This window comes from Butyrivibrio sp. FC2001 (assembly GCF_000424125.1).
Lineage (GTDB): Bacteria > Bacillota > Clostridia > Lachnospirales > Lachnospiraceae > Butyrivibrio.
In genome coordinates this window covers 1-57671 of the sequence record NZ_AUJH01000016.1, presented here as the reverse complement: position 1 = coordinate 57671, position 57671 = coordinate 1, and the positions used below count along the sequence as shown (strand labels likewise).

The 57671-nt window shown below is 42.8% G+C and carries 54 protein-coding genes, 1 tRNA gene and 1 other RNA gene (1 of these 56 running past the window's edge); 11 read left to right on the top strand and 45 right to left on the bottom strand.

Annotation, left to right across the window (positions count from 1 at the left end; genetic code table 11):
• From G601_RS0109925 to G601_RS22800, 11 genes are all read right to left on the bottom strand, one after another.
• Positions 1-333, bottom strand: the beginning of a protein-coding gene (locus G601_RS0109925) for a glycosyltransferase family 4 protein (RefSeq protein ID WP_035790614.1). It extends 804 nt beyond the left edge of the window; 333 of the gene's 1137 nt are visible here — the first part of the coding sequence; the start codon lies at positions 331-333; the stop codon falls past the left edge of the window.
• A 149-nt stretch (positions 334-482) separates the two neighbouring features.
• Positions 483-710 carry a hypothetical protein gene (locus G601_RS26115; RefSeq protein WP_155834506.1) on the bottom strand — a complete coding sequence of 76 codons (228 nt, stop codon included), beginning with the start codon at positions 708-710 and terminating at the stop codon, positions 483-485.
• A 325-nt stretch (positions 711-1035) separates the two neighbouring features.
• The gene (locus tag G601_RS0109915) at positions 1036-3342 is read right to left on the bottom strand and encodes a beta-galactosidase (protein WP_051205727.1); all 2307 of its coding nucleotides are present in this window, start codon (positions 3340-3342) and stop codon (positions 1036-1038) included.
• A gap of 29 nt (positions 3343-3371) precedes the next feature.
• Positions 3372-4367 (bottom strand): LacI family DNA-binding transcriptional regulator, encoded by a 996-nt coding sequence (locus tag G601_RS0109910; RefSeq protein ID WP_026665240.1) that lies wholly within the window; start codon positions 4365-4367, stop codon positions 3372-3374.
• A gap of 34 nt (positions 4368-4401) precedes the next feature.
• Positions 4402-5265: a sugar ABC transporter permease gene (locus G601_RS0109905; protein ID WP_242830084.1), complete on the bottom strand. Its 864-nt coding sequence runs from the start codon at positions 5263-5265 to the stop codon at positions 4402-4404.
• Positions 5262-6659 (bottom strand): carbohydrate ABC transporter permease, encoded by a 1398-nt coding sequence (locus G601_RS0109900; protein ID WP_026665239.1) that lies wholly within the window; start codon positions 6657-6659, stop codon positions 5262-5264. Before G601_RS0109900 ends, G601_RS0109905 begins: the two co-directional genes overlap by 4 nt.
• Positions 6660-6764: 105 nt before the next feature.
• Positions 6765-8174 carry an extracellular solute-binding protein gene (locus G601_RS0109895; protein ID WP_026665238.1) on the bottom strand — a complete coding sequence of 470 codons (1410 nt, stop codon included), beginning with the start codon at positions 8172-8174 and terminating at the stop codon, positions 6765-6767.
• A 464-nt stretch (positions 8175-8638) separates the two neighbouring features.
• Positions 8639-8899, bottom strand: coding sequence for a hypothetical protein (locus tag G601_RS0109890; RefSeq protein ID WP_026492592.1), 261 nt, complete (start codon positions 8897-8899; stop codon positions 8639-8641).
• A 10-nt stretch (positions 8900-8909) separates the two neighbouring features.
• A complete protein-coding gene (locus tag G601_RS0109885; protein ID WP_026492593.1) occupies positions 8910-9143 on the bottom strand; it encodes a hypothetical protein in 234 nt (77 codons plus the stop codon).
• Positions 9115-10263, bottom strand: coding sequence for a DNA-processing protein DprA (gene dprA, locus G601_RS22805; protein WP_051205726.1), 1149 nt, complete (start codon positions 10261-10263; stop codon positions 9115-9117). Before dprA ends, G601_RS0109885 begins: the two co-directional genes overlap by 29 nt.
• Positions 10264-10265: 2 nt before the next feature.
• A complete protein-coding gene (locus tag G601_RS22800) occupies positions 10266-11885 on the bottom strand; it encodes a YifB family Mg chelatase-like AAA ATPase (RefSeq protein ID WP_051205725.1) in 1620 nt (539 codons plus the stop codon).
• A gap of 280 nt (positions 11886-12165) precedes the next feature.
• On the opposite strand from G601_RS22800, the gene G601_RS0109870 reads away from it, so the two are divergent.
• The gene (locus tag G601_RS0109870) at positions 12166-13227 is read left to right on the top strand and encodes a type IV pilus twitching motility protein PilT (protein WP_026492594.1); all 1062 of its coding nucleotides are present in this window, start codon (positions 12166-12168) and stop codon (positions 13225-13227) included.
• 140 nt (positions 13228-13367) lie between these two features.
• On the opposite strand, the gene fucO is transcribed toward G601_RS0109870, so the two are convergent.
• The 4 genes from fucO to lepA form a co-directional block, all read right to left on the bottom strand.
• On the bottom strand, positions 13368-14516 hold the full coding sequence (gene fucO / locus G601_RS0109865) for a lactaldehyde reductase (RefSeq protein ID WP_026492595.1): 1149 nt from the start codon (positions 14514-14516) through the stop codon (positions 13368-13370).
• A gap of 175 nt (positions 14517-14691) precedes the next feature.
• The gene (locus tag G601_RS0109860; RefSeq protein WP_026665237.1) at positions 14692-15255 is read right to left on the bottom strand and encodes a TetR/AcrR family transcriptional regulator C-terminal domain-containing protein; all 564 of its coding nucleotides are present in this window, start codon (positions 15253-15255) and stop codon (positions 14692-14694) included.
• A 20-nt stretch (positions 15256-15275) separates the two neighbouring features.
• The gene (gene hemW, locus G601_RS0109855) at positions 15276-16454 is read right to left on the bottom strand and encodes a radical SAM family heme chaperone HemW (protein ID WP_026665236.1); all 1179 of its coding nucleotides are present in this window, start codon (positions 16452-16454) and stop codon (positions 15276-15278) included.
• 65 nt (positions 16455-16519) lie between these two features.
• Positions 16520-18337, bottom strand: a complete 1818-nt coding sequence (lepA, locus tag G601_RS0109850; protein WP_026492598.1) for a translation elongation factor 4 — start codon at positions 18335-18337, stop codon at positions 16520-16522.
• A gap of 298 nt (positions 18338-18635) precedes the next feature.
• Here lepA and G601_RS0109845 point away from each other — a divergent pair, with 298 nt between their 5' ends.
• Both G601_RS0109845 and rpsT read left to right on the top strand, forming a co-directional pair.
• The gene (locus G601_RS0109845; protein WP_026665235.1) at positions 18636-19283 is read left to right on the top strand and encodes a hypothetical protein; all 648 of its coding nucleotides are present in this window, start codon (positions 18636-18638) and stop codon (positions 19281-19283) included.
• Positions 19284-19384: 101 nt separating this feature from the next.
• Positions 19385-19648: a 30S ribosomal protein S20 gene (rpsT, locus tag G601_RS0109840; protein ID WP_026492600.1), complete on the top strand. Its 264-nt coding sequence runs from the start codon at positions 19385-19387 to the stop codon at positions 19646-19648.
• A gap of 143 nt (positions 19649-19791) precedes the next feature.
• Here the strand turns inward: rpsT and G601_RS0109835 are convergent, their stop codons facing one another.
• The 7 genes from G601_RS0109835 to G601_RS24990 all read right to left on the bottom strand — a co-directional run bounded on the left by G601_RS0109835 (position 19792) and on the right by G601_RS24990 (position 26560).
• Positions 19792-20760 (bottom strand): TIGR03943 family putative permease subunit, encoded by a 969-nt coding sequence (locus G601_RS0109835; RefSeq protein ID WP_035786646.1) that lies wholly within the window; start codon positions 20758-20760, stop codon positions 19792-19794.
• Between the two features lie 30 nt (positions 20761-20790).
• Positions 20791-22077, bottom strand: coding sequence for a CobW family GTP-binding protein (locus G601_RS0109830; protein WP_026665234.1), 1287 nt, complete (start codon positions 22075-22077; stop codon positions 20791-20793).
• Between the two features lie 147 nt (positions 22078-22224).
• Positions 22225-23598 carry an MATE family efflux transporter gene (locus G601_RS0109825; protein ID WP_026665233.1) on the bottom strand — a complete coding sequence of 458 codons (1374 nt, stop codon included), beginning with the start codon at positions 23596-23598 and terminating at the stop codon, positions 22225-22227.
• Between the two features lie 51 nt (positions 23599-23649).
• Positions 23650-24471: a S1 family peptidase gene (locus G601_RS0109820; RefSeq protein ID WP_081673483.1), complete on the bottom strand. Its 822-nt coding sequence runs from the start codon at positions 24469-24471 to the stop codon at positions 23650-23652.
• 103 nt (positions 24472-24574) lie between these two features.
• Positions 24575-24920, bottom strand: an RNA gene (gene rnpB / locus G601_RS25005) — RNase P RNA component class A.
• A gap of 51 nt (positions 24921-24971) precedes the next feature.
• The gene (locus G601_RS22795) at positions 24972-25934 is read right to left on the bottom strand and encodes an alpha/beta fold hydrolase (protein WP_035790612.1); all 963 of its coding nucleotides are present in this window, start codon (positions 25932-25934) and stop codon (positions 24972-24974) included.
• Positions 25935-25999: 65 nt separating this feature from the next.
• Positions 26000-26560: a GNAT family N-acetyltransferase gene (locus G601_RS24990; protein ID WP_051205724.1), complete on the bottom strand. Its 561-nt coding sequence runs from the start codon at positions 26558-26560 to the stop codon at positions 26000-26002.
• Between the two features lie 353 nt (positions 26561-26913).
• Between G601_RS24990 and G601_RS22785 the strand changes: the two genes are divergently transcribed.
• Both G601_RS22785 and G601_RS0109795 read left to right on the top strand, forming a co-directional pair.
• Complete coding sequence (locus tag G601_RS22785) at positions 26914-27885, top strand: hypothetical protein (protein ID WP_051205723.1); 972 nt, start codon at positions 26914-26916, stop codon at positions 27883-27885.
• A gap of 222 nt (positions 27886-28107) precedes the next feature.
• On the top strand, positions 28108-30333 hold the full coding sequence (locus G601_RS0109795; RefSeq protein ID WP_155834505.1) for a hypothetical protein: 2226 nt from the start codon (positions 28108-28110) through the stop codon (positions 30331-30333).
• An 82-nt stretch (positions 30334-30415) separates the two neighbouring features.
• On the opposite strand, the gene G601_RS0109790 is transcribed toward G601_RS0109795, so the two are convergent.
• From G601_RS0109790 to G601_RS0109755, 8 genes are all read right to left on the bottom strand, one after another.
• A complete protein-coding gene (locus G601_RS0109790) occupies positions 30416-32068 on the bottom strand; it encodes a nucleoside kinase (protein ID WP_026665230.1) in 1653 nt (550 codons plus the stop codon).
• A 36-nt stretch (positions 32069-32104) separates the two neighbouring features.
• A complete protein-coding gene (locus G601_RS0109785; protein WP_035790611.1) occupies positions 32105-32845 on the bottom strand; it encodes a class I SAM-dependent methyltransferase in 741 nt (246 codons plus the stop codon).
• 4 nt (positions 32846-32849) lie between these two features.
• Positions 32850-34061 (bottom strand): RNA polymerase sigma factor RpoD, encoded by a 1212-nt coding sequence (rpoD, locus tag G601_RS0109780; RefSeq protein WP_242834409.1) that lies wholly within the window; start codon positions 34059-34061, stop codon positions 32850-32852.
• Positions 34062-34472: 411 nt separating this feature from the next.
• On the bottom strand, positions 34473-36251 hold the full coding sequence (dnaG, locus tag G601_RS0109775) for a DNA primase (RefSeq protein WP_026665227.1): 1779 nt from the start codon (positions 36249-36251) through the stop codon (positions 34473-34475).
• Between the two features lie 47 nt (positions 36252-36298).
• Complete coding sequence (locus G601_RS0109770) at positions 36299-37303, bottom strand: deoxyguanosinetriphosphate triphosphohydrolase (protein WP_026492611.1); 1005 nt, start codon at positions 37301-37303, stop codon at positions 36299-36301.
• Between the two features lie 112 nt (positions 37304-37415).
• Positions 37416-37718: a hypothetical protein gene (locus tag G601_RS0109765; RefSeq protein WP_026492612.1), complete on the bottom strand. Its 303-nt coding sequence runs from the start codon at positions 37716-37718 to the stop codon at positions 37416-37418.
• Between the two features lie 179 nt (positions 37719-37897).
• Positions 37898-38410, bottom strand: coding sequence for a DUF6465 family protein (locus tag G601_RS22780; RefSeq protein ID WP_051201025.1), 513 nt, complete (start codon positions 38408-38410; stop codon positions 37898-37900).
• 18 nt (positions 38411-38428) lie between these two features.
• Entirely contained in the window at positions 38429-38842 is a 414-nt protein-coding gene (locus G601_RS0109755) for a hypothetical protein (RefSeq protein ID WP_026665226.1), read from the bottom strand.
• Between the two features lie 212 nt (positions 38843-39054).
• On the opposite strand from G601_RS0109755, the gene G601_RS0109750 reads away from it, so the two are divergent.
• The 3 genes from G601_RS0109750 to G601_RS0109740 are packed head-to-tail and all read left to right on the top strand — an operon-like array spanning position 39055 to position 43082.
• On the top strand, positions 39055-41052 hold the full coding sequence (locus G601_RS0109750) for a methyl-accepting chemotaxis protein (protein WP_026665225.1): 1998 nt from the start codon (positions 39055-39057) through the stop codon (positions 41050-41052).
• 14 nt (positions 41053-41066) lie between these two features.
• Positions 41067-42068 carry a substrate-binding domain-containing protein gene (locus G601_RS0109745; RefSeq protein WP_051205722.1) on the top strand — a complete coding sequence of 334 codons (1002 nt, stop codon included), beginning with the start codon at positions 41067-41069 and terminating at the stop codon, positions 42066-42068.
• 60 nt (positions 42069-42128) lie between these two features.
• Entirely contained in the window at positions 42129-43082 is a 954-nt protein-coding gene (locus G601_RS0109740; protein ID WP_051205721.1) for a substrate-binding domain-containing protein, read from the top strand.
• 45 nt (positions 43083-43127) lie between these two features.
• Here G601_RS0109740 and G601_RS0109735 read toward each other — a convergent pair whose 3' ends face one another.
• The gene (locus tag G601_RS0109735) at positions 43128-43700 is read right to left on the bottom strand and encodes a thymidine kinase (RefSeq protein WP_026492617.1); all 573 of its coding nucleotides are present in this window, start codon (positions 43698-43700) and stop codon (positions 43128-43130) included.
• 170 nt (positions 43701-43870) lie between these two features.
• Between G601_RS0109735 and G601_RS0109730 the strand changes: the two genes are divergently transcribed.
• A complete protein-coding gene (locus G601_RS0109730; protein WP_026665222.1) occupies positions 43871-44569 on the top strand; it encodes a hypothetical protein in 699 nt (232 codons plus the stop codon).
• Positions 44570-44607: 38 nt separating this feature from the next.
• On the opposite strand, the gene G601_RS22775 is transcribed toward G601_RS0109730, so the two are convergent.
• The 3 genes from G601_RS22775 to G601_RS0109715 all read right to left on the bottom strand — a co-directional run bounded on the left by G601_RS22775 (position 44608) and on the right by G601_RS0109715 (position 47902).
• Positions 44608-45147, bottom strand: coding sequence for an NUDIX domain-containing protein (locus G601_RS22775; protein WP_035790609.1), 540 nt, complete (start codon positions 45145-45147; stop codon positions 44608-44610).
• Between the two features lie 42 nt (positions 45148-45189).
• Positions 45190-47589: a hybrid sensor histidine kinase/response regulator gene (locus G601_RS22770; RefSeq protein ID WP_051205720.1), complete on the bottom strand. Its 2400-nt coding sequence runs from the start codon at positions 47587-47589 to the stop codon at positions 45190-45192.
• Positions 47590-47818: 229 nt separating this feature from the next.
• A tRNA-Leu gene (locus tag G601_RS0109715) sits at positions 47819-47902 on the bottom strand.
• Positions 47903-48090: 188 nt separating this feature from the next.
• Between G601_RS0109715 and G601_RS0109710 the strand changes: the two genes are divergently transcribed.
• Positions 48091-49488, top strand: coding sequence for an MFS transporter (locus tag G601_RS0109710; RefSeq protein ID WP_026665221.1), 1398 nt, complete (start codon positions 48091-48093; stop codon positions 49486-49488).
• 55 nt (positions 49489-49543) lie between these two features.
• Here G601_RS0109710 and G601_RS0109705 read toward each other — a convergent pair whose 3' ends face one another.
• The 10 genes from G601_RS0109705 to G601_RS27335 form a co-directional block, all read right to left on the bottom strand.
• Positions 49544-50362: an MBL fold metallo-hydrolase gene (locus G601_RS0109705; RefSeq protein WP_026665220.1), complete on the bottom strand. Its 819-nt coding sequence runs from the start codon at positions 50360-50362 to the stop codon at positions 49544-49546.
• A 6-nt stretch (positions 50363-50368) separates the two neighbouring features.
• The gene (locus G601_RS0109700; protein ID WP_196808859.1) at positions 50369-50749 is read right to left on the bottom strand and encodes a GNAT family N-acetyltransferase; all 381 of its coding nucleotides are present in this window, start codon (positions 50747-50749) and stop codon (positions 50369-50371) included.
• Between the two features lie 93 nt (positions 50750-50842).
• On the bottom strand, positions 50843-51784 hold the full coding sequence (locus G601_RS0109695) for a hypothetical protein (protein WP_026665218.1): 942 nt from the start codon (positions 51782-51784) through the stop codon (positions 50843-50845).
• An 89-nt stretch (positions 51785-51873) separates the two neighbouring features.
• Positions 51874-52218, bottom strand: a complete 345-nt coding sequence (locus tag G601_RS0109690; RefSeq protein ID WP_026665217.1) for a hypothetical protein — start codon at positions 52216-52218, stop codon at positions 51874-51876.
• A gap of 310 nt (positions 52219-52528) precedes the next feature.
• Positions 52529-53290 (bottom strand): GNAT family N-acetyltransferase, encoded by a 762-nt coding sequence (locus G601_RS0109680; protein ID WP_026665216.1) that lies wholly within the window; start codon positions 53288-53290, stop codon positions 52529-52531.
• A gap of 16 nt (positions 53291-53306) precedes the next feature.
• Positions 53307-54431, bottom strand: a complete 1125-nt coding sequence (locus tag G601_RS27230) for a GNAT family N-acetyltransferase (RefSeq protein WP_081673481.1) — start codon at positions 54429-54431, stop codon at positions 53307-53309.
• A gap of 2 nt (positions 54432-54433) precedes the next feature.
• Positions 54434-55159, bottom strand: coding sequence for a TetR/AcrR family transcriptional regulator (locus G601_RS0109670; RefSeq protein ID WP_081673480.1), 726 nt, complete (start codon positions 55157-55159; stop codon positions 54434-54436).
• Between the two features lie 3 nt (positions 55160-55162).
• Entirely contained in the window at positions 55163-55558 is a 396-nt protein-coding gene (locus tag G601_RS22765) for an NAD(+) diphosphatase (RefSeq protein ID WP_242834405.1), read from the bottom strand.
• A gap of 251 nt (positions 55559-55809) precedes the next feature.
• On the bottom strand, positions 55810-56385 hold the full coding sequence (locus tag G601_RS0109660) for a DUF6434 domain-containing protein (RefSeq protein WP_026665213.1): 576 nt from the start codon (positions 56383-56385) through the stop codon (positions 55810-55812).
• An 84-nt stretch (positions 56386-56469) separates the two neighbouring features.
• Positions 56470-56580, bottom strand: coding sequence for a DUF5714 domain-containing protein (locus tag G601_RS27335; protein WP_242834404.1), 111 nt, complete (start codon positions 56578-56580; stop codon positions 56470-56472).
• Between the two features lie 233 nt (positions 56581-56813).
• Here G601_RS27335 and G601_RS24985 point away from each other — a divergent pair, with 233 nt between their 5' ends.
• Positions 56814-57380 carry a DUF6431 domain-containing protein gene (locus G601_RS24985; RefSeq protein ID WP_155834503.1) on the top strand — a complete coding sequence of 189 codons (567 nt, stop codon included), beginning with the start codon at positions 56814-56816 and terminating at the stop codon, positions 57378-57380.
• Between the two features lie 50 nt (positions 57381-57430).
• On the opposite strand, the gene G601_RS22755 is transcribed toward G601_RS24985, so the two are convergent.
• Positions 57431-57671 (bottom strand): tyrosine-type recombinase/integrase (locus G601_RS22755; protein WP_035790608.1); only part of this gene is annotated, 241 nt, incomplete at its 5' end.

Below are 57671 nucleotides of genomic sequence, written 5' to 3'. Positions count from 1 at the left end.
TCTTCCAGAACAAAAACCAGACAGTCTCCCCAGCATACCGCCAACAGGATTGTGACAATGAACAAGACAAATATCCTCTTTATTTATCAATTCCGAAAGCTGTATAAGCCCTTTGGTGTTTTTGATCAAATGCCACGGTTTTTTATGCATGACAATCTGATGCATGATTATGCCTTCATTTCTTAATGCTTCCGGATTAAATTCATATACTGGATTATCAAAATCAGATGCATAGTGGATCTCATATCCTTTTTCCTGTAAAACCTGAACATCATTTTCCAAAAACTGCGATAAAAAACCACCCGTGCTTGATACAATTAACGCTTTTTTCATAACCAATAATACAGTTGATACTACCTGCTTCCCCTTTATAATATCTATAGTATATATTTTATTGTTTTTAGCGTCAATTATATGGATTTATTTGATATTTGTACGGTTAATGTATAAATTATCAAAAATTGAATCCCTCAATATGCATTTTATAAAATCCCATCCCTGTCATCCAGATAAATCTCAAACAGATCATACTTATCTAAAAACGCATAGCAGCTTAGAAGTTCATCCCTAAGCAGAGTTCTGGCATTCTCCAGATAAACTGCCTCATCCTTCAGGTACTTGAAGGATTCAGTAGTGTGCATAGCCATTACTATGGCATGATTCAGTCCTCCCCTCTTAAAAAGAACATCTTTGATTTTATTATAATGCAATGAAATTACCTACCTTTCATGAGTTTTGGTGGAACAATTCATATTGCACAGAACAAAAACAAATCTTTATTTAATTACTGCTGTCCACTCAACACTATCCTTTCTATCAAATTTAAATATAACAACGCGAGTTATAATTAACGTTTTTGTGATATATATTTCATTCAATTTCATCATCTTAAATATAACTGTATTTTATAAGATTGCTCGACAAATCCATCATTTTATGCACAACCATCTTAAAAATCCGGCCATCATAAAAGAGCTGCACACAAAACTGTGTACAGCTCTATCCAACTTATTTTTATTCTTTATTTACTATACTTTACCAAATCTTAATCTTATACTGTGCTATCGCCTCTATGCTCTCAGCCCTGCAGGCAGCCTTTTTGCCATCTGCTGTTTCGCTAAGCTCAGGCCATTCCTGAAGATAGATCTTCTGATCCTCCAAAAGCGGATAAACTACCGCTTCCGCCTCAAAGGTTCCTTCAAGCTCAGTATTACCCTCTGAACCGATGAATCTCTTAAGTCCGATTTCCCAGTCCTGTCCGGTGTAGAAGCTGTCAGCTATAAGCTCGCCTTCATGGAATATATCCATATCGCTTACAGCATACAGCTCGGCCTTATCACCGGCGTATTTTACATGGAGGTAAACTTCGTCAACCTCCTCATCAATATCCGAAACTTTGATGTTATATTTCGCAGTTGCATCGCTCTTTTCAGTAGTAAGCTCAGTCTTCACATTGCAGGTAAGTGCATCAACATATCTGTAATCCGCAAAATCCATGCTGTCTACCATATAGGTATCGCTGACATTCTCAGCATCATCATGGATAAAGCCAATAGGTGTCTCGTCAAGATCAGGCCATACTCTGAAGGCAACATTATGCTCTCTTCCGTCAGCAGGAATCTCCGCATAGATCTCGTAACCATTGGGATTGCCGTTTTCAAGGACTCCGGCACGTTTCTTATTGGTTCCGATCATCCTGTCTACAACATCATATTCGCAGATTACAAGATGCTCTGCGCCGCGTTCATCCTTTATCTTCACAGCATGCTCAGCTTCGTAGCTGCTAAGAGTCACAATCTTGATATAGCCAAGGTCGCCCTCTATCTCAGCAGCTGCAGAGTCTCTGTCATCAGTATAAAAAACGTAGGCAATCTCTCTGTTCTTTTCATCATGGAGCTTACAGAGCGGAATCATGTTGGCTCTCTTTAATACCGCATCATAGCCTATAGGCATGTTGAAGGGATAGAAAAATGTATCTCCGTTTTTGATATCCCTCTCCTCGAATTCGGTGATATCATTACCCTCGCGGTCATAGGCTTTAAGAACGTTATCCTCATGATCTGCCATATCATATCTTCGCTGATAATTATTCACGAAAAGGAATCCGCTCATCAGCTCGCTTCCGTTTACATCCTTTTTCACAGCACGAACAGCAGTCCTCAAATCCGCAAGATTGTCAGGCTTATCCGGATTCCCCGGCTGTTCTATATAAGGCATCTCGCAAAGATCAGAGCCAAAATCCCTGATAAACATGGATAATCTTCTGATCTTCCTGTAGGTATCAGACATCTGTCCATATTCCTTGAGAGGTGCATTAAAATCATAGGATAATACAGGAAGGTCATTGGGATATCCTGTCTCAGTGCTCTCCTGAAGAGTTGTGAGTTTTCCCTCAGGATTGGTTCCGCCGTGGTACATATAGTAACCAAGGAGGTTCGCACCGCTTCCAAGCTTGACCATACTCATGGCTTCTGTATCTTTTCCGGTTGCAATGCATCTTCTGTGATGAGTAACCTGCAAACCACCGCCAAGCTCAGCCGTGAGATAAGGGAATTTATCCATATCAAAGGTGATGCCTGCACCTAAACCATGGTCAGATCCGATGTTGTGGTCATTTCTTTCTCTTGTAAAAATGTAGTTGCCACTGGGTTCGAGTTCTGTGGTTCTGGGATCCCAGGGTGCTTCACAGTATCCTCCCATAACAGGAATCATTCCGCCTGTCACGGCACCGCCCCAACCGGTTGCGGTATAAATCGGAACGTCAAAGCCGATCTCAATCGCCATGTCGCGGAGGATTCTCATATGTTCCTCGCCCTCTTCGCCGCCAAAACCGCCACAGTGTCCGTACTCATTCTCAATCTGAACGCCAATGACAGGACCGCCATCTTTTACAAACATTCCCTTTGCCTGCTCATAAATGTGTTCATAGAAATTCCTTGCATGAGCAAGATATTCAGGGCTGTTACTTCTTACTTCATAGCCCTTTTCCTTAGCATCCTCAAGGAGCCAGTCCGGAAATCCACCGTTTCTGGCTTCACCGTGAGCCCAGGGGCCAATCCTGAGAATACAGTTTAAGCCGACGCGTTTAACTGTCCCGAGGAATTTTCTTAAGTTTTTATCATCGCTAAAATCAAACTCTCCGCGTATCTCTTCGTGATGGATCCAGATGGTATAAAGCGAAACAATGTCCACTCCACCACTTTTCATTTTGCAGAGCTCCTCTTCCCAGTATCTGTTTCTGTATCTTGAAAAGTGCATTTCTCCCATCACAGGGAAATAGGGCTTTTCATCAACAGTAAGAGACATCGGTGTATATGACAGTTTACTCGCACTAGATAACATAAAAATTCTCCTTGTGAAAAGGGAGCACGTTATTTCGTGCTCTCCTTCATAATAACTTCATAATTTTTCAGTTTTTTACTTCCAACCCTCTCGCCGTCAATAAGCTGCATCAGCATTCTTGTGGCAACTGCTCCAAGATTCCTGTCATCAAAATTAAGGGAGGTGACAGGCACTATAGCATTCTCAAGGATATTACTGTTATAAAATGATGCAAGTCTCAAATCCTCAGGTATGCGTATCCCGGAAGCTCTGCATATGCTCATGACATATCCAGCGAGCTGGTCATCCATACATATTACACCATCAATTTTCTTTTCTGCAAGGTGCTTAACTATTTCTGTAAGTTTCTGCTCATTACCCTGGTTCAGGAAAATCAGCGATTCATCAAGCTTTTTCCCGGCCTGCTCGTATGCATGGGCAAAGCCTTCGTATCTTGTCCTTGTAATCATATGATTCTGTGAACCGCCGATGAGAGCAAGCTTGCCCTGCCCTTTTCCTATCAGAATGGAGGTAAGCTCCCTGCACGCATCGAAGTGGTCATTATCTACAGTAACTATACTCTCATCGATTGAAGTTCCTATCGCGACAAACGGTATACCGGTTCGCTGCAGATATTCCGCAGGCTTATCATCTATGAGGGTTCTGGTCAGGATTACTCCGTCCACCTTGTGATTATCAATAATCCTCTTGAGGTTGGATATCTCATCCCCGGTAACCACCGATATAATGATATCGTAGCTGTAACCGCTTGTAACCTCGCTCATTCCCACAAGGCACCTCTGAAAAAACGGCAGATCCACAAGCGAATAATCCCCCGGCCAGACTACTGCAATATTAAAGGTTCTTCGTTGAGCAAGTCCTTTTGCAACCACGTTCGGCTTGTAATTATTCTGTTCAATAAATTCAAGGACGCGTCTTCTTGTTACTTCACCAATTCTTCCCTTCCCGGAAATTGCTCGGGATACGGTCGTTTTAGATACGCCAAGGGCATCCGCCACATCCTCGATAGTAATTTGTGTCCCCATGTCTTTGTCCTTTTATCGTTTGCACAAGGAAGGCTTAGCCCTTAACAGCTCCACCGGTAACACCCTCAACATAGTATTTCTGCAGGAACATGAATAATAATGTTACGGGAATTGCAATAAGCACACCACCGGCACAGAACCTTGTGAAATATCCCTGATAGTCGTTAGTCCATACCCATCTTGTCATAGCAACAGCTACGTTGTAGCTTGTATCATGTCCGAAAGCCACGTAGGAAGCAAATACATAATCACACCAGGGTCCCATGAAGGCAACCAGCGCAGTGTAGATAATGATAGGCTTTGACATAGGAATGATCATTGTGAAGAATATTCTGGCTCTTGTCGCACCATCAATTCTTGCTGCCTCATCAAGTGCCTTGGGAATAGTATCGAAATAGCCTTTACATACATAGTAACCCATACCTGAGCTGGCAACGCCTACAAGAATAAGTCCGGGTACCGCACCTGCCTGTGTAAGTCCAAACTGCTTCAAAAGGAAATACAGACAGATCATTGTAAGGAATCCGGGGAACATTCCGAGGATAAGCCAGAATCTCATAAGGAAGGTTCTTCCCTTAAATCTCATTCTGGAAAGCGCATAGCTTACGCAGAGAACTATTATGGTCTGAAGTAATGCTACGCAAACAGCAATTATCAGGGTGTTAAGGTACCATCTGATATAGTTGGTCTCACCTGAAAACAGGAATCTGTAGTTATCAAGTGAAAACTGGTGAGGCACCAGATAATCTACCATTCCGCCGTATTCATTTGAATATGATCTAAAGCTCTGGAGCACCAGTCCCACAAAAGGGAACAGCCAGATAAAGCTTATAAGTATTAGTACTATATAGCCAAGGGCATTTCCCATGGCTCTTTTCTTCTTATATGATTTAATCACTGGAATCCCTCCTCATCTCTAACTGATGGAAGCATGTTATAAACACCAAGAGAAATGAAAGCTGTAACAATAAATACTACAATTCCCAGTACAGCAGCCATCTTGTAGTTGGTATCTGTTACTGTCATCTTATAAAGCCAGGTAACCAAAAGGTCTGATGCACCTGCTCTCTCAGCCATGTTCATAGACTGAGGTCTACCCTGTGTAAGAAGGTAGATAACGTTAAAGTTGTTAAGGTTTCCTGTGTACTGTGTAAGAAGGAACGGGCCTGTGACAAACAGCATGTAAGGAAGTGTAATGCTTCTAAACATCTGCCAGCCGTTAGCGCCATCGATCTTTGCACTCTCATAAAGATCCTCAGGAATATTCATAAGTAGTCCTGTTGCGATCAGCATCATGTAAGGAATACCGATCCAGATATTTACTACGATGATCGTGATGCGGGCAAGCATGGGATCTGACCAGAAGGGAATATAGTTATCAATGATTCCCCACTTTATCAGGTAGCCATTAATGATTCCATCATTCGCAAACATCTTCATAACATAAAGAAGAGATACAAACTGAGGAACAGCAATTGTAAGTACAAGGATTGTTCTCCAAAGTCTCTTAAACTTTATACCCTTTTTGTTGATAAGAATCGCTACAGCAAGTCCAAGGAAGTAATCAATAAATGTAGCAAGGAAAGCCCATATAAGAGTCCACAGAAGGACCTTTACAAATGTGGGGCCAAGTCCTGTTCCTGAGAAGGATACCAGGTTCTTGAAGTTCTCCAGCCCAACCCATGTAAACAGGTTGGTAGGCGCCTGATGGTTCTTATCATAATTAGTGAACGCTACCAGAATCATGAAAACAATCGGCAGCACAGTGAAAACAAACACACCTGTTACAGGCAGTGCAAGTAATGTCTTATCAAAGTTTTTATCAAATAAAGAACGGAAAGCATCTTTGTTTGAAGGAAGCTTCTTACCCTGCTTAAGAGCAAGCTCCTCGTTACGATTTACCTTTACATTGATATACCAGATTGTGATAAATGCAATAATTGCAAAGATACATAATATTCCAAACAACAAAATAAGGAAGCTATTATCACCATATACTGTCTTACGCTTTACCTTATGGGTTTCAACTGTACCAAGGGTTGTAATCTTGGATAAATACTGCCATCCAAATCCAAACATGAACCAGAAAAACAGCACTTCACATAACAAGAGCGCAGCTCCGATTAAAAACTGTCCTCTTAAAATTGGACCAAGTCCGAATATTAAATATGAAAGCTTTGTCTTTATATCGCCTTCAACAAATGTCACTCCTATTTCCTTAAAGCCGTTGCCTATAGCCTTGAAGGATAAAGACGCTGCATCTTTTTTTCTCTTATTCGCGCCCCCTGCCATATCTTTGGCCTCCTTATCTAAATAACCTTAGTTAAAAACAGGCTCGGAAACAGTATTGAATCCGAGCCTTTAGTTAGTTCAATGTATTCCTGATTTCACAGTTTATTACTGAGCGTAGCTTTCACATGTAGCCTGGAAATCATCAAGCGCCTTCTTGAAGTCATCATCTGAAGAATCAACTGTGAGCTCCTTAGAAATTACAGAATCACCAAGTGATGTAGCAAGTGACCAGTAATCTCCAGGGTACTGACCCTGAGGAATTGTGTACTGAAGCTGCTCACCAAGAGCTGAAAGAGCTTCGTCAGCCTTAACTTCATCAGACTGCTGAGCCTTAAGGTTTGAAGGGCCCCAACCTACTGCATTGTATCTTGCAAGCTGAACTTCTTCGCTTGAAAGGAATGCTGCAAGTGCATCACAAACTGCAAGCTTGTTATCATCCTGCTGAGGCTTAACACCAAGGAGCTTGAATCCACCAAAGCCGCTCATCTGATATGTCTTACCGTCTGAACCTTCGAATGTAGGAAGCTTAGCACATGCATAGTTGTCACCGAAGAGATCCTTGGCTGCCTGAGCATCCCATGTACCATCAACGATAGCACCAACGTTTGTAGCCTCACCAACTGCTGAACCATTCTGGAATGACTTAGAAGAAGCAAGCTCTGCCATCTTCTTAAGAGCTACGATACCCTCTTCGCTTGCATATGTAGAGTTGCACTTTGTGAAGTTACCCTGATCATCTGTATCGTATGTAAGCTTAGCACCTGTTCCGAAGAAGAATGCTGTCTGATACCAACCTGAGTTGATCTCGAAGTAGAAGTTCTTACCAGCTGCTTCACAATCAGAAACGATACCTTCAAGTGTGGAAGGATCTGTTACAACGCTCTTATCATAGTAAAGGAAATATCCGTTGTCAGATGTAATAGGATAAGCATAAAGTGTGCCACCAACTGTAGCTGCTGAAACAGCACCTGCATCGTTCTCAGCTGTAACTACCTTAGCGTTCTCTTCCTCAACCTCTTCAAGAGCACCTGCAGTAACAAGTCTTGCGATCTGATCCTGTGCGAATGCAAAAACGTCTGCACCTGCCTCAACGTCTGTGATCATGTTGCCGGCTGCATCGCCTTCACCTACAGGCTCAACTGTAAATGTGTAACCAGCAAACTCAGGATGCTCAGACTTGAAAGTCTCGATCTGCTCATTTGTGAAATCAACTACGTTATCAGCAACCCAAACTTTGATGTCGCCTGTGCCATAATCTGTATCGTCTGCTACAGCTTCCTCTGCTGTATCTGCAACTTCCTCTGCTGCATCTTCAGCTGCATCTGCAACCTCTTCTACTGATTCCTCAGCAGCATCAGCAGCTTCCTCTGCTGTGCTCTCTGCAGCATCAGCAGCTTCCTCTGCTGTGCTCTCTGCAGTATCAGCTGCCTGCTGTGCTGCACCGTTGCCACAGCCTGCCATCAGTGATGTTGTCATAGCTGTAGCCATCAAAACTGAAACCAATTTCTTTTTCATATTTTTTCCTCCGTTGTTTTACCTTCACAAGAAAAGGTTTTGATTTTAGCGCAACTTTTTATCAAAATGCGCAATCGGTTGTTCTGAAAGTAATTTTAATTCGGCTTTAATTTACCGTCAATCGTCAATCTTGTACAAACGTAAAACGTTTTCCTTATACAGATTAACCAAATTCGTTTCCGGTAGCAAACGTTTTCCAAAAAATGCTGCGCAACCGTTTGTTCACTAGTATTTATCTATATTGGAATCGTTACCGTTAATTCATTTCCATTTTTGATAATCACCACTACAAAAGCCTTTCGTTAACCTAAAAATTTCCCTTAACAAAAATGCGTCCCATGCATAAATGCTGATGTTTACTGATAGGTTAAACATATAACCTTGTCATTAACCTTTCTCTTGTCGGTCTTGTGTCACAAAAAAAGACCAGTCACATGGACTGGTCAATAAAAATCCGGAGATAATTAAATTAGCTCTGGTGTATGTATTTCATCTAGCTGAACAATGCCATCCTTAACATAGCAGGATACACTATATTCCCATTTTTCGCCATTCGTGAGTTTTAGCTCTTCGCAATCTGGATCAGTTGTATTTATTCCCAAAAAGCACCATAATCCTTTCTCATCCTCTCCACATGCAAAAACACTGTTATCTTTATATGATTCATAAAAATCTTTTCCTATTGTTTTGACACATATATCAAATCCAATATTTTTATCTGACATAGTTCTTCTCCTATTCTACAAACTCATCCGCATAAAACTCCACCTGCTGTCCTGTATACCATGATATTATTATACTTTTTTCCTGACCGATTTCCTTTAGGAATCTTCTATCCTTACTTGAAGGAATTATTTTCTCTATATCAGGATGAGAATGTGCTATTAGCTCCATTTTCCCACATTTAAGCAATGTTTCCAAATCATCAGTAACAACGTTTCTATCCCCTCTTATAAAATCCCATCCCATTTTGGGACGCCACGCCAAGAAGACACAACTCTACCAAAGCATTCATAACTTCAGAAACGGTCATTTGAAGGCCCTGAGCAATTATTTTTTCAAATATTACTCCAGTGGTCTGAGGGTAAAAGTCCAGTTCTCTGTATATACATTTCTGCATATCGTTATTTAACAGTGCTTCTCTGCTGCTTTCTGCATCTATATTTTTCTTCAATCCTTTATTATTGTCCTCACTTTCTTTTATCTTCATTGTTGCGTCGCATATATTCCTCCTCAAATACTCCACTATATCCTCTGCGCACGAAGCAATCCCTGCCCCCTGCCTTATCAGCGAATTGCAGCCATAGCTTAGAGAATCACAGATCCTTCCAGGAACTGCAAAAACTTCACGCCCCTGTTCTAAAGCCATATCAACTGTGATCAAAGTTCCGCTCTTTTCTCTGGCTTCGATAACGAGCACCACATCCGACAATCCACTGATTATCCTGTTGCGCGGAGGGAAATACTGAGGCTTTGGCTGCGTTCCCGGCAAATATTCAGATATAACGCCGCCGCTCATTATAAGCGAATCATACAAGCTGCGGTTTTCCTCCGGATAACAGATATCCACTCCGCTTCCCAACACGCCAAAGGAACTTCCACCTGCATAGATGGCAGACTGCTGGGATATACCGTCAACGCCTCTTGCCATGCCGCTAATTATCTGTACTCCTGACATGGCCAGCTTTTCTCCAAAAAGCTTAGCCGCATATTTCCCATACTCAGAGCTGTTCCTCGCACCGATTATTGAAACCGATGGTCTGTTTTCATCAGGGAGCTTACCCATACAGTAAAGCGCAAAGGGCGGATCAGGTATGTCCTTGAGGCGTTTGGGATACTTATCCGACACATATGGATAGAAATCTATGCCGCGGTTATAAAGGTACTCATATTCGCCCTCCAGACTCCATTTTTTCTTTGCCTTAAGAAAGGCCTCATACTGTTTTACAGTCACCTTCGTCTTAAGCTCATTTTCTGTCGCATTATAGATATTTTCACAGCTCCCGAATTCATCAATGAGCCTCATGAGGGTTTTATTCCCCCATCCCGGGATGTTATGGAGCATATAGGCATAATTATTGTCAGTCATGATCAGGCTCCTCTCCCGGCGTATTTAGCGGCGATATTCTGCTCAGCAGCAAGCCCTGACTTACCAAAATACTTCGCATCCATCATCCTGTAGCAGGCAGCCTCTGTCAGATGTCTTGCTTCAATCTGCTCAGCGCCGTCCAGATCCGCGATGGTCCTTGCCAAACGAAGGACCTTATGGTAAGCCCTGGCAGACAGATCCATGGTATTAAAAATCTGTTCCATCAGCCTCTGCTCCTTCATGCCCAGCTTGCAGTATCTCTGAATCTGCGTGGGATTCATTTCAGAATTGAATCTTATTCCATCCTTCTCAAACCTTTTCTGCTGTATTTTCACAGCCTCCATGACTCTCTTTCTGATGTCCGCACTTGATTCATTGCACTGAGTACCGTGGCTCAGCTCACTCACATCAATCTTGGCCGCTTCGATACAGATGTCTATTCTGTCCAGAATGGGTCCGGAAATCCTGCCAAGGTATTTTAGTATCTCCTTTTCAGAGCATTTACACTTATTAAGATCAGGGTAATAGCCACAGGGACAGGGGTTCATTGCTCCCACCAGAAGAATATCCGCAGGATATGAAAAATTGCCACCGCTCCTTGCTATATGCACCTCCCTGTCCTCTAAAGGCTGCCTTAACAGATTCAGGGTATTCCTCTTAAACTCTGCCATCTCGTCAAGAAACATAACTCCGCGATGGGACAGCGAAATCACTCCCGGATGCGGTATATTCCCACCTCCTGCAAGGGCAGATTCCGTAATCGAATGATGGGGACTCATAAAGGGTCTCCTTGTAATCAGCGTCTCGCCCTTTTTAAGCATTCCTGCAACACTGTATATTGACGAAACCTCCAGCGCCTCCTCCCTGGAAAGCGGCGGCATTATTGAAGGTATCCTTTTTGCAACCATACTTTTCCCTGAGCCCGGCGGGCCAATAAGCAGTATATGGTGGTAGCCTGCTGCCGCAATTTCAACGGCTCTTTTCACAGCAGACTGTCCGTTTATCTCTGCAAAATCGATTCCCTTAAGGTAGTCCTCATAGCTTCCCGTTTCTGTAAAAAGCGCATCAACATCCACCACAGTGGGCGCTATTATCTGATCCCGTTCCTCCTTATCGGATTTAAAGTAGGCCACTACTTCCGATAAAGACTCCACTCCGATTATCTTCATCCCCTGCACAACAGCGCCTTCTCTTGCGTTATCAGCGGGAAGAATACAGGTCTTATAACCACATTTATAGGCGTGGGAAACCATGGGAAGAACGCCGCTCACAGCCTTAACCTCACCGTCGAGGCCGAGCTCTCCTATGACGATCGTATCCTTGAGGCTCTCCTCCTCAATCTCCCCTATCGCCGTGAGGATTCCAACTGCCACCGGAAGATCAACAGCAATACCGGATTTCCTGATATCCGCCGGAGACAGATTCACTGTTATCCTCATGGGTGGAAGCGGATATCCCGCATTTTTCAAAGCGACTCTCACTCTCTCAGCGGCTTCTCTCACATCGCTGCTCATAAAGCCCACCATGCTGAACATGGGAAGCCCATCAGAGGTGTCCACCTCAACCTGCATCAGATACGGCATGATTCCTTTTACCGCACCCGAAACAACTGTACTAAACATACTAAAAACTCCTTTCGCATTGCACCAAAAGTGCAGCAAAGGACCTTTGCTTCATAAATACAAATAGGAAAATGCGAAGAAACTTCGCGTGAAAAAATCGAGCGTTTAAAACGCAAAACTTATTATATAAGATTCCAATTATTTTGCAAGCTGGATTTTTTTATCTAAATTTTACCTTTATTTCATTCTAAGTTCGTTGATTTTCGTTCTATTTATCGACAAGATAAAGGTAAGAATTTCTGCGAGACTGACCAGCATGAAGACACAGGGAGAGGTGAAAATGTCAAGAATCGATGATATTCTCAAAACAGCAAAAGAACAGGGAGCTTCTGATGTTCACATCACTGTTGGTATTCCGCCCAAGATGCGTGTAAATGGCAAGCTTATCGCACTTGAAGGCTATACCAAAATGATGCCTGATGACACCAGAGAGATCGCCGACACCATAATGAGCGTCAAGCAAAAGGAGCTTCTTGATGCAAACGGACAGCATGATATGTCATTTTCCATCATGGGACTTGGCCGTTTCAGACTTAACGTTTTTAAACAGAGAGGCTCAATCGCCATGGCAATCCGCCTGGTTGAAACCGAAATTCCGGATGCAGAGACCCTGGGAATACCACCATCAGTTGTTAATCTTTATCAGAGGCAGCGCGGTCTTGTTCTGGTAACTGGTCCTACAGGTTCAGGAAAATCCACTACCCTTGCGTCAATCATTGATATGATAAACAACAACAGGGAAGCTCACATCATAACCCTTGAGGATCCCATCGAGTTCCTGTATCAGCACAACAAGTCCATCGTTAACCAGCGAGAGGTTGGCCTTGACAGTGATAATTATGCTAATGCCCTAAGAGCAGCTCTTCGTGAGGATCCAGATGTAATCCTTGTAGGAGAAATGCGTGATCTTGAGACCATAAGCACAGCTATCACCGCTGCAGAGACCGGTCATCTGGTACTATCAACACTGCACACCATAGGTGCCGCAAGTACAGTGGACAGAATCATAGATGTTTTCCCGCCTCACCAACAGCAGCAGATCAGAATCCAGCTGGCAAACGTTCTTGAGGCAGTAATCTCCCAGCAGCTTATTCCTACAGCGACAGGGGATGCCAGAGTTGCAGCATTTGAGGTAATGCATGTTAACTCAGCGGTGCGCAACATGATCCGCGAGGGCAAGACCCACCAGCTCATCACCATCATGCAGACGAACAGAAAGCTCGGCATGATAACCATGGATGAAGCGATAATCGATCTGTGCAGAGCAGGAAAAATATCCAGAGATAAAGCTGTACAGTACGCGCAGGATCCGGATATAATGCAAACCAAAATTTTAAGATAAAAGTACAAAAGGTGATGCAGCAAACTCTGCATCACCTTTATTATTTACCTCATATTTTTCACAAGGAAGCTCTGCTCTCGCTACGCTCGCCAGAGCAAAGTTCGAACCAGATTCGAAAATACCTCATCAGGTTCTCACTTTTAGGCCATAAGCATGCGGAACATCTCGATAACCTGCTCCTTGGTTGCCTCTCTCGGATTGCCGGGATAGCATGCATCGTTAAGTGCATCTGTTGCAAGTACGTCAAGGTCTTCTTCCTTGATCTTATCAAGTGTCTTCGGGATTCCAACATCCTCAGAAAGCTTCTTAACTGCGTTAATAGCAGCATCTCTGTACTCTTCCTGTGACATGTTATCAACGCCTTCTACCCCCATTGCTCTTGCAACCTCGCGAAGTCTCTCACCTGTGTATTCACGGTTGAACTCCATGGAAATAGGCAGGAACATAGCACAAGCAACACCGTGAGGTGTGTCATAGTGAGCTGAAAGTGTGTGAGCCATAGCGTGGTCGATACCAAGACCAACATTTGAGAAGCCCATACCTGCGATGTACTGACCAAGAGCCATTCCCTCACGACCTTCCTTGGTATTCTCAACAGCACCGCGAAGATGCTTGGAAATAAGCTTGATAGCCTCGAGATGGAACATATCTGTCATCTCCCATGCAGCCTTTGTTGTATAGCCCTCGATAGCGTGTGTAAGGGCATCCATACCTGTAGAAGCTGTAAGTCCCTTAGGCATTGATGACATCATCTCAGGATCAACGATAGCTACGATAGGCATATCGTGTGTATCAACGCATACGAACTTTCTCTCCTTCTCAACATCAGTGATAACGTAGTTGATTGTAACCTCTGCAGCGGTTCCTGCTGTAGTAGCTACAGCGATGATCGGAACGCAGGGATTCTTTGTGGGTGCAACGCCCTCAAGTGAACGAACATCAGCAAACTCAGGGTTTGTGATGATGATACCGATTGCCTTTGAGGTATCCATTGATGAGCCACCGCCAACTGCTACGATGCAGTCTGCACCTGACTTCTTAAATGCCTCAACACCATTCTTTACATTTTCGATTGTAGGATTGGGCTTAATATCTGAATAGATCTCATAAGGGATCTTTGCTCCGTCAAGAAGATCTGTAACCTTAGCGGTTACACCGAATTTGATAAGATCAGGATCTGATGCAACAAATGCCTTCTTAAAACCGCGGCTGTTGATCTCGTTAACAACCTCAGCTACAGCTCCTGCCCCATGATAAGATGTTCCGTTTAATGAAATTCTGTTTGCCATTATAAATGCCTCCCATATAAATGATTTCCTGCGTTACACAGGATTTGATTACCACTTACAAGCTTAGCATTTTAGGGCATCTTTTATAAGTTACACTTTGCCGCTTTTGTACCAAAAAAGAACTTTGCAGCTGGAAAAATCATTCTCTTTTCCCAGCTGCAAAGTTCGCACTTAATCAAAGTATTCCAAGCTCTGTAAAAACCTCGTGAAGTTTTTCCGGCATAGCATCGATCATCAGATCCGCCAGCTCCTCTTCCGATTCTTTCATCCCTCCAATCACCCACTTCACAGTCATGTAAATTGAGGCCTGGCAGTACATCTCAAGAATCTTTCTTATCTTCTTTTCAGGCAAAGCGCCGGATTTTTCCCTTATAAGCTTACAATAATGCTCGAAGATCATGTAAAAATCGTGCTCTTTTAGATTATTCTGCTCATCCACCTTAAAAGCAGCTGTAAAGAACAGTCTCTCTGCCTTTATGTATTTGAACTTTTTGATAAGCCCCTCTCTTAAAGTCTCACCGCTTCCCATCTCTTTGAAGGACTGCTCGAGAAGCCTGTCAAAATACCAGTTTATAAGGTCATATTTGTCTATGAAATTGCGATAGAAGGTCTGCCTCGATACACCGCAGACCTCCACAATCTGTTTTACTGTTATGTTCTCGACAGAGGTAGTTTTCATACACTCCTTTATAGCCTCTGCCAGCTTGTACTTACTGTCATTCTGTTTGCTAATAGTCATTTCTAATTCCAACTCATCATTTATAGTAAAAACTTCGCCATGCAGTAATTACTCAGATCCATCCCATAATCAGTGAGATGTATGCCCTCATCTGTCACTTCCAGAAGCTCTTCGCCGCGAAGCTCAGCTATCACATCACCGAACATATCCGCCATCTCGCAAGAAAATCGCTTTTTAAACTCATCTCCCGAAACACCGCGCACCATGCGAAGTCCAAGGAACATGAACTCCTCCATCTGCTCTTCTTTTGTGAGCTCCTGCACCTCGGTACGGGTCGCATTATATGCCTCTATATAGTGAGGCAGTTCAGGTGTATTCCTGTATCTTACGCCCTTCATCAGTGAAGCTGCACCAAGACCAAAACCGATATAATCACCGCAGTCCCAGTACCTTACGTTGTGCCTGCACTCATATCCATCCTTCGCATAATTGGATATCTCGTAGCGGCTGTAGCCATACTTTTCAAGAATCTCTTTTGTGCGATGATACATCTCACGCTCAGTGTCCTCATCAGGAAGGGGCAGATATCCTTTTCCATTATTTTTCTCAGAAGCTCCCTGCACAGCGCTGCTATCCTGCCCATACATCTCATAAAAGGGCGTTCCCTCCTCGATTATGAGACTATATGCGGATATATGCTCAGGCTCCGGCTCAAGGCCACATACATACTCAAGGTTATTCTCCCAGTCCCTAAGTGTCTGTCCCGGCAGGGCGCTCATCAGATCCACGTTTATATTATCAAAGCCTGCCTGCCTTGCATCAGCGTAGCACTCCTCAAACTGCTTCCTGTTGTGAATACGCCCAAGAGCCATAAGCTCCTCATTCCTTGCTGACTGAAGGCCGATGCTTATCCTGTTTATGCCTGCGTCTCTGTAGAGCCTTAAGGCCTTATAATCAGCAGTTCCGGGATTGCACTCGATTGTTATCTCAGCATCCTTAGACAGGTTATAATCCCTCTTTACTATCTCCATGATATCCGCGATATACGCCGGCTCAGGATATGTGGGCGTTCCGCCTCCTATGAAAACTGAAGTCACTTCATAGTCTTTGCATTCACCGGCACTTAGCTCTATCTCTTTTTTCAGAGCATCAAAATAAAGTGCCTGCTGCTCCCTCCCCTCCGGAAAGGAGAGGAAGTCGCAATAAAGGCACTTCTGTTTACAAAATGGTATATGTATATAAATTCCCAGACTTTTCATAATTCCCCCTGCACGTCAGCATAGCTGACACCTTCTCAAAAACAGAGAAGGCTTTATGAATACTCTTAGTTACCCTCATCAAGCTTAAGAACGCTAAGGAATGCCTGCTGAGGTATCTCTACGCTACCAATCTGGCGCATCTTCTTTTTACCTTCCTTCTGTTTTTCAAGAAGCTTTCTCTTACGGCTGATATCACCACCGTAGCACTTGGCAAGGACATCCTTACGCATAGCCTTAACAGTCTCACGGGCAATGATCTTGCCGCCAACTGCAGCCTGAATCGGAATTTCAAACAGATGTCTCGGGATCTCACCCTTAAGCTTTTCGCACATCTTGCGTCCACGCTCGTAGGCACCGTCCTTATGAACGATAAATGAAAGCGCATCCACCTGCTCGCGGTTGATGAGAATATCAAGCTTAACAAGCTCTGACTGCTCATAACCCTTTATCTCGTAGTCGAAGGACGCATAGCCCCTTGACCTTGATTTTAATGCATCAAAGAAATCGTAGATGATCTCGTTAAGCGGAAGCTCATACTTAAGAACCGCTCTTGTAGCCTCAATGTACTCTGTACTTATGTATCTTCCACGTCTCTCCTGACAGAGCTGCATGATAGAGCCGACATAATCGGTAGTAACCATGATCTCGCCGTTTACGATAGGCTCCTCCATGTATTCAATCTCTGAAGGATCAGGAAGGTTGGACGGGTTAGTCAAATCAAATACTGTGCCATCTGTCTTGTGAACCTTGTAAACAACACCGGGAGCGGTACTTACAAGATCAAGATTGTACTCTCTCTCAAGTCTCTCCTGGATTACCTCAAGGTGCAAAAGACCAAGGAAGCCTGCTCTGAAACCGAATCCAAGAGCCTGTGAAGTCTCGGGCTCATAGAAAAGAGATGCATCATTAAGCTGAAGTTTCTCAAGCGCATCACGAAGCTCAGGATATCTGGCTGTATCTGCAGGGTATAATCCGCAGTAAACCATAGGCATAACCTTCTTATATCCGGGAAGAGCCTCTGCACAGGGATTCTCAGCGTCTGTAACTGTATCACCGACCCGGGCATCCTGAATATTTTTGATAGATGCAGTGAAGTATCCAACGGTTCCTGCTGAGAGCTCATCACAGGGGATGAACTGTCCGGGACCAAAGTAACCTACTTCAACTACTTCCCATGAAGCTCCTGAAGCCATGCACTTAGCAGTCATGCCTTTTTTCAGAACGCCCTCTCTTACGCGGACAAATACGATAACTCCGCGGTATGAGTCATATACTGAGTCAAAGATAAGCGCCTGAAGAGGAGCTGCAGGATCTCCCTTGGGTGCAGGAATCTTGTGAACAACAGACTCCAGAACATCCTCAATACCTGTTCCCATCTTAGCTGAAACAAGAGGTGCGTCGTGGGCTTCGATACCGATAACGTCCTCTATCTCTTCCTTAACCTCATCAGGTCTCGCGCTGGGAAGGTCTATCTTATTTATTACAGGAAAAACATCAAGGTCATGATCAAGTGCAAGATAAACATTTGCAAGAGTCTGTGCCTCAACACCCTGAGTAGCATCAACAACAAGAATTGCACCATCGCAGGCAGCAAGGCTTCGTGAAACCTCATAACCAAAGTCTACATGTCCGGGAGTGTCGATCATGTTGAAAACATATTCCTCGCCGTCCTTAGCCTTATATACCATTCGGACAGCCTGAGACTTGATCGTAATTCCTCTCTCACGCTCGATCTCCATGTTATCAAGAACCTGGTTCTGCATCTCTCTGCTGGTGAGGACACCCGTTGTCTCGATCATACGATCGGCAAGTGTTGATTTGCCGTGATCAATATGGGCTACTATACAAAAATTTCTTATTTTACTCTGATCAAATTCTGACATTGTACTCCAAATTCCATTCTAATAATTCTAATGCGCCAACTCTATGGCAGACTATGAGTAATCATACCATAATTGTGCCATCCTTCACAATGCTGCGAGTAAAAACGTTCCCCGAGGCTCTGTATTGCAATAATTCCCCTCTTTGAAAGTTTTGTAAAGCACGTATAAATGTTGTATTAAATCTTCTTAAAAACGGATTATTTTGCGTTTTTGTATTGTATTATGATGCCATAACCATGTGCATACTGCAGATGTACGTTAATCTTTGCAGAAAAGTTTTAAGTTGAGAGGTGCGCCTATGAAGAGTATTATAAAAAATGCATCATTAATGCTTTTATCATTAGTTCTTGTATTATCATTTTGTGTTACCCCTGTAAGGGCAGCCGGTTTTTCTGTTGGAACCACAGAGGGTGATACCTATGCAAATGAATTTTTCGGAAAAAAGCTCGTACTTCCCAAAGGATATACCTTCCTTGAGGGGCAGGAGCTGGCCACCCAGTCAGGAACACCTCTTAAGGAGTTAAATGATCCCGCAGGGCTGGTAAAGACCATAGACGGCGGTGATTCTGTTATCATCTGCTATGCATTCGACAGCACAGGGAAAAACAATATAAATGTAAGTCTTGCAAAAATAGATATGGATAACGAGCAAGAGGTCATGAATATACTCAAGGATTTTCTGAGTGACCTTTATACCTCCTCCGGATACGTAGTAAACAAGCTTGAAGTAAATAAGAAGAAGGTAGCCGGCGAAGACCATTATGTACTTTCTGCTGATTTATCAATAGGCGATGTTGACTGCTATCAGGAAGCAGTAACCTTCCTTAAGGACGGATATGCAATGACACTTACAGCTTCCGCATTCACAACTGATGAGACAGACAAAGCTATAGCAAACATTGAAAATACAAATATATCACTTGACACAAAGGCCACAAATGGATAAAATATTTTGGTGTATGTGGCATTGACTGTCCGTGTCCGGTTTCATAGCCATATAACTTAGATGACAATTCAATCTTTTAGTAATATTTTATGGAGGAAGTTATGGCTAATATTAAGTCTGCTAAGAAGAGAATTCTTACAAATCAGAAGAAAGCTGCTAGAAATCAGGCTATCAAGTCTGCTGTAAAGACAGAGATCAAGAAGGTTAGAACAGCAATCGAGGCTGGCAACAAGGATGAGGCTGCTAAGGCACTTCTTGCTGCTACATCAGCAATCGACAAGGCTGAGTCTAAGGGCGTATTCAAGAAGAATACAGCTTCCAGAAAAGTTTCACGTCTTGCTCAGGCTGTTAACAAGATTCAGTAAGATAATATATATGAACTTTAAAAACCCCGAAGATATCTTCTCACCGATATCTTCGGGATTTTTTTATGTCTTTTCACAAGCACTCTGAGTGAATTTCCACTAAAGAAAAATACCTCCCATTGATATGGGAGGCATAATCATTATCATACTTCAGGATTTGAAAAATCTATAACGGGATTCTTAGGCTCTGATACATGCTCAAGCTCAACTACGTTAAGAAGAGGTCCAACTCCCTGATATTCAGGAACAAGTGCCTTTCTGACTTCAGCAGTTATCTTGATCCACTCCTTCTCTTTCAGTTCGGGAGCCTTATCATACTCACATTTAAAGCCTAAAAACTGCATGTCATCTGCGCAGCAGGTCATAGCCATCCTTCCGGGAACAAAGGCGTTATCCGCCATGTCAAAGGGCTTAGCTACCATGGCTGTGAAGCTTACCTTCTTGCCATCGTATCTGTCTACGTGCTCAAGCGCATCAAGATAGAACATTCCATAGCCGAAGTTGTTAAGCTCGATGGGATCCTGGTTAAGGTCAAAGGGAAGATCCTCATCAAGAGTAACATCAACCTCTCCGTTCATATCCTCGAAAATAATATCAGCCTTCTGATTTATGGCCTTTACGTTTCTCTTATAGGTAGCAAGATCCTCTATTCCATCACATCTGTTGAACAGGATGAGCTCAGAATTTCTGAGCTGCTCAGAGAGCAGTGACTTCATATTGGTGAAATAGAGCTCGAAGTTAGAAGCATCAATGATTGTGATCTGTTGCTCCAGTCTCCATGCCTTAGGAAGGCGGAAATTCTTAAAATTCCACATTCCGTTAAACTCTATCAGTACTCTCTCAGGATCATACTTTGCTTCCAGAGCCATGAGAGTTGCAGGAGTGAAATCCTCCTCATCCTCAATGGTCTCAAGAATGGTATTGGTAGCAGCAAGAAGCTTTTCATCATATTCATTCTCACCCTCTTCGCAGACGATAAGAAGAGTCTCTCCCTTTGTCTTAAAATAGGGCTGAGCCAGTGTATATTTGAAAAAGTCTGTCTTTCCGCTATCCAGAAATCCATTTATTACATAAACCGGTTTCATTTTCTTTTCTCTTTTCCTTCCAAACATAAATAGGTCGTCTCCATCAAAAGGAAATCATTAAAGCTTTCTTCTAAAGAGCTTCTCAAGGTTATCCTGATTAAGCTCAGCTCCGATTACGCAGAACTTACCTGTTACATCAGCTGAACCCTCTCTGATAGTAGGCTCACCGGGTACATAGTCAAATTCGATCCATCCGCCATTTTCATCAGGAACCATTCCCTTTGCACGAAGAACAACACCGAAGGTCTCTTCATCCTCAAGTCTGCCAAGCATTGCTTCGATCTCAGACTTGTTGTACTTGGAAGGAGTCTCCATGCCCCAGCTAACAAAGATATCGTCAGCATCATGATGATGATCGTGATGGTGATCGTGTTCATGATCATGGTCATGGTCGTGATGATGTTCATGTTCATGGTCATGATGATGTTCATGATCGTGGTGATGCTCGTGCTCATGATCGTGGTCGTGCTCATGTTCATGCTCATGCTCGTGTTCATGATCATGGCTGTGAACACTTGCCGAGGTATCTTCGAGGCTAGTGTGAACGTGTTCCGGCGAGCTATGCGAGAGCGGAACTTCCTTATGTTCATGCTCGTGCTCATCCTCGTCGTGGTCATGCTTGTGTGCTCTGTAAACAGTTACACCCTCTTCATCTGTGAACTTCTCTGATCCATGGTCGTGGTGATGATGGTGCTCCTCAGCCTTCTGAGCAAGAACCTCCTTAAGAAGCTCTGCCTCAAGGTCATGATTACCCTCGAATGTATCAAGCACTTCCTTACCATCAAGCTGGTCAAGGGGTGTTGTGATAATTGTAGCCTTAGGATTGTGCTGACGGATAAGCTCTACAGCAGTCTCGATCTTGGCAGCATCAGCCTTGTCTGTTCTTGTAAGAAGGATAGTTCCTGCATTCTCGATCTGGTTTGTGAAGAACTCACCAAAGTTCTTGATGTAGATCTTAGCCTTGCTAACGTCAACAACTGTAACTGCACTGTTCATAGTTACTTCAGTCATTCCGTCTGCAACGTTCTGAATTGCTCTCATAACGTCTGAAAGCTTACCAACACCTGAGGGCTCGATGAGGATTCTCTCAGGTGCATAAGTATCCATAACTTCCTTAAGTGATGTACCGAAGTCTCCAACAAGTGAGCAGCAGATACAACCTGAATTCATCTCTCTGATATCGATTCCTGACTCCTTAAGGAATCCGCCATCAATACCGATCTCACCAAACTCATTCTCTATAAGTACAGTCTTGGTTCCTGCAAGAGCTTCCTTCAAAAGCTTCTTAATAAGAGTAGTCTTACCTGCTCCCAGGAAACCGGATATAATATCAATCTTTGTCATTTCAATCACACTCCGTTCTTAATTATATGTGCTTCTATTACAAGTTATTCACCGCATATTTTATCCCCAGCATAGTTAATAGTCAAGAAAACCTGTTAGCCTTTGCTATTATCCGATATGCTGAAAACATACTGATAAATCATAGAATCAGAAATTAACTGCTTTATTCTGTGCATGTTTTTTCAATTTTCCCATCTCAAGAAAATATGTCACCACCAGAATAATATCCGCCAATATCCAGGCACTGATCTCTCCATAATAAATTCCACTGCAGCCTATAAGTCTCGTAAGAATAAGTGCGCAGGATACTCTCATAACAAGCTGCCCCATGCTTGAAACCATTGGAATCACAGTGTTTCCAAGGCCCTGAAGGGATGCCCTCATAATGTATAGCATGTAAAGCAGCGGATAAAAGATGCCCAGAACCACAAGATAATCATGTCCATAGGCAAATATCTCCTCAGAAGCCGAAGCCCTGTCCACAAAAAGTCCCATTGCCGCTTCTCCAAAGAAAATCATGATAAACGAACACATAAGCGCAGTGATAATTCCCATCGCCAGGCTTATCCGTACTCCGCTCTTTATTCTGTCAGTTCTGCCTGCGCCATAGTTTTGTGAAACATACGCTACAACAGCCATACTGTAGGATGAAGCCGCAATTTCAAGAAGCGCATATATCTTACCTGCTATCGTGTATCCTGTAAGGAAACTGATCTCATACTGATTCACACACCTTATGACAATAAGTCCGCCTATAGCAGTTATCACGCTCTGAAAAGCCATTGGCAAACCTACTTCCAAAAGCTCCCAAACTTTTGCTAAATTCCCAGTAGTTAATACACTCTCTGAAAAGTGCTTTGTTTCTTTTCTTATTTCAAAAACATGATATCCACAGATAACCATGACAAGGGCCTCGGAAATCACCGTTCCAAGAGCAGCCCCTGCTATGCCCATTTTCATAATGCATATAAAAACAAGGTCAAGGATAATATTACAGATAGAAGAAACCGTCATAGCCATAAGATGAATGCGGCTGTTCCCGCGACTCCTAAGCACAGCCGCAAAAAACTGATAGAACACAAGAAACGGAATTCCTGCAAATAGCACATTCACATAGGTTCTTGCGTACTCAAAGGCCTCTTCTTTTGTTCCGATTATTCTAAGAAACAGTCCCGAAAATAACAAAAGCAGAACTACAAAGACTACTGATATAGCAAGACATATTAGTCGGGATTTTTTATAGTAATCCTCAAAGGCTTTCTCATTCTTTTCGCCAAACTTTTTCCCGAGAATGACTGAAAAGCCCTGTATAAGACCGATCAAAAAACCATTCACAAGAAAAATAAGCCATTCCGTTCCGCCGATTGCGGCAAGGGCGATGGCACTTATCTTCTTTCCAATGATGATGCCGTCAACGACAGTATATAGCTGCTGAAAAACATTTCCCATCATCATGGAAACAGCAAATGTAATTATTAGTTTAAAAGGATTCCCCGTTGTAAGATCTTTATCTTTGCTCACCCAAAAAACTCCTCCCGGTCAAAATTTCAAGTAATAATCAGAGTCCCCCATTTACTCTAATCCCTCAAGCATAGTTCTCATATCAGGAAGCCTTACGGCAACCATTTCCTTCTTATCAGAGCCGCCCACCAGCATTCCTACATAATTGCCGTTGATGTCAAACACCCCACCGCCTGACATTCCGCTATGCGCGTCGCATTTCACATAAAGCATATTGTAGCCATAATCTCTGACCATTATATCAGGATTTATAACCGGGCCATAGACGTACTTATAGCCTATTCCGGTGTCCTTCCCGAAATAATCGTAGGTCTGAACCTCCTTGGCATTGACTACATGCTCTGAGTCCAATGAAAACACCACTTCATTTTTCTTCTTATCAAAATCGGAAATAACATCATAATCAAGCTTCACGCTACGAAGTCGCAAAAGATTATAAGCATCGATATCCGAGGCATTAACACTGATAACCGCGACGTCATAGTAATCATCCGTTTTCTCCAACACCGCATCAGCAATAAAACCATTATAAAAAATCACGTAATTACTACTGTCATCTCTCCAGCTCTTAACCACATGCTTTGCAGTCAAAATAAATATCTTTTCATTACTTACAGAAATAATATTTCCTGTGCCATACTCCGATCCCACCTGGACCTGCACAGTAGAAGGCCTTATATTAAGAGCTGTCCTTATCAGATTATCCTCAGTCTCTTCATTATCCTTAGCCACAGGAACAGCAAACGCCTCACAGGAGGTCATGTCCCTTGCCACTTCCTCCGGACTCGGTCCCTGCGCCTTAGCCTCGAGCGAATTCGCCCCTATTATTATTCCTATTGCAAGTAGTATTCCTTGACTTCTCCTCAACCCCATAGCTACTCATCTTCCCAAACGACTACACTCACTTAAATATATAGTGGTAGAAAAAAGCTCCGGTTTTGCCTACCAAATCCGGAGCGTAGTTTTATCTATTTTTTATATGAGCAGGCCTGTAAGCCGGGTTATGTCGAGAATGATCATCTATCTAGGACTGCTGTTGCCAACAGCCTCAAGCGACCCACCTGAAAACGGACCGGGCCGGCCCATGGTTTTCTTTTTGGTCTTGCTTCGGATAGGGTTTACATTGCTACAGATGTTACCATCTGCACGGTGGTCTCTTACACCGCCTTTTCACCCTTACTCATAAAGAGCGGTTGTTTTCTGTTGCACTTTCCCGGGAGTCACCTCCGCCGGACGTTATCCGGTATCCTGCCCTACGAAGCCCGGACTTTCCTCACCCGCGCCCTTTCGGGACTTGCGGCCGCGATCATTTGTCCTGCTCATACATATGCATTTTATCAGTGTATAAAATTATGTCAAGCCTTATTCCGGATCTATAAGGATTCCACAATCTCAAGTACCTGCCTGAAATATTCATTACGTGTTTCTTCTGTTGCATTGAAAATTTCATGTCTGGAATTCTCAAAAGCAATAATTTTCGCATGGGGAACCTTCGCAGCAAATTCCCTATAACCATCCGGATCAATAAGATGGTCCTGCCCCGCTGTAAATACAGTTATTGGCAGTGTGAGCCTTGAAGTATTTTTGAAAATCCTGTCATGCACCTTATAGCTTGCAAGTCCCCAACCAATGGCTGCACCATAGGTCTGATAATGCTCGTCTTTTAACCGCATCTCAAACATATAGTCATAACGGGCCCTGGACTGAGCACTGCTTGTTTCAAAAACAGGTTTTGCATCAAAGTGCTTTTGTCTGGGTGCCATAGATTTTCGTTTTCCAAATAAGAAAGCATAAATTCTTATCAGTATGATCACAAGTTTTGAAGGAACTGACTTCATCTTCAACATAGGAGAGCTCAGAATAGTCCTGTCGAAATAACCCTGATAGCTCTCAAGAAAAAGAGTTCCCACGGCACCTCCCATGGAGTGCGCAATAAGAATTCGCTTCATTTCTGATGTCGCAGGCATAACCACCTTATCCATAAAAACATGGAAATCTTCAACATACGTATTGTAATCATCTATATAGACTACATCAGGTTCCTTCATCTTGCCCTCAGAATAACCGTGTCCTCGCTGTTCAAGGAAATAGAAACCTAAACCGGCCTGATACAGATACCAGACGTACTCATGATATTTCCCGAAAAATTCGCAAAAACCATGAGCAAAGACAACAACCTTAGTTGCATTATCAGGAATGGCAAAATAGTAATTGAGAGTAGTCCCGTCAAAGGATTTAAATTTCCCCTGCTTCACATGAGCTTTGCGAAACTCACTGTTTTCAGTTTTCATTGTCCGGATGAAATTATCTTCACCCAAGAAATTTACCTTGCTCATAAATCTCCTTTTTATTTGAATGTCTTATATCCCACAGATCACCATAATCAAAACCTGTGACTTTCTCACAGATACTCTACATTTTTCTCCACTATATCCTTTGAAAAAACTGTCCCATAAAATGACCTGAAAATCTCCCAAAGCTTTTCTTTGGATCTGATACTACTATTTTCCAGTGCAAGTATTATGAAAGGGACTCCAAAGCACCTTGCCCGAAGTCCGGTATCAGTGCATCCGTTCCTTTCATAAAAGCCTATGCGTCTCGTCTGAAGTTCTTTAAGATCGCAGTCCTTAGAATAAACAGGGTCTTCTACCTCCATGATGATAAGCCCGGCTCCCGCCATATAATCACGGAGCATTTTAATGATCTCACTACCAATACCTTTATTCCTGTACTCTGGATAAACGGCAAGATAATCCACAAGATAACTCATTCCCTGCTTCACAAGGAACGCATACCCTATGATTCTGGAATCATCAAATAATCCCAAACACTCATATACGCCATTATCAACTGCTTTAAGAATTATCGGAAGTTTTTCGAGCTCATCCTTGATAAAATCGTGGACCAGCCGCTCCTGATATATTGTTGTGATCTCGCCCCTTTGAAGCTGCCTGATTTTCATCTGATCATGTCCTCCGGTTTTCATGTCCGAATGGGGCAGTGTATACTTCTGCAAACCATCCGCCTTCAGGATGCTGCTCCATATGGTATTTTTCTTTTAAATACTCTGTTCTCTCCATTGTCTCCCCTGCCATCTTTTTTCATTAAAATCCTACTCATATTCTAACATACAAAATTATCAGGAATTCACCAACAGCACAGGAATCATTTTATAATTTTCCATTGACATTTCACAGTCATTTTGTTATTTTGGTATTCGCATCACTTCCGATGCAACAGAAATTTTATTTCTGAAAATTCCATTCCTTATTCATGAATAACGAAACATTAACAAATAACTGGAGGAGTAATTTATTGCAATTTGAAAATCAAAAATATAGAGATACGGTATTCCGTATGCTATTCAATGATAAATCAAGATTATTAGAATTATACAATGCTATCAATGGTACTAACTATACAAATATGGATGACCTTACCATAACCACTTTGGAAGGTAGTACCTATCTTAACATGAAGAATGATGTGTCCTTCCTGATAGATTTTGAGCTAAATATGTTTGAACACCAGTCTACTGTTTGTCCAAACATTCCTCTACGTGATCTTTACTATGTAGCCTCAACCTACATTGAACTGATTCCTGTCAAGAAGACTTATCGCGACAGCCTAATAAAGATTCCGGCTCCTAAGTTTATCGTATTCTATAACGGTATGGCAGATGTACCGGACAAAGTAACATATAAGCTATCCGATATGTATGAAAAGCCCATTAAAGACAATTCACTTGAACTTATCGTAACTATGTACAACATAAATGCAGGCCATAGCGCTCAGTTATTAGAAGCCTGTCAAACATTAAAGGGATATTCCATTTTCGTATCAAAAGTGCGAAAATATATAAAAGAGGCGAAGGATGCATATAATCTTTCTCATGAGACTCCCCTTCATATCATCAAAAAGGAGGATATTGAGAAGAAAATAATATCCGATGCCGTATCAAAAGCAATCGATGAATGTATAGCAGAGGATATTCTTAAAGATTTCTTCTTGGCAAACAGACAGGAGGTTATAGATATGGGATTATTTGGATATACCGTTGAGGGACATATGCAGGAGCTTCAGGATGAAAGCTTTGAAAAAGGCGTTGAAAAAGGCGTCGAAAAAGGTATTAAACAAGGTATAGAAAAGGGAGCCGATACCGTTTCTGATTTGTATGCCTGGTTAGTTGCCGCAGGCAGAAATGAGGATATGCAGCGAGCATTTACGGACAAAGATTTCAGAGCAAAACTGTTAACTGAATACAAGGAGACTTCTCCCATACAATAAATTACAATGACAGGGCTGGAACCATATCAATAGTTCCAGCCTTAATAATTTTATGGAATTCTTAAGACTTTCTTAATTTCGAAATTAACTCTTGCCATAATTTTTATACTGTGATATAGTTCCAACTTGTCGGCGTTCTGCTGACGATAAGTCCGGTGTTTTCCGAGACGATTTTCCATTTATTTTCCTTAAGTTTTTATGAAAGGCGGTTTTTAAATTTTTATGAGACCAATTAAACAGAGTAACTCGATGAAAGAGCTTTTGAAAAAGCTTAAGAGACATGACACACTTGTGCTTGCATCAGGTGTAGTAGTGGCAACACTTTTATGTGGAGCATTCGTCTACGTGACTACTCCGACAATCAGTGCCACTGCAGCACAGCAGGAGGTTCGTAAGGACTCCCTTGGCGTTCAAAAAAAAGCCAGCGATCAGCTTAACGAAATCCAGCAGTACCTTGAAAAGCTTGATGAAGTTGTTACAAACAGTCAGAGCCTGGTAGAGAACATCCAGACCGTGCAGAATGAGCAGAAGGAACTCACTGAAAAAACTCTCACAAATGAGAAGAACAACACAAAAGAAAATAATAACAACACAGTAAGCAACAACAGTAAGGTTGTAGAAAAGATCAGTGGTCTTGATAAGCAGCTTGAATCAATCCATTCCGAAATCTCAGCTACAAACGAGCAGGTTAAAAAGCTCGGTGAAAGCATGAAAAACGGTGGAAGCAGCGATAGCAACAAGGATAAGGAAAGCTTTGCACAGATCACAAACGCTCTTGGCGACTTAAAGAAAACCTGCGATAAGTCAGGTACTGATATCTCCGGCATCATTGAGCAGCTTAAAAGTGAAAAGGGCAATAAATCCGAAGCTCAGAAAGAGGTAATTAACAATCTTGAGACAATCGTAAAGTCACTTGAGAAGGTTGATACAAAAGAGAATCTTTCCAAGCTTGAAACAGATCTCAAGGAGACTCAGACCTCCTATATCAATATGCTCAGCGAGGTTGAAAAGGACATCAATAAAACCTCAGATAATGTAAACAAGGTAAAGGACAGCGTAAGTCAGGTCGATGAAAGCGTTAAAGACGCCATCAATGGTGTAGGAAAAGTTGGCGAAAATGTTCAGAGCGTTGAAAAAGGCGTAAACAAGGTTGGCGAGAATGTTCAGAGCGCCATCAATGGTGTAAACAAGGTCGGCGAAAATGTTCAGAATGCTGTAAATGGTGTCAACGAAGTTCGCAAAGCCCAGGAAAACTCTGACAGCAAGCTTACAGGAATCGACAATAATATCTCTTCCGTAAACACAAATGTAGACAGCTTAAAGGACAGCATCTCTTCTCTTGATGGCAAACTTGATGCTAATGCCCAGCAGCTTAGCGCCCTGGACGAGCAGGTTAAAGCGGTTTTTCAATGTTCGGACAGTAATCGTAAGAAACTAGCATCCATACTGTCCGATCTGTGCGACTACCATGCCGCAGAGGATGCCACATTTGCTGAGCTTATCGAAGCTGTAAAGCTGATTCCCGCACATGTTATCAACTCAAAGAAGGTAACCTATGAATACCACAAACACACTGACGGAAAAAGCAGCATAGCTGCCGAAACCTGTAATCACAGTGGCGGGTGCTTTACAGTTCCTGTTAAACATGTTCACAATCAAAACTGTTATAAAACCGAGACCGTTTACAAATATCAGAAGGTAAAACGTATCGGTGGTACGAGCAGTTCTTTCCCTTCCACCTATAGTGGTATAGACATCAACCCTTCTGGTGTATGCCTTATATGCACAAAAATTCTGTACAAGGATGATGAAAAAAATCATTACCACACAACCACTTCTCTTGATACAGCGAAACAGGGCGATAGCTATAGCGTTCAAGGCACAAACAAAAAGCTTATATGCTCAAAAAATGCAAATACCGTAGATTACTACGCTCCCGGATGTGGTTTCAAAAATGGTGATATGGAAAGGGCTACTATTGAATTCCCCAAGCACTACACCAACCCCAATCTTTTGGCCACCTCAATGGTATCAGACTTCCATGGACTTAATATAAGCGAGGAAATCTTCAATTTCGACGAGGGCGAAGAATTCATGCCTGAGGATTACGATGCGGGTGATGAAACCTTCGACGAAAATACTCAGGATGAGAATAATGAAAATCAGGGTGAAATGCCTGAGCAGGAACAAGCTGAACCTTCAGATAATACCACTTCAGAAGAAGTTCCCTCAGATAATACGACTCCGGCAGAAAGTACACCCGCACCTGAAACCACTAACGAGAATACTGATGATAATTCTGGTGAGAATTCTGGTGAAAATACTGACAAAAACACTGAAGTAAATTCCGAAGAGTCAGAAGATACTACTGATGCCAGCAATAGCAACGCTACTGAAGCTTCTGAAATTACAGAAACCGCAGCCAGTGACGATACTGCCACTAAATAGCATAAACCAAACAGAAATTCTAATACCATAAATATAGAGGTGAGAACCTGATTTCCATAGGCTCTCACCTCTTCTTTTTTACTTATACATTAAAGCAGCTTCCACCAACAAACTCTCTCGTAAGTGAATTATTGGGAAGTGTCTGGGAATCAACCGCAACAAAGTAATCCAGGAATTTCAGAAGTCTCTTTGCTTCGAAGTATTCAGGCTCGTCCTGCTTTATTGCGAAAAGCAGCGGCTCTGCATATTGCTTCAAAACAGCAAGCTCGTAAATCTGAGCGGAGTTGAACATCTCATCTGCGCCCTCCTGGAAGGGAAAGATGTTCTGGTGCTCACCTCTTCTTACTGAGTCCCACATGGCAATCGTGTGCTTTGCTGATGCTCCGCGGGTTCTGGCATCGCGGACAATACGTCTTATCAGTCGTCCATCAGTTGTAGGGATTCTATTGTGTGCATCTACGCTAAGAGTGGTAAGTGCACTTATATAAATCTTGAACTTGGACTCTGCCGGAAGCGCATAGCTCATCTTCTCATTAAGTCCGTGGATTCCCTCGATAACAAGAACATCACCGGGCTTTAGCTGGAGATAGTCTCCGTTCATCTCACGCTTACCTGAAACAAAGTTAAAGGTAGGCATCTCAACTCTCTCACCATTAAGGAGAGCTACCATGTCCTTATTAAACTGCTCCACATCAAGAGCCTCGAGACACTCAAAGTTGTAGCTTCCGTCCTCATTAAGAGGAGTATCAGCCCTATCCACGAAGTAGTTATCAAGGCTGATGGGATGAGGGTTCAGTCCATAGGTGCGCATCTGAATTGAAAGTCTGTTAGCAAAGGATGTCTTTCCTGAGGAGCTTGGTCCTGCGATCATGACGAATCTTACATCCTTGCGCTCAAATATCTTCTGAGCTATCTCTCCGATACGGCGCTCCTGCAAAGCCTCCTGCACAAGCATAAGATTATTGAACTCGCCTCTGCAGATAGCATCATTAAGATCACCGACTGTATCTATGCCCATCATCTGGCCCCACTGTGTGGAACGAACCATCTCGTTAAAGAGTTTCTCTCTGGGCTCGCTGTCCGTAATCTTGTCAGGATTCCTTCTGGAAGGAAGATGTAGAAGCAGGCCATCGTGATATTTTTCAACCCTGAACCACTTTACATAGGAGGTGTTGGGAAGCATATATCCATAAAAATAGTCGCTGAAATCATCGAGCCTGTAGACATTTACTTCAGAACTTCTTCTGTAACGAAGGAGCCTTATCTTGTCATCAAGGCCCTCTTTTCTGAAAATCTCAACAGCATCTGCAAGAGGATAGCCCTTCTTGAAAATCGGTATCTCCTGCTTTACCATTTCCTCCATGCGTTTCTGAACGCCCTGGGCAAACTCCTCTGTAACAGAAAAATCACTTCTGACATTACAGAAAAAGGCATTACCGATTTTGTACTCAACCTTGGTATAGGCGGGCTTATCACCGGCTACATCACGAACAGCCTTAATAAGCATCATGATAGCTGTTCTGGTATAGGTGTTATTACCTATCTCATCGGCAGTAGTGATAAAGGAAAGCTTCTCATCTCTGTCCACCTTCTTCATCAGCTCGCGGATTCTTGTTCCATATATTACTGCCACAATCTGATTATCAAATCTGTCCTGATAATCCTTGGCGATCGTTTCAAAGGTTGTACCCTTTTCGTATTCTCTCTCTTCACCTTCAATAATAAGCTTTGGCATAACATGACCTCCATGGTGATTATTTGGAAAACAGTATTACATCGACAGAACAATTGTAATATCGTTTATTTTATCCATAATATCATGCATTCTTTCCGTATGCTCATTTTCAGATAATTTTAATAAAATGCCCTCGAGAATCTCCTTCTCATGAGCCAGGTAATTTTTGAGAATTTCATCCTTTTTAAGAATAAGAGAGGGACCAAAGCGGTCACAGATCCTTATGGCGTCAGCTTCGCTAACATCACCAAGCTCGCGGATAGCTCTGTCATAGAGGTCGTTATTATCGTCGTCACTTACTCTTACGCTCATGGCGACATAGTATTTGCCCTCTTCAAAAATCTCAGCCTCATCCTCTATGAAGAAGCGCTCACGTCTTAGATACTCTCTAAAAAGTCTAAGGTCAGACTGAGGCTGTAAGACCATTCTTTTTACGCCCTTTTCACGAGGTCTTCCGTCCTCAAGGATGCGCTTCATTAAAAGTCCGCCCATTCCCGCACAGACTATGGCCTCGGCTTCGCCTGCCTGTAGCTTCTCCATTCCGTTTGAGAGTCTTGTCTCGATCTTATCCTGAAGACCGTACTCCCGTATATGCTCATCTGCCCTCTCAAGGGGGCCTTCGTTTATGTCCATTGCCAGAGCCTTCTTGCAGGCTCCTGAATTAATAAGATAAATCGGAACGAATCCATGATCCGTCCCGATATCACAGACGCTTGCAGCGCTCTTAACGAGCCCTGCAACTGCGCCTAATCTTTCTGATAAAACTATATTTTTCATAGTGTTAGTCCAGATAATCCTTAAGTTTTCTGCTGCGGCTGGGATGACGAAGCTTACGAAGTGCCTTTGCTTCGATCTGTCTGATACGCTCACGTGTAACGTTGAACTCCTTACCAACCTCTTCAAGTGTTCTTGCTCTTCCGTCATCAAGACCGAATCTCAGTCTGAGTACCTTCTGCTCACGCTCTGTAAGTGTTCCGAGTACTTCAACGAGCTGCTCCTTAAGGAGTGTGAACGCTGCTGCGTCAGCAGGTACAGGAACATTGTCGTCCTGGATGAAATCGCCAAGATGTGAATCTTCCTCTTCACCGATAGGTGTCTCAAGTGAAACAGGCTCCTGTGAAATCTTCAGGATCTCTCTTACTCTCTCTACAGGGATGCCCATCTCCTTGGCGATCTCTTCGGGAGTGGGTTCGCGGCCGAGCTCCTGGAGCAACTGTCTGCTGATACGAATGAGCTTGTTGATAGTCTCAACCATATGTACAGGAATACGAATTGTTCTGGCCTGGTCGGCGATAGCACGGGTGATAGCCTGTCTGATCCACCATGTTGCGTAGGTTGAGAACTTGAATCCCTTACGGAAATCGAACTTCTCAACGGCCTTGATAAGACCAAGGTTACCTTCCTGAATAAGGTCAAGGAAAAGCATTCCTCTTCCCACATACCTCTTTGCGATACTTACAACAAGACGAAGGTTAGCCTCTGCAAGACGCTTCTTAGCTTCATTACCCATGAAGGAAACGCTCTTGAGCTCGCTCATAGGAAGATCCTTAACTCTCTCGTAAGCCTCTGCCTCTTCTTCCTTAACCTCAAGCCCTTCAGAAGTGCCTGCTTCAAGGATACGCTCAGCCATCATACCGTCTTCCATCTGCTGTGCAAGGTCAATTTCCTGCTCTGCTGTAAGAAGCGGAACCTTACCGATTTCCTTAAGGTACATACGTACCGGATCCTCGATGCTGATTCCGTCAGGAACTGACAGATCGATATTCTCCATATCAACCTCATCCTCGTCACCGAGAACCACACCGTCATCATCCGGAATATCCACGTCAACATCATCTTCCATTCTGATGATATCGATACCGGCGCTCTCAAGCTGCTCAAGAACCTTATCAAGGTTATCCTCATCGAGATTGAGATCCTTAAGGAAGTCGCTTATCTCATTATAATCAAGGGTATTCTGTTTTTTCTTACCAAGTGCAAGAAGCTCTCTGATCTTCTGGAGGAATTTCTCTCTTGTCTCCTCGTCAAGATCTGCTGAAGACTCGGGAGTCTTAGGAGCTGAATCTGCCTTTTTAGCTGCTGCCTTTGAAGTCTTTGTCTCTTCCTTCTTATCAGCTTTAGCTGTCTTTGCAGTCTTCTTCTCTGCAGTATCTGCAGCCTTCTTCTCTGTTGTCTTCTTAGCTGTGGTCTTCTCAGCTGTTTCCTTCTTTGAAGCAGCCTTTGTAGCTGTCTTCTTTGTCTCGTCCTTCTTTGCTGCCTCTTTCTTAGCTGCAGCCTTCTTCTCCGCTGCCTTCTTTTCAGCAGTCTTCCCAACAACCTTTACAATTGTCTTCTTTTCTGTGTCCTTCTCAGCTGCCTTACTTGTTTTCTTCTCTGCCACTTTATTTCCTTCCTTTCATATAACTCACGCGTCCAGAATTATCTTTGCTCTGGAGAGCTCCTCCAAGGTTCTCTTACCTTCAAGTGTGAAATTCCACCGCTCCGGAGCATCACTTGCCATGTTAGAGAGTGTTTTCTCGTAACCTGACTTTTTTATGTCATAGAGAATGTCACGTAGTGCTTTTTCCCTCTCATCTTTTGTCTCCACCTTTACAAGGTTAGTGTTGAAAAGCTCAGCGACCTCTCTTTGTTCCTCTTCATCTGTAAAATGGTTCATGACCTTGGCCGGGTCAAATGTGCCATCATCAAGCCCCTTCCACATCTCATCAGCGATGCTTCTGTACATGTCATCCGCAAAATCTCCAGGGCTGATCCATTTTTTTACCGAGGAAAAAACTCCCGGTTCATCCGCAAGCCATGTAATCAAAAGTCTTTGCGGCTTTCTTGATGGATCTTCCTTGATGACCTTGACTGCCTTGACAGGATCCCTGGAAGCCTTGGGCTTAACTATTCCGCCCTCCGCTGCAAGTCCTGCCACCAGCTTGTGGAGGTCATCCGCACTTATCATGTACCTCTGGGCTACAGCCTCCAAGTAATTTTCCCTCTCGACCGCTTCGGTAAATTCACAGAGCTTCTTACCAATGTATCTGTGGAACTCCGTCTTTTCAGCCGGATCGCTCATGTCGAATTCCTTTTCCTTTACGGATATCTCGAAGAAAAATGGATTCTCAGCCTTTTTGATTCTCTCTTCAAAGGCTTCCCGCCCCTCATTTTTTATAAATTCATCGGGGTCCTTATAGGGCTTTAGATTAAGCACCTTGCCCTTTAAGCCTGCTTCCTTTAATATCTCTATTCCTCGAAGGGCAGCGCTTGTTCCTGCACCGTCACTGTCATAGGACAGGATGACCAGATCCGTATATCGCTTTAACAGATTGGCCTGCTGGGGCGTAAAGGCCGTTCCCAGTGAAGCCACCGCCATGTTAAAGCCCGCCTGATGCATTGCTATTACATCCATATAACCCTCGCAGATTATGATGTAGCCTGCTCGGGCGTTCTTGGCATAGTTAAGACCAAACAGGTTTCTACTCTTATCAAAAACCATGGTCTCCGGAGAGTTCAGATACTTTGGCTTGCCATCTCCCATCACTCGTCCGCCGAAGCCTATGACCTTGGAATTCGCATCCAGTATCGGGAACATTACTCTGTTCCAGAATTTGTCATGGGTTCCGTATTTTTCATCAAAAGATGCAAGGCCCGACTCGATTATGGTGGCGTCCTTATATCCCTTGCTCCTAAGGTATTTCACCAGGTCATCACTCGTGACATTGGCGAACCCGAGCCCGAATTTTCTTATGGTCTCATCCGATAAAGCTCTGTCCTTAAAGTACTTAAGACCCTTTTCTCCTTGGGGAGTTTTCAGCTGATAAACATAGTACTTTGCGGCTTCCTTGTTTATCTCAAGCATGGTCTGACGCTTGTCACGCATCATCTTCGCCTGAGGCGATTCATCCTCCTCAGGGAGCTTCACGCCTGCCCTCTCCGCCAGGGTTTTCATAGCTTCACCGAATGTTAAATTGTCATATTTCATCAAAAACGAAAAGACGTTGCCACCCACTCTGCATCCAAAGCAGTAAAACATCTGCTTGGAAGGCGAAACACTAAAGGATGGCGACTTTTCATTGTGAAAGGGGCATAGTCCCACGTAGTTGGCACCCGACCGCTTAAGACTGACGTACTGGCCTATAATGTCGACGATGTCACTTCGGGATCTGACCTCTTCAATGATCTCATCCGAATATCTCATTTTGTATCCCTGTTTATGTATTTATCAAAAAGTCGATCCGCCAATTATCACAGTACATCCCAGCTCTTGGGAACAAAGTACTCATGGAATCTTGCTATGGCGAAACGATCCGTCATTGAGCTAATGAAATCACACACCAGCTTTTCCTTGGGCTGCGAATCCCTCATCCTTGTAAGGTACTCCGGCATCAGATCCTCATGATCCATGTAATACTGATAGAGTATCTTGATAAGGTTCTCAGCCTTGCCCTCCTGGCTCTTGGCAACAGGATTGGTGTATACGTTTTCAAACATAAAGCTTCTGAGTGCCATCAGTGCATCCCAGACTTCATCCGACATAAGAATGTCGTTGTGACCGGAGCTGGCTTCTACGATGTCATGAATAAATGTATCGAGCCACTCGCGATTTGAATGTCCTATCACCCTGCTGATGCTCTCTGGGACATCGGATTCCTTGAGGATTCCTCCCCTTATGGCATCATCCATATCGTGGTGAATATATGCAATCTTATCGGACAGTCTTACTACTCTTCCCTCCAGAGTGAGGGGTGTAAGCTCCATCTCGTGATTGATGATTCCGTCCTTTACCTCAAAGGTAAGATTCAGTCCCTGTCCGTCCTTCTCAAGAATCTCCACTGTACGAAGACTCTGCTCATTATGTCTGAAGCCGAAGGGGCAGATAGCATTGAGGGCTCTCTCGCCTGCATGACCAAAGGGCGTATGTCCCAGATCATGTCCAAAGGCAATAGCTTCCGCTAAGTCCTCATTAAGCTTGAGGGCTCTGGCAATAGTTCTGGCATTTTGTGCCACCTCAAGGGTATGCGTCATTCTCGTCCTGTAATGATCCCCGTCAGGCGTAAGGAATACCTGAGTCTTATCCTTAAGTCTTCTGAAAGACTTGGAATAAAGGATCCTGTCTCTGTCCCTTTGAAAACAGGGGCGAATGTCGCATGGTTCCTCGTCATTTTCTCTTCCTCTGGAATTCATGCTGAGAGTTGCATATGGACTTAGGTTAAGTCTTTCTCTGTTTTCTAAACTTTCCCGTATTTTCATACCAAAAACTCCTCACTCTATCTATATTCTGCGGACCTGTTGCATTTCCTTTTTAGAAAAAACACTTAGTGAAAATAAAATCGGCTGCTGCCCAAAGGGCAGCAACCGAACATCACCAGTTACCTGATTCAAATTGCGCATTAATCCAAGCGATGGCCTCTTCGAAGCCCTCCTCTGTTATCTCGAATTTCTCAGATATTTTTTTCTCATCCTCTGTATCAAAATAACTGTAAGGCTCGGGCCAGACAGTTGCCATAAGTCTCGATTCGGGATTTCTCTCCTCGATGGGAGTAAAAAATACATTTTCAAGGGGTTCTCTCGCAAGGCGATAACGCATTCCCTTGTAGCTTCCAAAGAATGCCTCGCCGTATTCATAATGCTTCAGGTTAAAAAAAGTACTTTTTTCTATTGCCATAATTTTTTTTGCTCTCGCCAGTTTATTTGGTAGTTCTGCTCTCGCTACGCTCGCCAGAACAAAGTAGTACACCAGGCTCGAAAATACCTCGCCAGTTTATTTGGTAGTTCTGCTCTCGCTACGCTCGCCAGAACAAAGTAATCACCAGGCTCGAAAATACCTCGCCAGGTGATTACTTTTTAGTATACAAACTTTCCTGTATCCTTGTGGTTAACCACGTAGTATGCCGTATTCTCTTCAGGCTTTAAATAAATCTGAAGCTCCTTGATATCGGTAAGCTTATGTCCCGCATCCACATACTGCTGTCTGATACGGTCTGCGAGATCCTCAGTTCTTACTTCATAGTCCTTGTACTGAATGAAAAACTCAGTCTTGGCAGCCTTCTTAGCGTTGCTCTCGGAGATATCTCTGGTAGCAGCCTTCACAGCGTCTGCTGCCTTCTCGCTCTGCTCCTTGATAACCTTGGTTGCAGGAGCTGTTCTCTTTTTAACTTCCTTTATAACGGGCTCTGCCTTCTCCATAACGTCCTTAATCACAGGACCACTCTTTTCCTTAACCTCTTCGATAACAGGCTCTGCCTTTTCCTTAGCCTTCTCGATATAGGGCTCTGCCTTCTCCACATAGGGCTTTGCAGCCTCGCTAACGTTCTTGGCAATGTCCTTGATAGTGTCAGTTGTTGTCTTCTTAGCCATTTTCATACCCTCCTGTCGTTATTTGAATTTTTTCATAAAGTTTGCAAATGGACCGACCGCATCCTGAAGGTCCTTTATTCCCTGATTCAGTCCGTCAAAATCGATGTTAGACATCTTCTCCAGAGAATCCGCAATCTTCTCACCATTTTCATTAATAAGTGCATTCATGCCGTCTCCGGTTTTAGTAAGTGAATCCGCCATCTCATCGATCTCATCCAGTGTTTCCTGAGCCCTGGTCATAGCTTCCTCAGCAGTCGCAACTGTATTCTGAATCCTGTCCAGTATATTCACCACCCTGGGCACTATCACAAAAACAGAATATGCCATCATAACCAGCATTGCAAAAACGCAGGCTGTTCTGATTTTCTGAAGCTTCACGCTCTTTTTGGAATCCTCAGTGAGTTTTTTCAGAAGTTCTTCGCTATTTTCCATGACCGGTCCCCCATAAGATGATTTTTATACCTTACATAAGTATATTCTCATAATGGAAAAGTTGCAATTTTTATAGCCTTTTGTTTGTGCTTTTTTTCGTAATTTTTTATGCAAATTTAAGGATAAAAATACAGATTTTTACGGGTCTATGTGCTAATTTTAAAGATGATATAGTATTTATTTTTTTCCTTTACTTGCTTAAGGAGGCCAATATGAGCGAAAAACCTGTTAAGACCCGTAGGTCCGGGAAGATCAGGAACAGACTGCTAATCTTCATTGTTCCAATCGTAGTTATCATGATTGCCGCTCTTGTTATCATAGCAACGACTATGTCCAAAAAGCGCATGACTGAGCTTGCTACATCAAACCTTAATTCATCTATTTCAAATCAGGCTGATAATATCGTGTCCTGGTTGGATGAAAATCTTCAGTTTTTCACCACAGCCAAGCAGGCTATAGAGGGAGCTGATCTGGACGAGGCTCAGCTTCAGAAGATGCTTGACTCATATTACAACTTTAATTCCAATTCTCCTGAGGGACTCCACATAGGAACTGCCGATGGAAAATTCATAAAGCCCACGGAATCAACTCTTGAAGAAAGTGATCCCACTAATTCCACATGGTATAAGCAGGGTCTGACAAGAGCCAATATGCAGTATGGAACCGCTTATAAAAATGCTGAGGGCGTTAACGTTATCAGTGCATCTGCTATCACTTCCTATGGTGATGACACCATCAAGGTTATAGCTGCAGACGTTACTCTTGATAAGATCAGTATCATCGTTAACTCCGGTGTAAAAATGGACGATGCAAGTTCATTCCTTGTAGACACAAGCAACAACACAATCCTTGCACACAGAGATACTGCTCTTGTTTCCTCAACTCTTACCACTGACAACAGCGATAAGCTTCTTAGCGGTGTCGCAAAGTCAATTGAAGACGGCGATCTTACCACCAAGGAAATAGGCTCCTATGTGGTAGCATTTAAGGAAATAAAAGGAACAGACTGGATATTGGTTTCTTACATAGCTCATAACGTTATTCTGAAAAGCGTGCAGGAGCTTGGTAACTACCTTGTTATCACAGGTGTTGTAGCCGTAATCGTTATCATCCTTCTTATCATCTACGTTGTAAGCAGGGTTATCGCTCCTCTTGCAGGTATCACAAAGAGTATCAACGCCATGAGCGAAGGTGACTTCACTATAGATGTAAAGGCTGAGAGCAACGATGAGATCGGAGTTATGGGAAGCAAGATTGCTGAATTCGTTGAGAGCATGAGGCATATGCTTTCAAGTATCAGCGAGGAATCCGAAAAGCTCAAACAGGAATCCGAGACCAGTGACGAGGTTTCAAAGAACATGTTCGACGCATCCCAGTCTCAGGCTGAAGCAATGCAGCAGCTGAACGATACCGTAGATCAGCTGGCAGTTGCTGTAGGCGATATCGCATCCAATGCAACCACTCTTGCTACAGTTGTTGCAGATACCCGCGATAACTCCGAGAAGGCCGATGAAGCCATGAAGGAAACAGTTAAAATATCCCAGAAGGGCCGTGATGACATGGAGAAGCTCTCACATGCCATGGAAGGAATCCAGACTGCAAACAACAAGCTGGTTGATGCCATAAATGAAGTTGGACACGCATCCGAGGAGATCACAAATATCGTCAGCATGATCGCAGAGATCGCTGAAGAGACCAACCTCCTGTCACTGAATGCATCCATTGAGGCTGCCCGTGCCGGTGAAGCAGGTAAGGGCTTCGCAGTTGTTGCTACCCAGATCGGAAAGCTTGCCCAGACAAGTTCCGAGAGTGCGACCAACATCTCAAGCCTTATCGAGGATGTACACAGACTTATCGACGAGGCTGTAGGACAGGCCAATGCCAGTGCAGAGAGTATAGAGAAAAACAGCGAGCTTATCCATGTTGCTGTTGATACATTTGATCAGATTTACACTAACATCCAGGCTTCCAACGACTGCATCGAAGAGATGATCAGAAACGTTGAGAAGGTTGATGATGTTGCAACCAACGTAGCTGCCATTTCCGAAGAGCAGGCAGCCAGCGCTGACGAGATACTGGCAACCTCACAGAACATGGTTGAACAGGCAAAGAACATTTCCAAGAACAGTGAAGATGTTGCCAACAACTCCCACGAGCTTGCAAATACATCTGACACTCTTACTTCCCATGTTTCACAGTTTAAGATTTAAGAGGAGGTCTTATCGTGAAGAAGAATATATTTACTAAAATAATAAGTCTTGCTGCGGTGTGCATACTGACTGTAGGCACTCTCGCAGGATGCAGTAAAAGTGCTTCCTCAGGTGGCGGATCTACGGATGGTTCAGGTGTCAGAGTATTTTTCTCCACACTGACCCTTGATGATTTCAAGGAACTCGTAATGAATTCCGTTGCTGAAGCAGGCCAGAAAAATGGCGTAACCGTCGATCTGGGTACTCCCTGTGCCACAGTCGATGAGCAGGTTGAACAGTTCCGTGAAGCAAAGGCAAAGGGGTACGATGTTATCATCTGCAACCCCGTTGATGCCGATACTGCTCTTCAGCTTGAGGTTATTGCAGGAGATACACCCATCCTCTTTACCAACACTCAGCCGGCTTCTGATTACCTTAAGCCCGATAAATACATGTATGTAGGAAGCTACGAGATCGATGCCGGAAACATGCAGGCAGAGTATGTATGGAATAAGCTCGGGAAACCTAATAGCCTCAATGTAGTTCTTTTCTCAGGTCAGCCCGGACACCCCGCTGCAATCAGCAGAACCAAGGCTGTGAAAGACTACTTTAAGAAAAATGGCATAAATGCAAACTTCGTATTTAATGACACAGCTTACTGGGATACAGACAAGGCTGCTGAGGGCTTCAAGACCTTCCTTAAAACAGAACAGCCCTATGACTGCGTTATCTGCAATAACGATTCCATGGCTCTCGGCGTAGTTCAGGCCATGAACGAGCTCGGAATAAGCACCGCAGACATCCCTGTAGTAGGTATTGATGCCACAGCAGACGGTTGCCAGTCCATCCTCGATGGCGGTATGCAGTTTACGGTTTATCAGTCAGCAAAGGGCCAGGGTGCAGCCTGTATCGAAGCAGCAATAGCTCTTGCCAAGAAAGGTACCACCAAGGATGTTGAGTATGTTACAAGCGACCTTACATACGTATGGGTACCCTTCACTCCTGTAGATAAGTCAAACGCAGCATCAATAAAATAAACTTCATTAGGTCTTATCGTGAAGCGATACATTTTTACTAAACTAATAAGTATTGCTTCAGTGTTCACACTGGTTATAGGTACTCTTACAGGCTGTACAGCTGCTCCTGCCCCAGAACCGGAGTCTCCAAAGGAAAAGTATCTCTTCATTCTTCCGGATGATGTAGACAGCTTCAGAGGGAGCCTTGCTGATGCGATAATGGCGCAGGCCGAAGCACAGAATATAGGTATTGAAGCAGTAAAGATCGGCAACTCCACAGATAAAGAGATTGAGCTTATCTCCTCTGCAAAGGAAAATGGATTTAAAGCAATCATCTGTCTGCCCTCCGATAATTCGGTGGTCCCCAGACTAAATGCGATGTCCAACGATCTGCCGATCATATACCTCAACAACCAGCCAGCCGATGAACATCTGAAGGCAAACAAATACGTTTACGTGGGTTCTTTTGAAGAACAGGCAGGGCAGTTTCAGGCAGAATATGTCATAAGCCGGCTGGGAAAAGGCGCCATGAACGTCATCATCCTGGAGGGCGACAAGCATCATTCTGCGACAAACAGCAGAACCACAGGCGTCAAATCAACCCTCATAGAAAATGGTGTAAATGCCAACTTTGTTCTTGTTGCCCATGCCAACTGGTCCGATAAAGAAGCTGCTGACAGATTCTTAACCTTCATGGAAACAGGTCAGAGCGTCGATGCTGTATTTTGTAACAACGACACCATGGCTCTCGGCGTAATAGAGGTGCTTAAGGAAATAGGCTTTGATTACACAAAGATCATTGTGTGCGGCATAGATGCCACGGCTGAAGGCTGTGCTTCAATCGCAGCAGGTGAAATGGCCTTCACGGTTTTCCAAAGTGCCAAGGGACAGGCACAGAAGGCTATTGAAGCCGCCAGGATTCTTGGAGACGGCGGGACTCTTGATTATGTTGGCGGAATCACCAAAGACCACAAATATATTTGGGTCGACTTTGAACCGGTAGACATATCAAATGTAGATAATTACATGAATTAAAACAACAACGGGCGAAGGATCACGATAATCCTTCACCCGTACTTTTTATACTGTAAGCTTTCCCTTTTTAAAATGCTTTCTGCAAAGAGCGATGTAGCTTTCGTTACCGCCCATAAATACCTGCTCACCGTCGCGTACGATTTTCCCGTTGTATATTCTTGCGTTGCAGGTAGCCTTTCTTCCGCACCAGCAGACTGTCTTAACCTCTTCTATCTTATCTGCGATCTCCATAAGTCTTGCTGAACCGGGGAAAAACTTCTCCTGGAAGTCTGTTCTAAGTCCGTAGCAGATTACCGGAACCTTATCGAAATCGACGATATCAGAGAGCATATCCACCTGCTCTGCAGTAAGGAACTGTGCCTCATCAACTATGATGGCATCGTACTTTTCTATCATCTTATGCTTCCTGTGATACTCATCGAAGAAATCCTCCACAAGCATACATTCCGCCTGAAGTCCTATTCTTGATCTTATTATTGTAGCTCCGTCTCTGTTCTCAAGAGCCGGCTTTAAAATAATGGAATTTTTGCCCCTCTCATGATAGTTGTAATTGACCATAAGTGCGTTAGCCGTCTTGGATGAACCCATCGCACCATATCTGAAATATAGTTGTGCCATAACCCTCTCCTCAAGTTTTTTTGACATGCTTTGCAGCGCCGTCCAACTTTCTTATCTTAGCACATTTTTAAGCCATTTTTTATTAAAATTATAGACATTGTACATAGCAGGTACACATAGATTTTTATAATAAAATATAGGTTATCTTATAATCAAGGAGGGTTATGCTTATGAAAATTATGAAATCGTTGGTTGCCGCATTTTTGATAATAATGCTTACCGGAAACACAGCATTAGCCGCAACCGAAAGTGCTGTTGAAAAGGCAGGAGGAACTGCCGCAACCGAAAGTGCTGTTGAAAAGGCAGGAGGAACTGCCGCTTCCGATGTGCTTTATGTAGAAGATACTTTCGAATTTGTATCTCCTTACGGCTACAGATATTTTATCGCAACATGCGTCAATAATTCAGAAGTAAATCTCGATGTCTCCTGGGATACCGTCAGCTATGATGCCAGCGGAAGCATTCTTGAAACAGGTTCTTCCTACAGCTGCTATGTTGCTCCGGGCCAGAGCTTTGTATTATATGCTCTTTTCCTTAACTCAGAGGATGCAAAAGATTACTCCTACAAGATCCACTATGAGGAATCAAGCTACATCATTCCCGCCTTTTATGATATAGATATCTCCGCTTCCGTATCCAAAAACGGAAAGCTCATACTGCAGGCAGTTAACACCAGTGAAAACGAGATCAGCTCTGTCCAGGCAGCTACGCTGTTCTTTGATGAAAATCACAAGCTTGTAGGCTTCGAGGATTCCTATGTTGTAAACAGCAATTACAATGTTGAAGCAGGCGAGACAGTTGTAAAGGACATTGATATCCCTGAAGGCGCAGATACTTATGAGTGCTACTTCACAGCCTACAGATGGTAATGACTTTTAATATGAAAATAATTGAAAGGGCGGTCGCATTAGCGGCCACCCTTTTTCATTGCATCTGCAAATATATCTTCATGATCAAAAGCCAGATCTTTTGGTGAAAGTCTGATATCACCATTTTCAAGGAAATATTCTCCGTTTTCATTTTTTATAGAAAACCACTTGGCATCATCGGCGTCGTCACCGGCTATCGGTTTAACCTCATTTTCATTTACAATAGCGAGAAATGCCACAGATACTGTCCAGTCTCTTGGATCTCTTCCGGGCTTACTGTAGACACCTACAAGAGTAAGCTTATCGGAACCCATCTTAATTCCCGTCTCTTCCTCAAGCTCCCTTGAAGCGGTCTCCTCAATCCTCTCTCCTGCCTCTGAAAAGCCCCCGGGCAATGCCCATTTTCCAATGCAGGGATGATTGCCTCTTCTTATAAGTAAAAGCTTGTCATCGCCCTCTCCTCTGGCAATTATACAGATATCCGATGTAAGCGAAGGCTTCCTCCACTTGTTGGGATTATAGTCCTTTAAATATTCTGCCTCAGTGAGACCGTTCTTGTCTCTTAACTCCTCGCTCATTATGCTCTCCTTTTTTCATCATGTTTTTCTTTTATATTATGCTTAGATATTAAGCGCAGCAATCAGATTCTTATGATCCCTGTATTTTTTCATGACACCCTTATGGTGTATTTTGATATAGTCATAATCCCCTGCCCTGCCGGCAGCTTCAAGGCGATATATCCTGTCTCCAAGCTTGTTTGCTCCTATTATTCTGGCGGAGGATTTTAGCACATCAGCTTTTATCGAATAGTTCTCCAGATCTCCCTTGGTGTAAAGACGATCCAGTTCTTCAATATTATCTTCAGCAAGCTCATAAAAGGCCTTAAGTACTTCCAGATATACATCAGCATGTACACATAGTTCAATACCTCTGTCTATGCGTATAAGCTTCTGATCAAGTAACAGAGCCAGCTTTTTATGTACATGTATTGTCCTGTGCGTATTCATAGGACTTGGCTCTGACTCATCCGGGCTCATCTCAATGAGATTGCCAGGGAGATACTTCATAAGTATCAGCTCAAGACTGTCTGGGTCTATAGGCTTTGTCAGATAATCTGAGAAGCCTGCTGCAATGTACTCCTCTCTTGCGCCGGTGATCGCGTTGGCTGTAAGACAGATTGTAGGCGTATTCAGATTCGGATTATCCTTTTCCTGCTTCATCTCATGCAGGGTCATTATTCCGTCCTTATCAGGCATCATATGATCAAGGAAAATGATATCATATTTTTTCTTCCTCATCATTTCCAGAGCCTCATCTCCGCTGTCTGCGGTATCTGTCATGATAAGTGTCTGCTTGATCAGATTCTCAAATACCATGAGATTCATTTCATTGTCATCCACCACAAGGACAATTGCTCCGGGCGCTGTGAATTTCTCTTTGTATTCCTCTGACCGTTTAAGAGATTCCATATAAGTAGTACTATAGTCGCCCAGTACTTCCGAACCTACAACCTTCTGTTTTAATGAAAAGTGGAAGTTGGAACCCTCTCCGTAAACACTTTCCACCTCAAGGGCAGATCCCATCATCTCAAGAAGGTTCTTGGTGATGTTCATACCAAGGCCTGTACCCTCGATATTACGGTTTCTCTTTTCCTCAATCCTCTCAAATTCAGAAAACAGCTTTTTCACATCATCGGGCTTGATACCGATACCTGTATCCTTCACCGCCACCTCGAGAAGAATATTCTCAGGATCGTCCTCCATTTTTGAAAAGCCCACATGGAATACTATGCTTCCTACCTCAGTGTATTTGGCGGCATTAGTAAGTATATTCGTGATTATCTGCTTTATACGTCCGGAATCGCCATACAACAGCTTCGGTGTTTTTGGATCAACATCAAGAACGAGCTCTAAGCCTTTGTCATCCACTCTTGGACGCACCATGTTCACCAGATCATTTATAACCGATGAAAGATCGTATCTGTCAGGAATAAGTTCAAGCTTTCCTGCTTCAATTTTGGAAAAATCAAGAATATCATTGATGATGCCAAGAAGGGTTGAACCTGCTGTCTTGACATTTTCAGAATATAATCTGATCTCAGGGTCTGAAGTCTCCCTGAGTATCATCTCATTCATTCCCAGAACAGCATTTATGGGCGTACGAATCTCGTGTGACATATTGGCAAGGAAATTACTCTTCGCCCGGTTAGCGGCATCCGCCTCCCTTATCTGCTCCGTAAGCGACGTTGCCATGGACTGCAATGCCCGGGACAAAACTCCCAGCTCATCCTCTCTTTCAATCTCAAGCTTTTGGCTGAAATCTCCCTTCTGATAGAGCTGCGCCGTATCCGTAATATGTTTCATGGGCACTGTGATAGCCCTTATCTGTATGTAGCACAAAGTACCGATCATCAAGAGAACCACACAAAGTACCACAAAGAAGAGTATCAATGTCTGACGAACCTGCTCTCTTAGCTGTCCCTCATACCACTCTGTGGTAAAGTCCACTCCCACAATCCCGACAATTACTCCGGAGGAATTGTAGATAGGACTGAATGCACTGTAAAAAGTTCCCCACCGATCCGTATAGGGTTTCTCATCAACGGCGCTGATGCCCTTACTTGCCTTAATAAGGGCATCTGTCACTACAATCTCTTCACCGAATTCTGCAGGTTCATTAAGAGAAGGATCCACAGTGAAGGTAAATTTTCCATCCTCTTCCTCACGAACCCCATAAACAGAATCAGCCTCTATATTATCCCTGAAAATTGCAAGTGCATTATAAACCCTCCGATAGCCGGGATTGTTCGAACTGTCCTTAGTGAGCCTCTCCAGAGTATCCCCGTCTATGGAGCCCGCAGCACAATTTACAATATCAAGCATTCTTTGTCTTGTGGATTTGATGATGGCTGTATTAGCCTGATAAAGAGCGACAACGCAAAAAGAGCCGGTGGAAAGAATTACCGCCAACAAAACAACAAACCATATTCTTGTTGCCAGACTTTTTTTGTGGTTCACCATTTGTACCACCTGTAATCAGAAACAAAGTCTTAATGCGTCGCTATAGAAATTCTACGAATAAACACAATTCGCCTTTATAAATCAAATTATAATACTATCTAAAAACAGTTTGTTTACATTTATAGATTCTTCATACTCTTTTAAACCCAACTTTATTTATGGGGCTCTCCTCCCCCATCTCCGCACGATAAAAAAGAGGTAAGACATTCGTCTTACCTCTTTTTTATCGTGCGGAAGAAGGGACTTGAACCCTCACGATGTAGCCATCACAAGATCCTTAGTCTTGCTCGTCTGCCAATTCCGACACTTCCGCATTCATTTATTTCGTGCCGCTCATTAGCGGCGACTCGTATATAATACCAAATTGAAAAAATAAGTCAACACTTTTTTTCAAAAATCGTTAAAAAGTTTATACATGCACTGATATACGATATTTGCGCCTCCAAGGAACTACATATAGTATAATAGTTTCTATAATGTATCGGGAGGCACTGCCTAATTATGAAAGAGTTAAAACCAATCACCAACAAGCTATTGTGGATCTTCGCCCTCGGGCAGTTCGGCTGGAGTCTGCTATCCGGAATCGTATCAAACTGGATGGTCTACTACTACACCGGAATACCCAGTGAGCAGAATCCCAACACAGGTGTATTCGCATCAGGAATCACCCAGTCCCCTATTCTGTTCAAGCTTACATTATTCGGTCTTGTTCTCGCAGCAGGACGAATTTTTGACGCCATCACAGATCCCCTGATCGCAGGCTGGTCTGACAGAAGTAACTACAAGGGAGGACGCCGTATTCCTTTCATGCGTGCCATGGCTGTTCCGTTTTCACTCTGTACAATCGGACTCTTTGTGCTTCCACAGACAGGCAGCATCGGACTGAATGATACTATACTTTTCATTCTCCTGATGGTGTTCTATCTTTTCATGACAATGTTCTGCACTCCCTACAACGCACTTATCGCTGAGCTTGGAGATACACAGCAGCACCGAATAAATGTATCAACCTTCATCTCATTTACATTTATCCTCGGCCAGAGTATATCCTTCCTCCTTCCCAATGTGGCAGGAGCGCTGGAGCCAGGCGTTGGTCAACAAAACTCCATCCGCTATTCAGTAGCAATAATGGCTACCATGGCCTGCATTTCAATGCTTATTCCAGCTTTCTATATTAGGGAGCGCGACTATATTGATTCCAAGCCCAGTGAGACTGCACCCTTTAAATCACTCGCAAAGACCTTTTCAAACGGACAGTTCAGACGCTTTGTTTACAGCGATGTGATTTACTTCTTTGCCCTGACTCTGTTCCAGACAGGGCTTGCCTTCTACGAGACACAGCTCATGGAAATCGAGGACACCTGGACCTTCGTTCTGACAGCCACTATGACTGCCATAAGCGTAGCACTCTATCCTGTTGTAAATATTCTTGCTAAGAGAATGGGTAAAAAGCCGCTTATCATCACAGGCTTTTTCTCATACTGTATCGTTTTTGGAATCACAACCATGTGCGGAAAGGGTCTTCACTGGGGCTTTATCATCGCAGTAACAGCAGCCATCCCTATGGCTATTCTTGGTATCCTTCCCCAGGCCTGCGTTGCTGACGTAGCAGAGGTCACAAGACTTGAAACCGGCGAGGACAGAAGCGGAATGTTCTTTGCTGCAAGAACCTTTGCCTTCAAGATGGGGCAGGCACTTGCGCTTGTAACCTTTACTTCTATCACCTCATCCCAGACAAAACAGAGCTATCGCACAACTGCTCTCCTCGCGTTTATCACCTGCTTTATCGGTGCAGTTATTTTCTTTACATATAAGGAAAAAGCGATTCTGGAAAGAATCAGGGATCTGAAGAACGGCAGAGCAAACAAGACCAGTTTTTACAAGAAAAAGCTTCCCTAAGTGTCGACAAATGAATACGGGGCTGCAATTGCAGTCCCGTAATTATTTTCGTAATTCAAATTACTACCTGGTGTCCCACCTTCATCTGATCTACCATATCACCGAGTTCCTCTTTGAGTATTCCAAACGCTCTGTCCTTGGTGCAATGTCCCGTGCAGACATATTCGATTCCTGTGGCACGTATATTTTCTGCGACCTCTCTTATCTCAGACTCCGGCTTGTTATACAGATGTAATCCACCTATCAGTCCATATACCTTCTTATCCGGGAACGTCGACTTTACCTCATTGATAATATTTCCGGCGCCGCCATGTGAGCATGAATTCAATATTACAAGCCCTTTATCCGTTTCAATAACAAGGCTCTGCTCATGGGAGAAATCATCAGGAATCCATTTGCGAGGTGTTTTCCTGTACATCAGCTCACGCTTCCCTATGCTCTCGAGCCCCTTCGTCTTATGCGGCAAAAGCCATACCCCGTCCATGATCTTATAATCGCCTGATACCATCTCTATTCTGTCAGCGTATTTCGTAAGCATCCTGTGGGGAATTCCGATGTATTTTCTGAAAATGAATTTCTTAGCATAACAGTCTTCAGCTGTAGTTTCTCTTACATAAAGCTGAGCTTTATCATTTTTCTCCAAAAATGCCGGAAGACCATTGGCATGATCATAATGAGCATGGCTGAGCATAGCATAATCAATGTCAGTTACATCAATGCCCAGCTTTTCCATATTCTCGAGAAACAGATCAGAAGCACCTGCATCCAAAAGAATATTTTTTCCTGCATACTGAACCAAGATGCAAAGTCCCCATTCGCCCCGCATCTCATCATTTGATTTATTGTCCACTACTATAGTAATTTTCGTTTCCATATATTTTTACTCCTTTTCCATTCTAATAATGTACTCAGGTGTGCCTTCCTCAAGTTTTTTATCTCCTGACTTGCAAAAACCATGAGCTTCATAGAATTTGATCGCATCCTGGTTTTTCTCTAATGTCCACAAAAATCTGACATCATATTCCTTCTTGGCAAACTCGATAAGTTCAGATCCTATCCCCTGTCCATGGAAGAAGTAATCCACATAGAGCTCAGCTATTTGCTCTCCCTCTATATGAATCATCCCCTTTATAATTCCATCTTCCTCATACACCCAGATATGCTCTAATATTTCCGGTTTTGAATATTGCTCAGCTACCGGAATCACCTGTAATGCCCCGAAGGAATAAGCATCATCATGAAAAATGGATCGGTACTTCATTCTTTTTACAAAAACCAGAATTTCAGCAATCCTGGATAAATCTTTATTGTTCGCTTTTCTTATCAAGTTATGCACCCTCACATTTCCTCTGCTTTAGTCTGATATGCCAAGTCCAACCTGTCTTATCTTATCCAGTTGTTCTGCGCCGAGTGTCCCTGCCTGGTACAGCATCAGATATTCATTTTCAATAGACGAATCAAATATCAAAAGGTCATCTGTATTGATAGTTACCGTCACACCATTTTCAACAAGCGTTTTTATTGGATGAGTCTTATAATCCCTGGCAAATCCCAGCATTACATTGCTGCTTGGACATACATTTAGCTGGATATTATTGTCCGATAAAAATCTCATCGTATCCTTCGAAGTAGCTGAATTTATTCCATGATGAACCTCTGAAAGTCCAAGCACTTCAACAGCTCTTCTCACATCCTCAGCAGATCCTGTCTCTCCAACATGCATCTTCTTCGTGAGATGGAATTCCTCTGCCTTCCTGTATAACGGGATGAAGGCTTCAAAGGGCTGGACATTTTCTCCCGCACATACATCGATTGCTTTGAAATAACCTGCCCCCACATACTCATCAAGCCGCTCTGCTTCACAGGCTGCGTCGCAGAAGGATGGGTATGTAAGCTCAGCTTCAAATACAGTGTCAGGGCAATAAGCTTTATGATATTCTTCAATGAGCATCCTGAAGTCTTCTACACTTCCCGCCTGATCCACTTCAGCTGTGCCGAAATTCATAACAAGGCGAACTATATTATTTCGTTTTGCTTCAGCAAAAGCGCCTTCCCATCTTATCAGCATATTTTCATAGCCATTACAATATGGCTTTATTGAAGATCTGAAATAGTCCTGCATTCCATCAAGACCGTCAAGACGTCCTGGCGGTTTGGGAATAGATACATTAAGGCGCTCAGAGAGCCATTCCCGTCTGCATCCCTTTGTCGAATGATTGTGGAGATCACTTTTTGGTGCTGACAAAAGTTTGTTTATATCATTTTCAACTAATCCTTCGCAAAACAAATTTTTCATACTGTCACTTGTTCTCCTCTATGGTCCCAGGGGACGGGGTTTGTGGTCCATTTTTTATTTTGGTCCACTAACCCCGTCCCCCTGGACCATTACACGCTCTGGCCGCCTATGAACATTAAGACCGCTAAGATTGCCCCCACAACATAAATAATTATCTCAATAATACCCAGTATTAAAAATACAGGAGTTTTTGCTGAACCATCCTTCGCTGCCTTTGCAGCAAATACTGTTCCGAGAATGGATAGCACAAGACAAGGTAGTGGTGATAAAAACATGCTTATTATCCACACGAACGCAAAGATTGAATAAATCGCGCCTCTGTGTGTGGGACCTTCAAGCACTGTTGCAAGTACCATGCAGATCACAGTGACCACAAAAACAATGATTGGAATCAGTGTCAGTACCTTTGCCTTCGAATAGCTGCTATTCCTCATACACACCTCCATATTTTCTCCACCAAAAGATATGATAATAGTATGCCAAATGCAGCTATTTACTTCAATTTATTTTCAATCTTTTTCTTGTCACTCTGCCAGTTCTATGCTTTCTTTTTTAATAAATTTACGCTATTATCACAATTACTCGTTTTTCCATGTAGCAGATACTTATTTATGCTCATTTACATACTGCATAAACTCTGGTGTCTTTGACCAATACTTCACGCCCCAATTTTCAAAATTCCACCCTTCCCTTTACCTAAGAGTTTTTCTATTTCGTAGTCTTTCCCATTAACACTAATTTTTTTCAAAACCTTCTATCCTCTCTTTCCACCTCATACGCCGTATATTCATGGTCAAATTCGTACCCAAGTTTTTGGGAGAGGCGAACTGAATTCATGTTTTGTGCATCCCAACTTGGATACAGATTTTCTTCCAGGCAGCGAAGTATCAGGGCTGCACATACGATTGTAGCCAAGCCCTTTCTTTGTTCATCTGAAACTGTATCCACCTCTATCTCTATTCCCTCGAGATAGCGGGTATAGGAAGATGCTCCTGATACAATCCTGCCATCCTTAAGTATCACCATTCCTCTTCCATTTTTCAGATATGTTTCCTTACTTTCAAATGACGATACAAAATCTTTTGTGACCGGATTTTCGAGACATTTATCATAAATATCCGCATCTATTTCATGTAGTTCGTATCCAGCAGGAAGGTCATCTACAAACTTCTTCAACATATCCTTCTTAAACTGCGTATCTTTTTTAATCGCATATCTGGTTACTTTTTTTGCTTTTGGAAAACACTCCTCGATAAGATTGCCCCATGAATCATTTTTGGGCACCATGATGACAAAACCTTCCGGTTTATTCATGACCAGTTCCCTATCCGGTTCTCCCGCATAAAAAGCGAAACAACCAACATAAGCGCATGCAGCTTGAGGATTTTCAAGATCTGTTACAAGTATTTTCCCCATGACCTTCTGAAGACAGGAATAAATCAGCGTTTCCTGCCAACCATCAAAGAAACCAGTTACCTTTTTCATATCCTGTAATTCGTAAATCATTTTCCCCATCCTTTAATCAGTACTCAATTTTTGTTATCCATTCATCTAAGAATTTCATTTGATCTTCTGTATGGAACCAATGTTCACCGTCTTTTAAGACCGTCAGCGAAGCTCCTGTCCTGTCTGCAAATTTTTTTATAGATTCAAATGATTGTAAATGATCTGCAGAGCCATAAAGAATATCTGTAGGAACAGTCCAGTTAATCGGATTATCCCTCACATAACAAAGATACTCCCATGACAGGTCCTCTCCAAAATCTGTTTTTATGACCTTCTCTCTTTTCAAATCATCCTCTGAAACATTAGCCCATGTCATCATATTGGAAATCAGAGTTTCCATATCTGCCATTGGAGAAATAAAAAAAGCATGATCAATGCTCTTGCAAATGTCAGCATTCATCGAATAAAACGCTCCTATACTATTTGCAATTAGAATAATGCGAGTATATTTCTTCTTTAAGATCGCTACAGTCTTCTCTATTTCCTTATTTGTTTCCCACGGAGAATCCGTCTTGTAGTCCAATCCAAAAATATCCATATCCGGAAACAGAGATTTGTAATGGCATGCTTCATCTGCACTACCACCTTTTCCGTGAACATATAGTATAACGGTGCTTTTCCTTTTTTTCTCTATATCAATGAAATAAACATCAGCTTCTTCACCCTCAAAAGTAAAGCTTCTCGCATACTTACCACCGTTTTTCGTGATGGTCTTTATGGATGCCGTATTTGATTTTTCTACCGAAAGCTGTAACTTGTCCATTCCAACTTCCGCCGCACGCCAAATAACAAGTTCCAACATTTGCGTGGCATAGCCTTTTCTTCTCTCTGAAGGTCTTACACTATATCCGCAATTCCCGAAATCCTTAAGAAAATCATTTAATTCGTGACGAAGATCAATGATACCTACAAGTCTGTCATTATCGTCGAATGCAAAATATGTGTCTGTAACAACCCAGGAAGGACTCACCGTTTCTGATGATGTATTATCTGTTACAGATTTTAGCCATTCGTCGTATGATTCCATTTGATCAAGTAATTCACTACCATTGATTACAGGCTCTCCATTATTCAGAAACTCCTGCTTAAAAGCCATTGCCTCTGATTCATATTTTTTTATTGGCTTTCTCAGTGTTATCATTTCTATTCTCCTATCAACTGTTTTTTTATGTGATTCACAATATAGCGGAAGGTTTCCGGCTTCATAGGGATAATTCTGCTCCACATTCTGATGCCTTGATATGAGAAAAGAATCACATTCACAATTTCGTTTACATCAACATCTTGAAATTCTCCGTTTTCAATTCCATAACGAATCAGCATTGACCATTTTTCTTCACCGATACGGTTAAAACTTTCCATCACATTAGCGTCAACTGTCTCCGCATACTCATACATGGCAATACTTAAAGAATCCTCCGGATGTTCCATTTCGTCTTCCATAAGGACTAACGCGCCTTCCAAAATATCTATGGCTGAATTTCCTTTTTCAATTTCACCCTGAAAATCCATTTCGTCCTTCTTCGTTATTTTCTCAAGCAGCGCCTCAAATAGTTGGCTTGTACTAGAAAAATGGCTATACAAACCACCTCTGCTCATACCTGTAATTTCACATATATCTTTCATGGTTACCTGCTTAAAGCCCTTTTTTGCAAAAAGCTCATAAGAAGCATCCAAAATGTATTCCCTGGTCTTTTCTCCTTTAGTTGCCATTGCCAATCTCCTTTTTTCGACACATGTGTCTGTTTTTATATTATAGACACGCGTGTCGATTTTCGTCAACAGCTTTTCCAAAATAAGAATAACGCAAAATAAAAAACAGGCCTTATCTACACTGATAAAGACCTGTTTTGCACTTGATTGTAACATCAACTATATGATTGTATTTTCCAAAAAGTGTTTACACATATCAAAATGCATTCCAGAGCAATTATTCTCTCTGGCTATAACCTCTTCAACTTCGTCAATCTTGTACCATTTAAGGTCATCCACTTCATCAGAATCAGCAAACTGACTCTTTTTTACAAAGGCAATGAAGCCAATCATGATCAGTTGTTTTGGCTCAAAATAGTAGCTGGAAACATACTGGCATCTATAAACAATCTGCCCTGTTTCCTCTTTTACTTCTCTGGCAACAGCTTCTTCTACGGTCTCACCCTCAACCATGTATCCTGATACCACAGTCCATTTTTTCTCTGATATATAGTTCTGCTTAAGTAGAAGAATTTCATTAAATTCATTTACCACAAGTACTTCGACAACTGGCAATGGATTTCTTCAATAAATTCTTTTACACGATGGACATATTTTACAGTCATCATCTCCGAACCTGATATCTTCTACTTTATGACCACATTCAGCACAGTATTTGAAAAGCATACTTCACCCCCGGTATTGTTATGTACCTCATGGTAAAGGATACCCTAAGGGCAGAGTCAAGCTTGATTTCACGAACACAAACCTGCGTGGTCCTAGGGGACGGGGTTTGTGGTCCATTTTTCATTTTAACCTGCGCGTTATCACTTCTCCAACGCCACCAGGTCCGACCTGTCATAACGATTATGTCCAGCCAGACTCTTCTTATACTTCCAACACTTGATGGCTTCATCCAAACTCCTGCCCTTATTATCATAAAAGAAATCTCGAATATACGTATTATATTCAAACTGCTTATCTATCTTGGTTTTACCGTTTTTCTTCTCCTCCAAAATTTGGAAATATGCAGCAATGGCATCTTTATAAGTCTTTCCGGCATTTTCCTTTAACCATCGTTGAAACAGCACGTTAAAAGAAAAACTGTTACCGATTTTTTCCTTAAAAAATGCCCGGTGCTTTTCCGAACACACAAAGCCTGATTCAATTAAAGTATCTTCAGAAATCTCACCGACATCTGCAGTCCGTTTTACTTTTGAAACAGGCTTTATTACTTTTCCCGTATCAAGAAAACAAACAATTCTTTCTGTAAGTTCTATCTTCCCTCCAACCGTCGGAAGCCCATTCTTTCTGCAGAAATCTACCAGTTCCTCTTTCAGGTAATAATAATTTCTAAATGTATTCCCATCTAAATCAATAGATAGTTCTGGTCTCTCACTCATATTCGTACCTCACGATTGGTCCTAGGGGACGGAGTTAGTGGTCCATTTTTCATTTTGGTCCATCACCCCCGTCCCCCTGGATCATCATTTGTCTTCATAAAAAGGGCATCTTTCCCTTATACACTGCTGGTTCTGCGCTGAAAATTCGCAGTTTTGCTCTTCGTATTCCAGATGAACACCATAGTGCTGATTCACATACTGTTGTTTGTTACTTTACCTGCGTTCTAAATTCTGTTTTTGAATCACTTTATTTAAAGGTGTGGACTTATTTATTCTGGTGCATAATACGCCAGATTATTTAATGCCATGCCTTTTGTGTTATCATGGGAAAGTTACTGACAATAAAAAGCAGGATCCCTCCCCGACCAAAGTTTGGTATCCTGCCTTAGCAACTCCGTACACAGAAGTGTACGAAAACATGCAAGACAATGATAACCCTTTACGTCGAAGAAAACAATCCGATTACACCAGGTTTCTACAACTCTGTCCTAAACAATCTCCAGTTCCATCAGCTCAAATGCCCTTGTGGTCAGTCAGGCTGCCTATCCGTCCATGGTTATTACAACAGATATGTTAAAACCGAGGATGGAAAAGTAATGTTCAGGATCTGCCGTGTGAAATGCGATCAGTGCGGACGCACTCACGCTCTCCTTCTGTCATCAATGGTTCCTTATTCCCAGATATCATTCCAGGATCACCTTCAGATAATCACAGCTCATGAAAAAGAGACGCCTTCAAGCATCACTCTTTCCTCAGCTCTGTCTTTTGACGAGAGCAACTTTAGATACATCATCAGGATGTACCTGAAGCACTGGAAACAACGGCTTATCTCCGAACGTATTTCTGTTGATAGCGAAAGCCTTATAAGCAGCTGTTTTCAATCCTTCAAGCGTCAGTTCATGCAGATTAAATGTACTCCAAATATCCTTTCTTATGTAAAGATTTACATAAGAAAGGTTATGACAAGTTATTTTTTATGTAAAGAAACCCATTAAAGTCAGCCTATTTTCAGGCATTACTAATGGATTTCTTTACATAATGATTCTTAAAGTTTAGATTTGCACAGATCCTTAAGCCAACTCTTAAGTGATATATTATTATCCCACTGTGGCTCTTCCTTTGGAACGATTTCTTTGCTGGCTGCTTCAATGGCTTCACGCTTGAGTTTGGCATCAGCTCTTGCATATCGTTCAGTTGTTCTAACGCTTACATGTCCGAGTAAGTCTCTGATGTAAATTAAATCAACACCCGAAGCAACTAAACCCATAGCTGTTGAATGCCTGAGC

Excerpts from the sequence above, each read along its gene's own strand:
- G601_RS0109790 (WP_026665230.1), bottom strand. The coding sequence starts at position 32,068 with ATGCCAAAGCTTATTATTGAAGGTGAAGAGAGAGAATACGAAAAGGGT.
- G601_RS0109885 (WP_026492593.1), bottom strand. The coding sequence starts at position 9,143 with ATGGGATGGGATTTTATAAGAGGGGATAGAAACGTTGTTACTGATGAT.
- G601_RS0109670 (WP_081673480.1), bottom strand. The coding sequence starts at position 55,159 with ATGTTACAATCAAGTGCAAAACAGGTCTTTATCAGTGTAGATAAGGCC.
- G601_RS0109710 (WP_026665221.1), top strand. The coding sequence starts at position 48,091 with ATGAAAGAGTTAAAACCAATCACCAACAAGCTATTGTGGATCTTCGCC.
- G601_RS0109695 (WP_026665218.1), bottom strand. The coding sequence starts at position 51,784 with ATGAAAAATTTGTTTTGCGAAGGATTAGTTGAAAATGATATAAACAAA.
- hemW (WP_026665236.1), bottom strand. The coding sequence starts at position 16,454 with ATGAAAAGTCTGGGAATTTATATACATATACCATTTTGTAAACAGAAG.
- G601_RS24990 (WP_051205724.1), bottom strand. The coding sequence starts at position 26,560 with ATGAAAATCAGGCAGCTTCAAAGGGGCGAGATCACAACAATATATCAG.
- G601_RS0109835 (WP_035786646.1), bottom strand. The coding sequence starts at position 20,760 with ATGTTTGGAAGGAAAAGAGAAAAGAAAATGAAACCGGTTTATGTAATA.
- G601_RS0109690 (WP_026665217.1), bottom strand. The coding sequence starts at position 52,218 with ATGAGGAATAGCAGCTATTCGAAGGCAAAGGTACTGACACTGATTCCA.
- G601_RS0109765 (WP_026492612.1), bottom strand. The coding sequence starts at position 37,718 with ATGGCAATAGAAAAAAGTACTTTTTTTAACCTGAAGCATTATGAATAC.
- dnaG (WP_026665227.1), bottom strand. The coding sequence starts at position 36,251 with ATGAGATATTCGGATGAGATCATTGAAGAGGTCAGATCCCGAAGTGAC.
- G601_RS0109755 (WP_026665226.1), bottom strand. The coding sequence starts at position 38,842 with ATGGAAAATAGCGAAGAACTTCTGAAAAAACTCACTGAGGATTCCAAA.
- G601_RS22770 (WP_051205720.1), bottom strand. The coding sequence starts at position 47,589 with ATGGTGAACCACAAAAAAAGTCTGGCAACAAGAATATGGTTTGTTGTT.
- lepA (WP_026492598.1), bottom strand. The coding sequence starts at position 18,337 with ATGTCAGAATTTGATCAGAGTAAAATAAGAAATTTTTGTATAGTAGCC.
- G601_RS0109660 (WP_026665213.1), bottom strand. The coding sequence starts at position 56,385 with ATGAGTGAGAGACCAGAACTATCTATTGATTTAGATGGGAATACATTT.
- G601_RS0109680 (WP_026665216.1), bottom strand. The coding sequence starts at position 53,290 with ATGATTTACGAATTACAGGATATGAAAAAGGTAACTGGTTTCTTTGAT.
- dprA (WP_051205726.1), bottom strand. The coding sequence starts at position 10,263 with ATGACTGACAATAATTATGCCTATATGCTCCATAACATCCCGGGATGG.
- G601_RS24985 (WP_155834503.1), top strand. The coding sequence starts at position 56,814 with ATGATAACCCTTTACGTCGAAGAAAACAATCCGATTACACCAGGTTTC.
- G601_RS0109785 (WP_035790611.1), bottom strand. The coding sequence starts at position 32,845 with ATGAAAAATATAGTTTTATCAGAAAGATTAGGCGCAGTTGCAGGGCTC.
- rpsT (WP_026492600.1), top strand. The coding sequence starts at position 19,385 with ATGGCTAATATTAAGTCTGCTAAGAAGAGAATTCTTACAAATCAGAAG.
- G601_RS0109890 (WP_026492592.1), bottom strand. The coding sequence starts at position 8,899 with ATGTCAGATAAAAATATTGGATTTGATATATGTGTCAAAACAATAGGA.
- G601_RS0109770 (WP_026492611.1), bottom strand. The coding sequence starts at position 37,303 with ATGAAAATACGGGAAAGTTTAGAAAACAGAGAAAGACTTAACCTAAGT.
- G601_RS0109750 (WP_026665225.1), top strand. The coding sequence starts at position 39,055 with ATGAGCGAAAAACCTGTTAAGACCCGTAGGTCCGGGAAGATCAGGAAC.
- G601_RS22800 (WP_051205725.1), bottom strand. The coding sequence starts at position 11,885 with ATGTTTAGTACAGTTGTTTCGGGTGCGGTAAAAGGAATCATGCCGTAT.
- G601_RS22780 (WP_051201025.1), bottom strand. The coding sequence starts at position 38,410 with ATGGCTAAGAAGACAACAACTGACACTATCAAGGACATTGCCAAGAAC.
- G601_RS27230 (WP_081673481.1), bottom strand. The coding sequence starts at position 54,431 with ATGATAACACTGAGAAAGCCAATAAAAAAATATGAATCAGAGGCAATG.
- G601_RS0109705 (WP_026665220.1), bottom strand. The coding sequence starts at position 50,362 with ATGGAAACGAAAATTACTATAGTAGTGGACAATAAATCAAATGATGAG.
- G601_RS0109910 (WP_026665240.1), bottom strand. The coding sequence starts at position 4,367 with ATGGGGACACAAATTACTATCGAGGATGTGGCGGATGCCCTTGGCGTA.
- G601_RS22775 (WP_035790609.1), bottom strand. The coding sequence starts at position 45,147 with ATGAGCGAGGAGTTAAGAGACAAGAACGGTCTCACTGAGGCAGAATAT.
- G601_RS0109870 (WP_026492594.1), top strand. The coding sequence starts at position 12,166 with ATGTCAAGAATCGATGATATTCTCAAAACAGCAAAAGAACAGGGAGCT.
- G601_RS0109700 (WP_196808859.1), bottom strand. The coding sequence starts at position 50,749 with ATGAAGTACCGATCCATTTTTCATGATGATGCTTATTCCTTCGGGGCA.
- G601_RS0109895 (WP_026665238.1), bottom strand. The coding sequence starts at position 8,174 with ATGAAAAAGAAATTGGTTTCAGTTTTGATGGCTACAGCTATGACAACA.
- G601_RS0109795 (WP_155834505.1), top strand. The coding sequence starts at position 28,108 with ATGAGACCAATTAAACAGAGTAACTCGATGAAAGAGCTTTTGAAAAAG.
- G601_RS0109830 (WP_026665234.1), bottom strand. The coding sequence starts at position 22,077 with ATGACAAAGATTGATATTATATCCGGTTTCCTGGGAGCAGGTAAGACT.
- G601_RS0109900 (WP_026665239.1), bottom strand. The coding sequence starts at position 6,659 with ATGGCAGGGGGCGCGAATAAGAGAAAAAAAGATGCAGCGTCTTTATCC.
- fucO (WP_026492595.1), bottom strand. The coding sequence starts at position 14,516 with ATGGCAAACAGAATTTCATTAAACGGAACATCTTATCATGGGGCAGGA.
- G601_RS0109820 (WP_081673483.1), bottom strand. The coding sequence starts at position 24,471 with ATGGGGTTGAGGAGAAGTCAAGGAATACTACTTGCAATAGGAATAATA.
- G601_RS0109735 (WP_026492617.1), bottom strand. The coding sequence starts at position 43,700 with ATGGCACAACTATATTTCAGATATGGTGCGATGGGTTCATCCAAGACG.
- G601_RS22795 (WP_035790612.1), bottom strand. The coding sequence starts at position 25,934 with ATGAGCAAGGTAAATTTCTTGGGTGAAGATAATTTCATCCGGACAATG.
- G601_RS0109730 (WP_026665222.1), top strand. The coding sequence starts at position 43,871 with ATGAAAATTATGAAATCGTTGGTTGCCGCATTTTTGATAATAATGCTT.
- G601_RS0109845 (WP_026665235.1), top strand. The coding sequence starts at position 18,636 with ATGAAGAGTATTATAAAAAATGCATCATTAATGCTTTTATCATTAGTT.
- G601_RS0109915 (WP_051205727.1), bottom strand. The coding sequence starts at position 3,342 with ATGTTATCTAGTGCGAGTAAACTGTCATATACACCGATGTCTCTTACT.
- G601_RS0109860 (WP_026665237.1), bottom strand. The coding sequence starts at position 15,255 with ATGACTATTAGCAAACAGAATGACAGTAAGTACAAGCTGGCAGAGGCT.